General features: G+C 59.1%; 54 protein-coding genes and 3 tRNA genes (1 of these 57 only partly in view). 23 read left to right on the top strand and 34 right to left on the bottom strand.

Annotated features, from left to right (window positions below; all coding sequences use genetic code 11):
• Positions 1–199 precede the first annotated feature (199 nt).
• The 4 genes from Q1A89_RS17340 to Q1A89_RS17325 all read right to left on the bottom strand — a co-directional run bounded on the left by Q1A89_RS17340 (position 200) and on the right by Q1A89_RS17325 (position 6954).
• Positions 200–1099 carry a haloalkane dehalogenase gene (locus Q1A89_RS17340; protein ID WP_299731221.1) on the bottom strand — a complete coding sequence of 300 codons (900 nt, stop codon included), beginning with the start codon at positions 1097–1099 and terminating at the stop codon, positions 200–202.
• Between the two features lie 1284 nt (positions 1100–2383).
• Positions 2384–4738 (bottom strand): TRAP transporter large permease subunit, encoded by a 2355-nt coding sequence (locus Q1A89_RS17335; RefSeq protein ID WP_299731219.1) that lies wholly within the window; start codon positions 4736–4738, stop codon positions 2384–2386.
• Positions 4739–4802: 64 nt separating this feature from the next.
• Positions 4803–5759, bottom strand: coding sequence for a TRAP transporter small permease subunit (locus tag Q1A89_RS17330; RefSeq protein ID WP_299731216.1), 957 nt, complete (start codon positions 5757–5759; stop codon positions 4803–4805).
• A gap of 112 nt (positions 5760–5871) precedes the next feature.
• Complete coding sequence (locus tag Q1A89_RS17325; protein ID WP_299731213.1) at positions 5872–6954, bottom strand: TRAP transporter substrate-binding protein; 1083 nt, start codon at positions 6952–6954, stop codon at positions 5872–5874.
• Positions 6955–7205: 251 nt separating this feature from the next.
• On the opposite strand from Q1A89_RS17325, the gene Q1A89_RS17320 reads away from it, so the two are divergent.
• From Q1A89_RS17320 to ilvN, 6 genes are all read left to right on the top strand, one after another.
• A complete protein-coding gene (locus tag Q1A89_RS17320; RefSeq protein ID WP_299731210.1) occupies positions 7206–8669 on the top strand; it encodes a cache domain-containing protein in 1464 nt (487 codons plus the stop codon).
• Entirely contained in the window at positions 8666–9325 is a 660-nt protein-coding gene (locus tag Q1A89_RS17315) for a response regulator transcription factor (RefSeq protein WP_299731207.1), read from the top strand. The genes Q1A89_RS17320 and Q1A89_RS17315 overlap by 4 nt, the downstream gene beginning before the upstream one ends.
• Positions 9326–9374: 49 nt before the next feature.
• Positions 9375–10133, top strand: coding sequence for a methyl-accepting chemotaxis protein (locus Q1A89_RS17310; protein ID WP_299731204.1), 759 nt, complete (start codon positions 9375–9377; stop codon positions 10131–10133).
• A 500-nt stretch (positions 10134–10633) separates the two neighbouring features.
• The gene (locus Q1A89_RS17305) at positions 10634–12385 is read left to right on the top strand and encodes an acetolactate synthase 3 large subunit (protein WP_299731201.1); all 1752 of its coding nucleotides are present in this window, start codon (positions 10634–10636) and stop codon (positions 12383–12385) included.
• Positions 12386–12387: 2 nt separating this feature from the next.
• Positions 12388–12615: a hypothetical protein gene (locus tag Q1A89_RS17300; RefSeq protein ID WP_299731198.1), complete on the top strand. Its 228-nt coding sequence runs from the start codon at positions 12388–12390 to the stop codon at positions 12613–12615.
• Positions 12616–12624: 9 nt separating this feature from the next.
• Positions 12625–13185, top strand: coding sequence for an acetolactate synthase small subunit (gene ilvN / locus Q1A89_RS17295; RefSeq protein ID WP_299731195.1), 561 nt, complete (start codon positions 12625–12627; stop codon positions 13183–13185).
• On the opposite strand, the gene Q1A89_RS17290 is transcribed toward ilvN, so the two are convergent.
• Complete coding sequence (locus Q1A89_RS17290; RefSeq protein WP_299731192.1) at positions 13182–13979, bottom strand: helix-turn-helix transcriptional regulator; 798 nt, start codon at positions 13977–13979, stop codon at positions 13182–13184. The genes ilvN and Q1A89_RS17290 overlap by 4 nt on opposite strands.
• Positions 13980–14067: 88 nt before the next feature.
• On the opposite strand from Q1A89_RS17290, the gene Q1A89_RS17285 reads away from it, so the two are divergent.
• The 3 genes from Q1A89_RS17285 to Q1A89_RS17275 all read left to right on the top strand — a co-directional run bounded on the left by Q1A89_RS17285 (position 14068) and on the right by Q1A89_RS17275 (position 16045).
• Positions 14068–14565 (top strand): hypothetical protein, encoded by a 498-nt coding sequence (locus tag Q1A89_RS17285; protein WP_299731188.1) that lies wholly within the window; start codon positions 14068–14070, stop codon positions 14563–14565.
• 110 nt (positions 14566–14675) lie between these two features.
• Entirely contained in the window at positions 14676–15830 is a 1155-nt protein-coding gene (locus tag Q1A89_RS17280) for an SRPBCC family protein (protein WP_299731185.1), read from the top strand.
• Positions 15827–16045: a hypothetical protein gene (locus Q1A89_RS17275; RefSeq protein ID WP_299731182.1), complete on the top strand. Its 219-nt coding sequence runs from the start codon at positions 15827–15829 to the stop codon at positions 16043–16045. The genes Q1A89_RS17280 and Q1A89_RS17275 overlap by 4 nt, the downstream gene beginning before the upstream one ends.
• Here Q1A89_RS17275 and Q1A89_RS17270 read toward each other — a convergent pair.
• The 6 genes from Q1A89_RS17270 to Q1A89_RS17245 all read right to left on the bottom strand — a co-directional run bounded on the left by Q1A89_RS17270 (position 16042) and on the right by Q1A89_RS17245 (position 24798).
• Positions 16042–16833, bottom strand: a complete 792-nt coding sequence (locus tag Q1A89_RS17270; protein WP_299731180.1) for a DUF2189 domain-containing protein — start codon at positions 16831–16833, stop codon at positions 16042–16044. The two genes, Q1A89_RS17275 and Q1A89_RS17270, sit on opposite strands and share 4 nt — an antisense overlap.
• Entirely contained in the window at positions 16830–18368 is a 1539-nt protein-coding gene (locus Q1A89_RS17265) for an amidase (RefSeq protein WP_299731177.1), read from the bottom strand. Before Q1A89_RS17265 ends, Q1A89_RS17270 begins: the two co-directional genes overlap by 4 nt.
• Before the next feature lie 99 nt (positions 18369–18467).
• Entirely contained in the window at positions 18468–19592 is a 1125-nt protein-coding gene (gene prfB / locus Q1A89_RS17260) for a peptide chain release factor 2 (protein WP_299731957.1), read from the bottom strand.
• Positions 19593–19732: 140 nt separating this feature from the next.
• Positions 19733–22243 (bottom strand): PBP1A family penicillin-binding protein, encoded by a 2511-nt coding sequence (locus Q1A89_RS17255; RefSeq protein ID WP_299731174.1) that lies wholly within the window; start codon positions 22241–22243, stop codon positions 19733–19735.
• A 142-nt stretch (positions 22244–22385) separates the two neighbouring features.
• Positions 22386–23570, bottom strand: a complete 1185-nt coding sequence (locus Q1A89_RS17250) for an N-acetylmuramoyl-L-alanine amidase (protein ID WP_299731171.1) — start codon at positions 23568–23570, stop codon at positions 22386–22388.
• Positions 23571–23652: 82 nt separating this feature from the next.
• Positions 23653–24798 carry an aminotransferase class I/II-fold pyridoxal phosphate-dependent enzyme gene (locus Q1A89_RS17245; protein ID WP_299731168.1) on the bottom strand — a complete coding sequence of 382 codons (1146 nt, stop codon included), beginning with the start codon at positions 24796–24798 and terminating at the stop codon, positions 23653–23655.
• Positions 24799–24819: 21 nt separating this feature from the next.
• Between Q1A89_RS17245 and Q1A89_RS17240 the strand changes: the two genes are divergently transcribed.
• Both Q1A89_RS17240 and Q1A89_RS17235 read left to right on the top strand, forming a co-directional pair.
• Positions 24820–26154: a M48 family metalloprotease gene (locus Q1A89_RS17240; protein WP_299731165.1), complete on the top strand. Its 1335-nt coding sequence runs from the start codon at positions 24820–24822 to the stop codon at positions 26152–26154.
• A gap of 3 nt (positions 26155–26157) precedes the next feature.
• The gene (locus Q1A89_RS17235; protein WP_299731162.1) at positions 26158–26904 is read left to right on the top strand and encodes a DsbA family protein; all 747 of its coding nucleotides are present in this window, start codon (positions 26158–26160) and stop codon (positions 26902–26904) included.
• 53 nt (positions 26905–26957) lie between these two features.
• On the opposite strand, the gene Q1A89_RS17230 is transcribed toward Q1A89_RS17235, so the two are convergent.
• The 4 genes from Q1A89_RS17230 to hemA all read right to left on the bottom strand — a co-directional run bounded on the left by Q1A89_RS17230 (position 26958) and on the right by hemA (position 31423).
• Positions 26958–27605, bottom strand: coding sequence for a hypothetical protein (locus Q1A89_RS17230; RefSeq protein WP_299731159.1), 648 nt, complete (start codon positions 27603–27605; stop codon positions 26958–26960).
• Positions 27606–27652: 47 nt separating this feature from the next.
• Entirely contained in the window at positions 27653–28789 is a 1137-nt protein-coding gene (gene ispG, locus Q1A89_RS17225; protein WP_299731156.1) for a flavodoxin-dependent (E)-4-hydroxy-3-methylbut-2-enyl-diphosphate synthase, read from the bottom strand.
• Positions 28790–28879: 90 nt separating this feature from the next.
• Positions 28880–30088: a helix-turn-helix domain-containing protein gene (locus tag Q1A89_RS17220; RefSeq protein WP_299731153.1), complete on the bottom strand. Its 1209-nt coding sequence runs from the start codon at positions 30086–30088 to the stop codon at positions 28880–28882.
• A 111-nt stretch (positions 30089–30199) separates the two neighbouring features.
• Positions 30200–31423 (bottom strand): 5-aminolevulinate synthase, encoded by a 1224-nt coding sequence (gene hemA, locus Q1A89_RS17215; protein ID WP_299731149.1) that lies wholly within the window; start codon positions 31421–31423, stop codon positions 30200–30202.
• Positions 31424–31665: 242 nt separating this feature from the next.
• On the opposite strand from hemA, the gene Q1A89_RS17210 reads away from it, so the two are divergent.
• The gene (locus Q1A89_RS17210) at positions 31666–33036 is read left to right on the top strand and encodes a M20/M25/M40 family metallo-hydrolase (RefSeq protein WP_299731146.1); all 1371 of its coding nucleotides are present in this window, start codon (positions 31666–31668) and stop codon (positions 33034–33036) included.
• A gap of 282 nt (positions 33037–33318) precedes the next feature.
• Positions 33319–34176: an alpha/beta hydrolase gene (locus Q1A89_RS17205; protein WP_299731143.1), complete on the top strand. Its 858-nt coding sequence runs from the start codon at positions 33319–33321 to the stop codon at positions 34174–34176.
• A gap of 130 nt (positions 34177–34306) precedes the next feature.
• Here Q1A89_RS17205 and Q1A89_RS17200 read toward each other — a convergent pair.
• The 7 genes from Q1A89_RS17200 to Q1A89_RS17170 form a co-directional block, all read right to left on the bottom strand.
• Positions 34307–34383 (bottom strand) — tRNA-Asp (locus tag Q1A89_RS17200).
• A gap of 129 nt (positions 34384–34512) precedes the next feature.
• Positions 34513–35451: a pirin family protein gene (locus tag Q1A89_RS17195; protein WP_299731141.1), complete on the bottom strand. Its 939-nt coding sequence runs from the start codon at positions 35449–35451 to the stop codon at positions 34513–34515.
• 77 nt (positions 35452–35528) lie between these two features.
• Positions 35529–35789 carry a hypothetical protein gene (locus Q1A89_RS17190; protein ID WP_299731139.1) on the bottom strand — a complete coding sequence of 87 codons (261 nt, stop codon included), beginning with the start codon at positions 35787–35789 and terminating at the stop codon, positions 35529–35531.
• Between the two features lie 93 nt (positions 35790–35882).
• Complete coding sequence (locus Q1A89_RS17185) at positions 35883–36590, bottom strand: LuxR family transcriptional regulator (protein WP_299731136.1); 708 nt, start codon at positions 36588–36590, stop codon at positions 35883–35885.
• Between the two features lie 325 nt (positions 36591–36915).
• Positions 36916–36991, bottom strand: a tRNA-Val gene (locus Q1A89_RS17180).
• A gap of 36 nt (positions 36992–37027) precedes the next feature.
• On the bottom strand, positions 37028–37609 hold the full coding sequence (locus Q1A89_RS17175; RefSeq protein WP_299731133.1) for a histidine phosphatase family protein: 582 nt from the start codon (positions 37607–37609) through the stop codon (positions 37028–37030).
• A gap of 9 nt (positions 37610–37618) precedes the next feature.
• Positions 37619–38419: a LysR family transcriptional regulator gene (locus Q1A89_RS17170; RefSeq protein WP_299731130.1), complete on the bottom strand. Its 801-nt coding sequence runs from the start codon at positions 38417–38419 to the stop codon at positions 37619–37621.
• Positions 38420–38508: 89 nt separating this feature from the next.
• Here Q1A89_RS17170 and Q1A89_RS17165 point away from each other — a divergent pair, with 89 nt between their 5' ends.
• Positions 38509–38796, top strand: coding sequence for a YciI family protein (locus tag Q1A89_RS17165; protein WP_299731127.1), 288 nt, complete (start codon positions 38509–38511; stop codon positions 38794–38796).
• A gap of 174 nt (positions 38797–38970) precedes the next feature.
• On the opposite strand, the gene Q1A89_RS17160 is transcribed toward Q1A89_RS17165, so the two are convergent.
• The 8 genes from Q1A89_RS17160 to Q1A89_RS17125 all read right to left on the bottom strand — a co-directional run bounded on the left by Q1A89_RS17160 (position 38971) and on the right by Q1A89_RS17125 (position 47192).
• Positions 38971–39045, bottom strand: a tRNA-Val gene (locus tag Q1A89_RS17160).
• Positions 39046–39106: 61 nt separating this feature from the next.
• Positions 39107–39562: an HU family DNA-binding protein gene (locus Q1A89_RS17155; protein ID WP_299731124.1), complete on the bottom strand. Its 456-nt coding sequence runs from the start codon at positions 39560–39562 to the stop codon at positions 39107–39109.
• A gap of 225 nt (positions 39563–39787) precedes the next feature.
• Positions 39788–42199 (bottom strand): endopeptidase La, encoded by a 2412-nt coding sequence (gene lon / locus Q1A89_RS17150; RefSeq protein ID WP_299731121.1) that lies wholly within the window; start codon positions 42197–42199, stop codon positions 39788–39790.
• A 499-nt stretch (positions 42200–42698) separates the two neighbouring features.
• Positions 42699–43388 carry a hypothetical protein gene (locus tag Q1A89_RS17145; protein ID WP_299731118.1) on the bottom strand — a complete coding sequence of 230 codons (690 nt, stop codon included), beginning with the start codon at positions 43386–43388 and terminating at the stop codon, positions 42699–42701.
• Between the two features lie 129 nt (positions 43389–43517).
• A complete protein-coding gene (tgt, locus tag Q1A89_RS17140) occupies positions 43518–44645 on the bottom strand; it encodes a tRNA guanosine(34) transglycosylase Tgt (protein WP_299731115.1) in 1128 nt (375 codons plus the stop codon).
• 705 nt (positions 44646–45350) lie between these two features.
• On the bottom strand, positions 45351–45971 hold the full coding sequence (locus tag Q1A89_RS17135) for an SRPBCC family protein (RefSeq protein ID WP_299731112.1): 621 nt from the start codon (positions 45969–45971) through the stop codon (positions 45351–45353).
• A gap of 11 nt (positions 45972–45982) precedes the next feature.
• Positions 45983–46384: a hypothetical protein gene (locus Q1A89_RS17130; protein WP_299731110.1), complete on the bottom strand. Its 402-nt coding sequence runs from the start codon at positions 46382–46384 to the stop codon at positions 45983–45985.
• A 10-nt stretch (positions 46385–46394) separates the two neighbouring features.
• Entirely contained in the window at positions 46395–47192 is a 798-nt protein-coding gene (locus tag Q1A89_RS17125) for an SDR family NAD(P)-dependent oxidoreductase (RefSeq protein ID WP_299731107.1), read from the bottom strand.
• Positions 47193–47289: 97 nt separating this feature from the next.
• Between Q1A89_RS17125 and Q1A89_RS17120 the strand changes: the two genes are divergently transcribed.
• A complete protein-coding gene (locus tag Q1A89_RS17120) occupies positions 47290–48174 on the top strand; it encodes a LysR family transcriptional regulator (RefSeq protein ID WP_299731104.1) in 885 nt (294 codons plus the stop codon).
• A gap of 4 nt (positions 48175–48178) precedes the next feature.
• Here the strand turns inward: Q1A89_RS17120 and Q1A89_RS17115 are convergent, their stop codons facing one another.
• Together Q1A89_RS17115 and Q1A89_RS17110 are read right to left on the bottom strand one after the other, a co-directional pair.
• Positions 48179–48595, bottom strand: a complete 417-nt coding sequence (locus Q1A89_RS17115; RefSeq protein ID WP_299731101.1) for a hypothetical protein — start codon at positions 48593–48595, stop codon at positions 48179–48181.
• Positions 48596–48613: 18 nt separating this feature from the next.
• Positions 48614–49588, bottom strand: a complete 975-nt coding sequence (locus Q1A89_RS17110) for an MBL fold metallo-hydrolase (protein ID WP_299731098.1) — start codon at positions 49586–49588, stop codon at positions 48614–48616.
• Between the two features lie 176 nt (positions 49589–49764).
• Here Q1A89_RS17110 and Q1A89_RS17105 point away from each other — a divergent pair, with 176 nt between their 5' ends.
• Complete coding sequence (locus tag Q1A89_RS17105) at positions 49765–50679, top strand: AraC family transcriptional regulator (RefSeq protein WP_299731095.1); 915 nt, start codon at positions 49765–49767, stop codon at positions 50677–50679.
• 853 nt (positions 50680–51532) lie between these two features.
• On the opposite strand, the gene Q1A89_RS17100 is transcribed toward Q1A89_RS17105, so the two are convergent.
• Together Q1A89_RS17100 and Q1A89_RS17095 are read right to left on the bottom strand one after the other, a co-directional pair.
• Positions 51533–52063: a hypothetical protein gene (locus tag Q1A89_RS17100; protein WP_299731092.1), complete on the bottom strand. Its 531-nt coding sequence runs from the start codon at positions 52061–52063 to the stop codon at positions 51533–51535.
• Positions 52064–52391: 328 nt separating this feature from the next.
• The gene (locus Q1A89_RS17095; RefSeq protein ID WP_299731089.1) at positions 52392–53066 is read right to left on the bottom strand and encodes a glutathione S-transferase family protein; all 675 of its coding nucleotides are present in this window, start codon (positions 53064–53066) and stop codon (positions 52392–52394) included.
• A gap of 77 nt (positions 53067–53143) precedes the next feature.
• Between Q1A89_RS17095 and Q1A89_RS17090 the strand changes: the two genes are divergently transcribed.
• From Q1A89_RS17090 to rimK, 7 genes are all read left to right on the top strand, one after another.
• Positions 53144–53749: a TetR/AcrR family transcriptional regulator gene (locus tag Q1A89_RS17090; RefSeq protein WP_299731086.1), complete on the top strand. Its 606-nt coding sequence runs from the start codon at positions 53144–53146 to the stop codon at positions 53747–53749.
• A gap of 131 nt (positions 53750–53880) precedes the next feature.
• Positions 53881–54189 carry a hypothetical protein gene (locus tag Q1A89_RS17085; protein WP_366524505.1) on the top strand — a complete coding sequence of 103 codons (309 nt, stop codon included), beginning with the start codon at positions 53881–53883 and terminating at the stop codon, positions 54187–54189.
• A gap of 44 nt (positions 54190–54233) precedes the next feature.
• Positions 54234–54890, top strand: coding sequence for a hypothetical protein (locus Q1A89_RS17080; RefSeq protein ID WP_299731083.1), 657 nt, complete (start codon positions 54234–54236; stop codon positions 54888–54890).
• Positions 54887–55237: a Rid family hydrolase gene (locus Q1A89_RS17075; RefSeq protein WP_299731080.1), complete on the top strand. Its 351-nt coding sequence runs from the start codon at positions 54887–54889 to the stop codon at positions 55235–55237. Before Q1A89_RS17080 ends, Q1A89_RS17075 begins: the two co-directional genes overlap by 4 nt.
• 530 nt (positions 55238–55767) lie before the next feature.
• On the top strand, positions 55768–56256 hold the full coding sequence (locus Q1A89_RS17070; RefSeq protein WP_299731077.1) for a methyltransferase domain-containing protein: 489 nt from the start codon (positions 55768–55770) through the stop codon (positions 56254–56256).
• 102 nt (positions 56257–56358) lie between these two features.
• Complete coding sequence (locus Q1A89_RS17065; protein ID WP_299731074.1) at positions 56359–56544, top strand: hypothetical protein; 186 nt, start codon at positions 56359–56361, stop codon at positions 56542–56544.
• Positions 56545–56735: 191 nt separating this feature from the next.
• Positions 56736–56878, top strand: partial view of a 30S ribosomal protein S6--L-glutamate ligase gene (gene rimK / locus Q1A89_RS17060; protein WP_299731071.1) — the 5' portion only. The gene runs 1234 nt beyond the window's last position; only the first 143 of its 1377 coding nucleotides appear in the window; its start codon is at positions 56736–56738; its stop codon lies off the right edge, out of view.

The following is a 56878-nucleotide window of genomic DNA, read 5'->3' as shown; positions in this document are numbered from 1 at the left end:
GCGCACCTTTGGCGCGGCGGTGCGGACTGGCCCCTCTCGGCAGATTTGGCTGGGCCAAATCGCCTGCCGGGCATTGGATGGATCGGCGCTTCGCTTGAGTCCGATCCGGGTGCTTAGATTTGGTGGTGTAGCGAAAGGCGGCTTTCGTGCACTAAGCAGACCAACAATCCAACTCGTTAGGCACTGTTGGTTGGATTGTTCAGTTAAGGTCACCTAACTGCTTCAATGCCGCATGTGCGATCGGCTCTCCCCACTCCTGCACAAAATGTCCTGCTTCATCCATGACCATCGGCTCCGGGCAATGTCTTATGGTGTTTCGGAGTTGGCCCATGACAGGCAGACCAAGCACCGGATCTTTCGCGCCGATGGCCATGAAGCTTTCGCCGTCCCACTCTGATGCCCAAAATTTGCGCGCCCGCCTGGCTATGTCGATACCTTCCATCCCCGGTTCAACCATCACCAGTTGCGGAAACCTGCGAACCCCCGCCTTGTGACGCTGATCCGGGAACGGCGCTTCATAGGCTTGCGCTTCTGGCTCGGTTAAATGCGGGCAGGCCCGCTTCATCAAGGCGCCGCAATCCATGTCCGGACGGCGCGCTACATAGTCTTTCCAACCTTGAAAACCTTCGCCAAGGCTCTCGCCGGTCGGGAGTGCCGTGTTCATAACGATCAATCGGGAAAACCGTTCCCTGACATCCATGGGCAGGGTCAGTCCCAGAATGCCGCCCCAATCTTGCACCACCAAAGTGATGTTACGAAGATCCAGCTTCGCGATGAAGGCAAGCATCATGTTGCGATGAAAATCAAAGGTATAGACTGCGTCATCGACAGGCTTGTCGGACCTTCCAAAGCCCAGCCAATCCGGCACGACGACCCGAGCACCAGAATTCGAGAAAATCGGTATCATGTGACGGTAAAGGTATGCCCAAGTTGGCTCTCCTGGCAGGCAAAGAAATGTTCGGTCTGTGTCAAGGGCGCCTTGGTCCACATAGTGCACCCTAAGACCGTCGTAGCCTTCCAGATCATCAACATAGTTTGCGGGAAAATCGTAACCGGGCAGGCCCACAAATCGCTCATCCGGTGTCCTCAATACATCCATAACTAGCTCCTTTCACGGCCTGACATTGAGGTATCATGTCCAGTCACACCCGCTCTGGCAATCTGCCTTTCGTCACGGTCCGGTTTGTCCCGCACAGAATAAGTTCACCTTTTGCCAAGATTTGCATGTGCAGCGAACGGCAAGAAAGCAGGTTGCGACTGCAGCATCAGAAGGACGGGTTCAAGGTCGGCTCTGGGCCGTCATAGGAGGTCCGGTTGAGTTGCGGCAGGGGGCAATGCTGCATTGACTCTTATGGCAGCTTTGAGCCCCAAAGCAGACAGTCACCGATGATGCAGAACTAGCTTTTTGCACTTTCTTTGACTGCACTTGTTTAGATAGACGAGTCTTCCAGCTAAATTTTCCAGCTTGCAAGCAAACAGGTGCAACAGCATGAGTAATCGCCCATTAGAAAGCGAAAATCCGTTTGAGTATGCCGCCCGGATGGCTGCTATAGAAGATAACTTGTTTTTGCTAAAATCGTTAGAAACCCACTTTGCGTTGAGCGCATTGGAAGCAAAGTCCATTTGGTTAAGTTGTCCCCAATATCAAGAAAAATTCTGTAGACGCCGAATCAAGGCGAGCAAAAAAAAGGGGAGGTAGTGAATACGGCAACAAGGTATTTCTCCAAAGACGTTTCAAGCTTGAAGGCCAGGAGTTAGACGAAATTTTTGAAGAATTTTGGCTAGCTGGCGAAAACGCTGTGTCACAGAAGTTTCTCAACAGTATGTCGCCTCATCGGATCGCCAAAGTACAACTGACGGGTAAAGCACAGAAAGCGATTGAAATACTCGCGACTAACTACGGCTTACGTTAGCAATCCTGATCGCCAACCAATGTCGGCTTTGTCCCGCAAAGCCGACTGTCATTCGATCCCGCGCCGATCCATCGCCAGTCCGCGGGATGGCGAGGCCACGCACCTTCCCGGGCGCTTTATCGATCAAGGATATCGCGCCGCTGAACTGTCGCACCAAGACCAGCCAAATCGCCAGCCCGGTCGGGCGGACTGGCCCCTCTCGGCAGATTTGGCTTTGCCAAATCGCCTGCGGGGCAGTGGATGGATCGGCGCCTTCGGCTTGATTCCGATCCGGGTGCTGAGTGGGTGCGATGCAGCAAAAGTCGGCTTCGTCCCGCAAAGCGGTCTTTTTCATGGGTTATGAACACCCTTCTCATCGGCCGCTGCATCTTTCGCCCTGCGGTCTCTGACCGCCCGCTGCCGCTGTGCCAATCAATAGAAAGAACAAGGGCGGCCCATCGGGCCGCCCTTTCCTTTGGGTCACACCGGATCTAGTTCGGGATCAGGTCCGGGATCAGGGTCACGATGCCCGGGAAGGTCCACAAGAGCGCAAGCCCCGCCACCTGGATCAGCACGAAGGGGATGATCCCGCGATAGATGTGCCCTGTGGTCACCTCTTTGGGTGCGACCCCGCGCAGATAGAACAGCGCAAAGCCGAAGGGCGGTGTCAGGAACGACGTCTGCAGGTTCACCGCGATCATGATTGTCACCCATTTGGGATCAAACGTGCCGCCATAGATCACCGGCCCCACAATCGGGATCACGATGTAGATGATCTCGAGGAAGTCCAGAACGAAGCCGAGGATGAACAACACCAGCATCACGATCAGGAAAACGGTGAACTCGTTGTCGAAGGATTTCAGGAACTGCTGGATATAGTGCTCGCCCCCGAAAGAGATCACCACGAGGTTCAGCAGTTGCGAGCCGATCAGGATGGTGAAGACCATCGAGGTGACCTTGGCCGTCTCGCGCACCACCGGCGACAGGATGCCGTTGGTCCAGAGCACGTAGCAGCTGAACAGCAGTCCAAACAGCGCGTAGAGGTAGGCGGCATAGGCCACGAAGAAGGCGATCCAGCTTTGTGCTGTCACGTTGTCCTGATTGATGCGCAGATCGAAGTTCACGCCCACCAGGATGCAGATGATGATCGCCAGCGTGGACCAGATGATCACCTTGGGGCTGCGGTCCAGATCCTTGAGCTTGCGATAGGCCGCCAGCATGATCGCCCCGCCCGCCCCGAGGGCCGCAGCCGGTGTCGGGTTGGTGATCCCGCCAAGGATCGAGCCCAGCACCGCCACGATCAGGATCAGCGGTGGGAAGACCACGCGGATCAGCTCGTTGCTGGCGCAGCGTTTGGTCGCCTCGACCACGCCATACATGATCAGTGCGAACGGGATTGCCATCACCACGATGTAATAGCCAGCGCTGTTCAGTGGCCCGACAAGGGCGATGTCCACCAGCAGGGCCAGCACAACGCCGATGCCACCAATGATCAGAGGCCGCGGGTCGGCGCTGGGCGAGATGCCGCGCGCGGTGGTCAGGATCAGGCCCAGAATGATCAGCAGGATCGCGGTGCCTGTGCCGATGGGCGCCGCTGCGTCGACCAGATCATCCAGCGCGGTGGCCAGTTCCTCTTCGCTCAGGCGTTCGGATTGTTGCACGCCGCCTGCGGCCGCGATGGCCTCCTGTTCGGCGATGGCCTCGTCCCAGGCCGCTTGCCCGTGCAGTTCGATCATGGCCGCCTGACAGTCTTCGCCCACATTGGTGCGCAGCGAGGCCGCCTGACCGATATCCGAGAAGGAGGAGATGGTGGTTGATTGGCTGCCCACGACATTCAGGCTGCCCAGCAGGATGGTGCCCACGATGATCAGGACCGGCGCGCCAAGGAACCATGTGAAGGCTTCGGACCGAGTGACCGGTTCGGCGTTGGTGGCCCCCATCTCGACCGCGGGGGCCTTTTCCGGGTTCAGCAGCGCGTAACCAAAGGCATAAAGCGCATAGAGCAGTGCGAGCAGGATGCCCGGCAGCAGGGCCGCCTGAAACAGTGTGCCCACAGAGACAACCGCTGGCTCGCCCAGATAGGTCAGCGCATCGGTACAGCCCACGGATTGCGCCCGCGCCTCTTGGGCGGCGGAGTAGAGATCTCCGGCGAGTGTGCCCAGCAGGACGATCACGATGGAGGGCGGGATGATCTGCCCCAACGTGCCGGAGGCCGCGATGACCCCGGTGGAGAGCTCGGGCGAATAGTTGTTGCGCAACATGGTTGGCAGGGCCAGCAGGCCCATGGTGACCACGGTGGCCCCCACGATGCCGGTCGAGGCCGCAAGGAAGGCGCCCACAACGACGATGGACACGGCAAGGCCGCCCGGCAGCGGTCCAAAGACACGCGCCATGGTGGTCAGAAGGTCATTGGCGATCTTGGAACGTTCCAGCGTGATCCCCATCAGAACGAACATCAAAACGGCCAGCAGAGTCTCGATCGACTGGCCCGCCAGCACCCGCTCGTTCATCCGGTTCACAACGAAAGAGACGTTGCGATCCAGCGCCACTTCCCAGCCCGAAGGGAAAACGGGTTCTGCGATGCGGGCAAGGTCCGGGTAGCTGAACACCGAGATGGCGTCCGGTTTGACCCCGCTGTTCACAAGGTCGCGGTAGGCCTGACTGCCCTGGTCAATCGCCTGGTGGATCAGCAGCCCCGCACTGTCGAGGGCTGCGATAATGCCAAAGGAAATCACCCCTGCCCCGCCAATGGCGAAGGCCACAGGAAAGCCCGAAAGAATGCCGCCAAACAGGCAGACAAAGACGATGATCAGGCCGATCTCTACGCCATCAAGTCCAAACAACATTGCTTACTGTCCCCGTCTTACTTTCATCACGCGGCCCGGGCGGCGCCCGGTCCGTCACGCAAAATCAGTGTGTGCCCTCATAGGCTTCTTCGCCGTCGCCCAGCGTGTCGCGATCCATGTACTTGCCTTCGCTCTCTTCACCCTCTTTCCACTCGAGATATGAGCGCATGAAGAAGGCGACGCCGTGCAGGAAGACAAGACCGGCAAAGGACACCAGCAGGATCTTGAACAGGAAATACCCGTTGAACCCGTTGGGGCTGAAGCCGATGGTCTCGACGCTCCAGCGCACGGCGCGCGAAGTGCGCAACAGCCGCTCAAGGTCGTAGCTGGCCGCCGGGTTGGGTGTGATCAGGTGGCGCCACAGGAAATACCAGCCATAAAGCCAGATCAGAACGGCCGTGGGCACCATGAAGATGATCGACCCAATCATGTCGATCATCCGTTTGGCGCGGTGGCTGACGGCCGCATAGATCAGGTCGACCCGCACATGGCCGCCCTGCACAAAGGTGTAGGTGACGCACAGGCACACGACCATCGCGTTATAGAGCTTCAGTTCCTCGGCAAACCACGAGATGTCGAATTGCAGCGGAATGCCGAACCCGAACGAGATGTCTGGCCGGGTAAAAATCCGCTGCATGAAGACGATGACGATCTGTTGCAGCACCATGAGCAGCCCGGCCCATGCAAAGAGACGCCCGGTGCCGTTGGCAAAGCCTTCGAGCACGCGCACGCAGCCCCACATGAACGCGTTGCGCCACATGCCGACCCCGATCACGGTCACCAGCACCGCCAGCACCACAAAGAAGAATTCCGTTGATCCACCGTAATAGACAAATCGCATCAGCGATTCCTTGTCTTCGGTGGTGTTGGCCCAGGTCAGCCAGTCCAGCCACGAGGCCGGATGGGTGATCGCATAGGCCAGATTGTAAAAGCCAAGCGCAAGGCTTTGAAAAAACCAGATCAGGCCATCAAAAAATGTCGCAAAGAAGCCGACCGCCTCGGCGCCGTTTTCGTTTTCCATGTGATTGCCCCTCCACGGTTCGCTCAACTATGGCGCGCAAACCGATCCCCGTCATCTTTTATGTGCCGGGAGCCCCGTGCTGGGGCTCCCCGCGGTCTTGGTTGGTCGGGCCTTAGCCGCCCAGCACGCGCACGCGCTGTTCGACATAGTAGCCGTCGGATTTGTTGATCCAGCTTGCCGATGTCGCAAGGCTTTCCTCGAAGGACGCACGGGTGCGTGCAAACAGCTCGTCGCCCATGTTCTCGTCCATGACGGTTTTCGAGGCCGCGCCGAACGCATCCCACACATCGTCGCTGAACTGCAGGGTCTTGACGCCTTGCTGTTGCAGACGCGCCAGTGCGGCACCGTTGTTGGCCAGTGTCTCGGACAGCTGGTAGTAGGTGGTTGCACGGCTTGCGTTCTGCAGGATGGCCTGATGCTGAGGCGTCAGGTCATTCCAGACGTCGAGGTTGACGTTGGCCGCCAGCGCCGAACCCGGCTCGTGGAAACCAGCGGTGTAGTAGACTTTCGCCACTTCCTGGAAGCCGGCGCGTTCGTCGGCCATCGGGCCAACCCACTCAAGACCGTCCAGAGCACCGGAGGACAGCGCTTGGTACAGTTCACCACCGGGGATGTTCTGCACGGACGCACCCAGCACACCCAGCACTTTACCGCCCAGACCGGGCATACGGAATTTCAGGCCGTTGAAGTCGTCAGCCGAGTTGATCTCGTTGCGGAACCAGCCACCGGACTGCGAACCGGAGTTACCCGCCAGCAGGCCTTTGAGGTTGAAGATCGAGCCCAGTTCATCGTGCAGTTCCTGACCGCCACCATGCTCGTACCAGTTGGTCACCTCTTGCGCGGTGCCGCCAAATGGAACGGCTGTGTAATAGGCATAGGCCGGGTGCTGACCGATGAAGTAGTAGTCAGCCGAGTGATACATGTCCGCCTGCCCCGAGGACACGGCGTCGAACACTTCGAACGCACCGACGAGTTCGCCGGGTGCTTTTTTGTCGATGGTCAGCTGACCGTCGGACATGGCGCCAACGAATTGCTCAAGGTAGCTGGCGGCATCGTCCAGAACGGCAAAGCCGCGTGGCCAGGATGTGACCATGGTCAATGTGCGCTTGCCCTGGGCATAGGCCGGTGCAGCGAGTGTGGTGGCGGCAGCGGTGCCACCCAGTGCAGACGTCTTCAGAAAAGAACGACGATCCATAGAGATACTCCTCCCAAATATGATGAACGCATCCCGCGCACGGCACGGCGAGCGTTTCGAGTGTGGCCACACTAGCGAGGGCGGCCAGATTGGGAATACCTAGTACTGCGTAGAAAACCCGCAAAAGCCCCGTTCTGGTCAGTTTTTTGCACCAATTTCGGGCGTTTTGATGCGTGCCGAAACTCTGTTAGCGCGACCAATTGGGGTGCTACCTCTTTGATTCGCGCCCCTTTCGTCGTATCGCAAAGGATATGCGAGACCTGTTTCCCAACCTGCGCCTGACCTATGCCCAAAAGCTGGCGCTTGTGGCCGCCATACCGCTGGTTCTGGCGGTGGCGGCCATTGCCGCCCTTGTCGCGGTGCAGGCCCGCGCGCTGGCCGAACGCGAGATCCTCGCCCTTGAGACCCAGCTGATCGAGGCCAAGAAGCGGGAATTGCGCAATTACGTAACGCAAGCCCGCAACGGGTTCTACTTTATCTATGGCTCTGCCGCTCCGGATGACCAGGCCGCCAAGGATCAGGTGGCCCAGATCCTGTCGGCGATGATCTACGGCGATGAGGGGTTCTTTTTCGTCTATGACTATGACGGCACCAATCTGGTCAGTCCCCGCCAGACCGAAATGATCAACCTGAACCACCTTGATCTGACCGACAGTCAGGGCACGCCGGTTGTGGCCAACCTGATCGACATTGCCCGGCAGGGCGATGGATACCTGACCCACCTCTGGCCCAAGCCGACCACCGGGCAAGAGGCCGAGATGATCACCTATGTCACCTCGTTCCCCTCGTGGCGCTGGGCGGTGGGCACCGGCGTGTTCATCGATGACGTGCTGGCCACGGTTGCGGCGGCCCGCGCCGAGGTCGAGGCCCGGGTGGAGCGCACGTTTTACTATATCTCCGGCATCACGCTGGCCGCATTGTTGCTGGTTTTCGCCTCCGGCATGGCCCTCAATTTCCGCGAACGCCGTCTGGCCGATGCCAAGCTGAAAAAGCTGACCCAGCGGGTGCTCGACGCGCAGGAAGAAGAGCGCGGGCGCGTGGCGCGCGAGTTGCATGACGGGATCAGCCAGATCCTCGTGGGCGTGCGCTATGCGCTCGACAGCGCGCGGCGGCGGCTGGAAAAGGGCAATGGCGACGTGGAATCCCCGCTCAAGCAAGGCATCGACAACCTCGGCACCGCTATTTCCGAGGTCCGCCGAATCAGCCGCGATCTGCGCCCCGGTGTGCTTGACGATCTGGGCCTTGGGCCTGCCCTCAAGGCGCTGGTCGAGGATTTCGGCCAACGCACGGGGATTGCAGTGGAATTCGACACCGTTGTGTTCCGCAACCGGCTGGACCCGGATTCCAAGATCGCCCTTTACCGCATCGCCCAGGAGGCCCTGACCAATATCGAGCGCCATGCCGATGCCAGCAAGGTCTCGGTCGACCTGCGCGGACACAAGCGCGGGGCGACATTGCGGATTTCGGACAATGGTGTGGGGCTGGACCGCACCCGCCGCCAGCGCGCCAATGGCATCGGATTGCGCAATATGGCCGAGCGGGTCGAACAGCTTGACGGGCAGTTCCGCATTCTGTCGAGCGCCACGGGCACGGGCGGCGGCACGGTGATCGAAGTGACAGTGCCCCTGTCCCATTTGCTGCCCCCTGACCCGGCCAAGCCCGACACCTCTCACCCCGACCCCGTCCTGACAGACAAGGAGCGCGCCCGCGCATGACGACCCCCGACCCTGCCCCCCTGACCCGCGTTGTGATCGTCGATGACCACCCGATGGTCGCGCAAGGCGTGCAATCCGTTCTCGAAGATCACGAGGGCCTTGAAGTGGTCGGCACCCTTGGCACGGGCCGGGCGGTGATCGAACAGCTGGAAGAGCTGAACCCGGACGTGATCCTGATGGATCTGAACATGCCCGGCATGGGTGGGCTGACGGCCACCGAACTGGTGCTGGAAAAACGCCCCGGCACGCGGGTCTTGATCCTGTCGATGCATGACAGTCCGGAATATATCTCCTCCGCCCTCAGCCACGGCGCGATGGGCTATATCCTCAAGGACGTGCCCACAGACGAGATCGCACGGGCGATTGAGACGGTGATGCGCGGCGAGCGCTATCTGTGTACCGGGGCCAAGGGCGCGATTTCCCCGCGCAGTGCAGATGTTCCGGGGGCACTGACCGGGCGCGAACAGACCATTCTGCTGAAATTGGCCCAAGGCCTGTCCAACAAGGACGTGGCCACCAGCCTCGATATTTCGGTGCGCACGGTCGAAACCCACCGCAAGAATATCAAACGCAAACTCGGCATTTCCTCGACCGCCGGGCTGACCCGCTATGCCCTTGAACACGGGGTGTTGCAGGGCACCGGAAATGCGCTTTGATGGGGCGCGGATAACGGTTTGTTTACAGCACTGACGGTAGTGTCCGCCCATGACACAGATGCCCCGCTTTGACACAGCCCCGCCTGATGATCCCGCTGCCCTGTTTGCGCAGCGGCGGACCGCGATTGATCTGATCGCGACGTCGCGGGCCAAGACCATTCGCGTGGCATTGTTTGCAACCTATCTCTACCGCCCCCACCCGACGCATCCCGAGGATGACAAGACGCGGGCCGGTTGGCGTGGGGTGGTGCGGGAACAATTTGACGAAATGGACCGGCTCTGCACCATCCTGACCGGGCGCGACCCGCTTGACGAGGTGCCGTCGGAAATCTGCACATGGATTGCAGAGCATGGCGCTGCAAACCCGGACGCGGTTGCCGCCTTCCGGCGCACGCGCGATCTGACAGGTGACATCCTGCGCGCGGCAGAGACGGACAATCAGACCGACCTTGGCGTCGCACTTGAGGCGCACAAGGCCTATGGCCGCAGTGGTTTTTTTGAGAAGGTGACCGGGTTTTGCGACGGCCTTTGGGCCCATCTCGACGAGAACCGGCATCAAGAGGTCATGGCCGCCAAGTCCGCCGCAGCCGCCATTTCCAGAACCCTCACGCGGCTCGAACATATCGGCAAGCATGTACGGCTTGTGTCGCTGAACGCCTCGGTCGAGGCGGCGCGGGTTGGCGATGCCGGGCGCGGCCTTGGCGTGATCGCGGTCGAGTTCAAGTCGCTGGCCGAGGAAATCCAGCATCTGGCGGTGACCGCAGGGGCTGACATCCGGAAAATGGCAGGCGGAACGGACAGCCGCTAGGGTCACGACCCGCTCATCCTGCACCAGTGGCTTGACAGGCAACCTGTCAATTCGACAAGACACCAAATCCGCTTCATCTTGGCAGTGCCGGAAACTTGTAATGTGAACCCCACTTCGGTGCATGGCCCAAACCCCTGAAATTTACCGGATTTGGCGCCTGTGACGCGGGGTGAATGGCTCCTGACCGTGGGCAAGTCGGGCACATCACCGCCTGAATTTACGGTTCTTGCGACAAAAGCGTATCTTGCGCAACATAATGTCAAAATATTCTGCCCTCGAGACACTTTTTTCGGGCGTTTGCCTGTTGACGCCCATTTTCCCCCCGCATAATGTCCGCTCACGCAACGAAAGGGCCGATGGGTCAATGACACTACTTGTCGTCATCAACAGGTACACGCGCATGGGCCGGTAACGGAACTCCAGAACGATCCCCATGCGCCTCCGAAACCCGGGGGCTTTTTTTTGCTTGAACGAAACCGAAAAACGCGGAGCGCGCGGATATGACACGTCAAATGACCGGAGCGAAAATGGTGGTTCAGGCCCTGATTGATCAGGGTGTGGACACGGTATTCGGATACCCCGGAGGGGCCGTGCTACCCATTTACGACGAGGTCTTTCAGCAGAACTCTATCCGCCACATCCTTGTGCGCCATGAACAGGGCGCAGTGCACGCCGCCGAAGGCTATGCACGTGCCACCGGCAAGCCGGGCGTGTGTCTGGTGACCTCAGGTCCCGGTGCCACCAATGCGGTGACGGGTCTGACGGACGCGCTGATGGACAGTATCCCGATCATCGTTCTGACGGGCCAAGTGCCCACCTTCATGATCGGCTCGGACGCCTTTCAGGAGGCCGACACCGTGGGCATCACCCGCCCCTGCACGAAACACAACTGGCTGGTGAAAGAGACCGACAAGCTGTCGGGCGTACTGCACGAGGCCTTTCACGTGGCGACTGCGGGGCGCCCCGGCCCGGTTCTGGTCGACATCCCCAAGGACGTGCAATTCGCCACCGGCACCTATCAGCCCAAGAAACCTTCGACCTCGCACTACAAACCGCAGGTCAAGGGCGATATGGAAGCGATCACCGAACTGGTGGCCGCCCTTGAGACCGCCAAGCGTCCGATCTTTTATACCGGCGGCGGCGTGATCAATTCCGGCCCTGCCGCCAGTCAGCTCTTGCGCGAGCTGGTGGAGGCAACCGGCTTTCCCATCACATCGACCCTGATGGGGCTCGGCTGTTATCCTGCTTCGGGCGAGAAATGGATCGGCATGCTGGGTATGCATGGTCTTTACGAAGCCAATATGGCGATGCACGACTGCGATCTGATGATTAATATCGGCGCCCGTTTTGACGACCGGATCACGGGGCGCATCGATGCGTTTTCACCCAAGTCCAAAAAGGCGCATATCGACATCGATCCGTCCTCGATCAACAAGGTGATCAAGGCGGACATCCCGATTGTCGGCGACGTGGCCCACGTGCTTGAGGACGTTTTGAAGGTGTGGAAATCGCGCGGGCGCAAGACCAACGCGGAGGCCCTGGACAAGTGGTGGGCGCGGATTGATGAGTGGAAAAAGATCAACTGCCTCAAGTTCGAACAGAAGGGCAAGGTGATCAAGCCGCAATACGCCCTGTCCCGCCTTGAGGCGCTGACGAAGGATCACGACCGTTACATCTGCACCGAGGTCGGTCAGCACCAGATGTGGGCTGCGCAATACCTGAACTTTGAAGACCCAAACCGCTGGATGACCTCCGGGGGGCTTGGCACGATGGGCTATGGATTCCCCGCCTCCATCGGGGTGCAGATGGGCCATCCGGATGCGCTGGTGATCAACGTGGCGGGTGAGGCCTCGTGGCTGATGAACATGCAGGAACTGGGCACGGCGATGCAGTTCAACCTGCCCGTCAAACAGTTCATCCTGAACAACGAACGCCTTGGTATGGTGCGCCAGTGGCAGGAATTGCTGCATGGCGAGCGCTACTCGCATTCGTGGTCCGAGAGCCTGCCCGATTTCGTGAAGCTGGCCGACGCCTTTGGGGCCAAGGGAATCCTGTGTTCCGACCCGGATGATCTGGACGACGCAATCATGGAGATGATCAACCACGACGGCCCGGTGTTGTTCGACTGTCTGGTGGAAAAGCACGAGAACTGCTTCCCCATGATCCCATCGGGCAAGGCGCATAACGAGATGCTGCTGGGCGAGGCGGAAACGCAGGGCGTGATCGACGCCAAGGGGAGTGTGTTGGTTTAACAATGAAAAAAGCTGACGCGCTCAAAATGATACGTTCGCTTGCCCTTGATTGGGCACGCGAGACAGGTGTGGAACATGGGCAGAATGCAATTCCCGATTTCTATGATTTTGTCTCTTGGTGTCAAAGCAACGGTCACAGAAACTTGTTCGAATTCCGCTCAACTGAAGGCTCAATGGAAGCTGCCGAAAATGTGTTTGACGAAGCCCTCGGGCAAAGTTGGAGAAACTAGGAAAAGCAAATGTCAGCCCTAAAACTCAAAAAAGGCTCCACGAGCCATTCCGCCTACAACCTGCGCCCCACCTTTTCGGACGTTGAGGAAAAGCACACGCTTGCGGTGCTGGTTGAAAACGAGCCCGGCGTTCTGGCCCGTGTGATCGGACTGTTCTCGGGGCGTGGCTACAACATCGAAAGCCTGACCGTGGCCGAGGTCGACCATCAGGGTCACCTGAGCCGCATCACCATCGTCACCACCGGCACGCCGCAGGTGATCGAACAGATCAAGGCGCAGCTAGGTCGCATCGTATCCGTCCACAAGGTCAATGACCTCACCGTCGAAGGGCCTTCGGTCGAGCGGGAACTGGCGATGTTCAAGGTCTCCGGCAAGGGTGATCAACGGGTCGAGGCCTTGCGCCTGGCGGACATCTTTCGCGCCAATGTGGTGGACAGCACGCTGGAAAGTTTTGTCTTTGAAATCACCGGCGCGCCGGAAAAGATCGACGCCTTTGCCGATCTGATGCGTCCGCTTGGATTGATCGAAGTGGCGCGCACCGGTGTCGCCGCCCTGCCCCGCGGCGATTAACTGAACTGCACGTCAGGCTGCAACAGGCGCTGGTGAAACGGCAGGAGGTCGTTCAGATCGCAATAGCCTGACGTCTTGCCGGCGGCCTTGGCCTTGCCGATCCCGGTGCCGAGATGCTCATAGACCATCCGCACGACCCGGTCTGACTCAGCACTTTCGCGCACGGTGCGGGCGACATAGCCGACCCAATAGTTGTTTTCAAAGGACGTGACCCGGCTCAGGAAATTGAACGAAGCGGTCATTGCGTCCTTGCGCGAAATCAGTGCGGCAATGCCGTCTTCCTGGCGCAAGACCAACCCGCGAAATTCGCGGGCTGTTCTGTCAGTGCCGAGCCCTTGCGCGGCCATTGCGGCGCGCGCCTCGTAACCGCGGATGAAGGTGCAATTCCCTTCGCGAAAAACCCGCACCAGCCCGCTGACAAACTGATCGCGTGCCATGAAGCTGCGGCGGGAAAAGCGGTAAAAGCCCGACGGAAATACAGTTTCATCGATATTGGACACACCGCCCCCGACGAAATCGCGCAGGAACGCCCCCGACAGCGGGTCATTGCCCCGCCCGATCGTGTCCACGGGTTCCAGCAAGACGCGCGCGTCCACTTTGAAAAAGGCACAGATACGGGCAAGGACGTCCGGGCGCGGAAAACTCTCGCCGGACAGATAGCGATTGAATTGCGTGCGGTTGATGCCAAGCTGACGCGCCAGTTCGGAAATCGAAGGGTAAGGTTCCGCCAGAAGCCGCAGATTGGCACCAAACATACTGCGCAACTCCGCCGGTGATCTGCGCGTATCTGCCATTCTAGTCCCTTTTCGCGATTTTCAGCATATTTCAGAACAGTCTGTGTATGACGCTCGTTAAACACTGGCTTTCGCGAAATGACGCCACATGGCGTCAGAGCTGACGCGAAACGCAATCAAACGATACTCCTGTGGACACAAAATGCAAGCGTGCGTTGCGGACTTAACCGTATCTCAAACGGGTCAAATTGGGTTTTATGGTAAAAGTCCAACTTTGGGTAGAAATATGATTGGTATAATACTGTGGTGCGATCCTTCTGACCAGAAGGCAGTCATCTGGTGCGAGGATCAAGGTGATCTGGCCTATTTGTCGGGACGCGAAAAGGTCGATGTGCCGGAGCCGTTCTTCGAGGTCGGTGATGTCGTTGAATTCGATGTTCAAACATTGCGCAACATGCGCCTTGCCCTAAACCCCACTCGCGTTGAGCATAGAAATTCGGGAACATCCCTGTCCGAAGGTTTGCGGTCTGTGCCCGTGATGGAAAACCACGTTGTCAGCAATACGGCCAAGGTCATTCCCTTCCGTGTTGATCATGGACCACGTGTTGCGGCATCTCCGGCGGATCGCCAAAAACTGCACGGCTAACCCCTTTGACCACCATGTCCGTGTCGGGGATGGGAAGTTTTGGTCGAAATTGCACAAATGACGGCGCACGCATCCGGTATGCTGATTGAAACAGCATCCGGAGGCCTGCCATGTCCCACACCGACCTCGACGCCGTGCGTCAGCCGATCCATGTGGCCCGTGGATTGCCCAATGCCCACTACATTGACCCGGTTGTCTTTGAGGAAGAGCGCAGCGCGCTGTTGATGGCGGGCTGGTCCGGTCTGGCCGCAGCCGCCGATGTGCCCGAACCGGGCGATGCCAAACCCCTGACTTTTCTCGGCATGCCGCTGTTGCTGATCCGCGACCGTGCGGGACAGGTGCGCGTCTTTCACAACACCTGCCGTCACCGCGGCATGATCCTTGTCGATGCCCCGCGCAAGATCGAAGGGGCGATCCGCTGCCCCTATCACAGCTGGTGCTATTCGACCGAAGGCCGCCTTGTCTCGACTCCCCATGTGGGCGGCCCCGGCCAGAACACCGTAGAGGGAATCGACCGCGACCTGCTGGGGCTGATCGAAGTGCGCAGCCATATCTGGCTGGGCGTAGTGTGGATCAACCTGTCCGGCGCGGCCCTGCCGTTTGAAGAGGCCAATGCAGATCTGCTGGCCCGCTGGTCCGAGTTCGACAAACCACTGTTTCATGGGGGGCCGGACAGTGCCTTCCAGCTTGAGGTCAAATGCAACTGGAAACTGGCGGCCGAAAACTACTGCGAAAGCTATCACCTGCCTTGGATTCATCCGGGCCTGAACAGCTATTCCCGGCTTGAGGATCACTATCACATCGAACAACCCGGCCAATTCTCCGGTCAGGGCACCCGCGTCTATCGCCAGTTAACGGGCGAGGATGGACAGACGTTTCCCGATTTCGAAGGGCTGAGCGCCAAGTGGGACACGGCGGCAGAATACATAACCGCCTTTCCCAACGTGCTGTTGGGTGTGCATCGCGATCATGCCTTTGCGATCATTCTGGTTCCTCATGGGCCCGGTGAAACTGTAGAGAATGTGCATCTGTTCTATGCCGTGCCTGACACTGATCCGGCCTTGCGAGTCAAAAACACCGCCCTGTGGAAAGAGGTGTTCGAAGAGGACATCTTTGTCGTTGAAGGCATGCAGCGTGGTCGTCATGCGCCCGGTTTTGACGGGGGACGCTTTTCCCCGGCGATGGACGGGCCGACCCATTTGTTCCACGATTGGGTGGCCGAGCACATGGCCCTGCACCGCGCAATCGATCACGCGGCGGAATGAGCGATCTGGACACGCGGCTGCTGGCCGCGCATGCCTCGGGTGATCTGCACGCGTTGGTGACCCTGTACCAGACGGCAGCGGATGGCGCCGAGACCGAGGATGCGCGCGGTTTTTACCTCACCCATGCACATGTTTTTGCGCTGGAAATAGGGCATCCTGACACGGCTTGCTTGCGTGCGGCCTTGATCGCAATGGGTCGCGAGACCCCGCTTTAACGCGCACCGGCCGCCATCTGGGCATAGACATGCCAGGAGGCGTGGCCCAGCCAGGGCAGGATGATCAACAGCCCCAGCAGGCCCGGCAGCATCGCCAGACCCAGCAGCACCACGATCACCACAGCCCAGAGCAGCATCGCTTTTGGATGATTGCGCACATGGCCCATGCTAGTCAGGATTGCCGTCATGTAATCCACTTCGCGCGCCAGCAAGAGCGGCAGGCCGAGCACGCACATCGCATAAAACAGATAGGCGAACAGCCCGCCCACCACCGTGCCAAGCGCCATCATCATCAGCCCGTCGGCGCTGAGAAAGACATCGAGCGAGGTCGTGACATTCACCATCGGCTTCAGCCCCAGAAACAGGGCAAAGATCATGTGCCCAAGGAAGAACCAGAACAGCAGCCCCACCACCATCAGCATCGACAGCCACGGGATCTGCCGCCCCCGCTCGATCCGCAGACGGTGCAGTACGGCGCCAAGGCTCACCGGCTCACCCGCCCCCAGACGGCGCGACACTTCGTAAGTGCCAAGCGCACAGAGCGGGGCGACCAGAGGAAAGCCAAAGACCGCCAGGATCAGCCAGAACGTGTGCCCGGCCCAGAGCGTCAGCCCCAGCAGGAGCCACCCGGCCAGCACTGCCGCCGCACCAGCCAGCAGACCAAAGCCCGGTCGCGCCCGGAAATCGGCCCAGCCCAGACGCAAGGCCCGCGCCACGAACCCTTCGGGAGGCGCGTGAAACGGCGGCACGCCTGCGGGCAGGTCAGGATAGGGATTGCTCTGTGTCATCCGTTGGCCCCTTCTTGCAGTTTTGGTGGTCTGCGGTCCGGCCAGTCCGTGGCGCCATGCCAGGCCTCAGCCAGCCGCAGCAGCTTTGCGTCACTGCCGCGCCGCCCGATCAGTTGCAGACCCATGGGCAGATCGTGCGGCCCGCCAAACCCTGCCGGCACACAGACCGCAGGCAGGCCAATCAGGCTGGCGGCAATCACCACCTCCATCCATCTATGATAGGTGTCCATCGTCGTTCCCGCAATCTCGCGGGGCCAGTCGATGTCGACGTCAAAGGGCCACATTTGCGCTGATGGCAGCGCCAGCACGTCATAATGGTCAAACAGGTCAGCGGCCGCCTTGAACCAGTCCGAGCGGATCACGCTGGCGCGGTGCACCTCCATCGCCGACAGCGCAAGGCCCCGCTCGATCTCCCAAATGGCAGTGTCCTTGAGGTGATCACGCCGCGCGGGATCGGCATGGATATCGGCCAGCCCGCCGCACACGGACCAGCTGCGCAGGGTGATCCACGCCTCCCACAACGCATCGCGGTCAAAGGGGGCAGCCAGCGGCTCAACCGTCACACATAGATCGCCCATGCTGTTGAGCGCGCTCTCGCACAGCGCGAGCACCCCGGGCTCCATCGGCAATGCGCCGCCCCAATCCCCCAGCCAGCCGATGCGCATGCCAGTAGCACCGCCGGTTATCTGTGGCAGACTCGGGGGCTGTGCGACACCGTGCGGCTGGCGCGGATCGGGGCCCGCCATAGTATCCAGCAGTGCCGCCAGATCACGCGGGTTGCGCGCCATCGGCCCGTTGGTGGCGAGTTGATGCAGGAAATTGTCGCCCACCGGTTCGGACGGCACCACCCCCCAACTGGGCCGCATCCCATAGACGTTGTTCCACCCCGCCGGATTGCGCAAGGACCCCATCATGTCCGACCCATCCGCAAGGCTGAGCATGCCGCAGGCCAACGCCACCCCTGCCCCGCCCGACGACCCACCGGCACTGCGCGTTCGATCATAGGGATTGCGCGTGGCGCCAAAAACCGGGTTGATGCTGTGCGAGCCAAGCCCGAATTCCGGTGTGTTTGTCTTGCCAATGAAAATCGCACCCGCCGCGCGCAACCGGGCGATTGACACATCGTCCTGCGGTGCAACCGTGCCTGCAAACAGCGGCGACCCCATCGAGGTGGGCAAGCCTTTGGCATTGGCGAGATCCTTGATGGCCATGGGAATGCCATGCAACCAGCCCCGGTTCGGGCTGGCATCCGCCGTCGCAGCCTCTGCCATCAGCGCATCGGCGTCCCGCAGGGACACAATCGCATTCACAGTGCCATTGGCCGCCTCGATCCGCGCCAGGGTCAAGGCCATCACATCGCTTGCCGTGATGTCGCCCGCATCCATATGCGCGCGCAGCGCGAGGGCTCCTGCTTCGATCATCACATCCTCCCCGGTCCGGTTTTGCCGTTGCCACCGCCTGCACCGCGCACGGTCAAGAGGAGCGCATGGCGTACGGGAAAAGGCCGACAGCCCTGCCTGAGTGGATGTGGCCATGTCCCGTGCCGCAGGGTTGACGTTTTGTCTGGCAATATCAAGGGAGAGCGGATGCGAAGCCGAGCCCTCGGCGTGACTGGCCCGCGCAGGGCTGCGCAATCAGTCGCCTTGCGCTTCGGCCCGGCTTTTGCCCGACACGTCCAGCGCCAAAGTCGCGGCCATGAACCCGTCCAGATCACCGTCCAACACACCCTTGGTGTCGGAGGTCTCAAAGTTCGTGCGCAGGTCCTTCACCATCTGGTAGGGCTGCAGCACGTAAGACCGGATCTGGTTGCCCCAACCCGCATCCCCCTTGTTCTCGTGCATCTCGTTCACGGCCGCATTGCGGCGGTCGAGTTCGAGCTGATAGAGCCGCGATTTCAGCGCCTTCATCGCGATATCGCGGTTCTGGTGCTGGGATTTTTCCGAACTGGTGACCACGATTCCGGTGGGCGCGTGGGTGATGCGCACCGCCGAGTCGGTGGTGTTCACGTGCTGACCACCCGCCCCGGAGGATCGGTAGGTGTCGATACGGATGTCGGCCGGGTTCACCTCGATCTCGATATTGTCGTCGACCACCGGATAGACCCCAACCGAGGTAAAGGACGTGTGGCGCTTGGCGGCGGAATCAAACGGGCTGATGCGCACAAGGCGGTGCACGCCGGATTCCGATTTCAGCCAGCCATAGGCGTTCTGGCCACTGATCTTGTAAGTTGCGGATTTGATCCCCGCCTCTTCACCGGCCGACTCAGACTGCAATTCAACCTTGTAGCCCTTCTTTTCCGCCCAGCGGACATACATGCGCGCCAGCATCGAGGCCCAGTCGCAGGATTCAGTGCCTCCCGCGCCCGAGTTGATCTCGAGGAAGGTGTCATTGCCGTCGGCCTCGCCATCCAGAAGCGCCTCAAGCTCTTTTTGGGCGGCGAGCTTCGCCAGCGACTTCAGCGCGCCTTCGGCATCGGCCACCACTTCGGCGTCTTCTTCCATCTCGCCAAGTTCGATCAGTTCGATATTATCGGCCAGATCCTGGGAAATGCGGCGATGCACGTCCAGCGCATCCACCAGCATCTGGCGATCCCGCATCAGCTTTTGCGCGGCCTCGGGATTGTCCCAAAGGTTCGGGTCCTCAACACGGGCGTTGAATTCTTCTAGGCGATGCTGCGCGGTTTCCATATCGAGACGCTGCGCCAGCAACTCCACCGACTTTTCGATCTCGGCCACGATGTTCTGAATTTCGGCGCGCATCTCGTATTCCTCATCTCGCAGAGCCTCGAGATAGCCCAAGCCCAAGCGCGCCACAAGCATCCTTCACTTGGCGAGATAAACTCCGGGGGACGCGCGCCAGCGGGGGGGGCTGGCCCCCTCGCCGGCTGAGCCAGTGCGCCTCAGTAAAGCCCGCCGGAGCTCAGTGATCCGAAACTGGCCTTGGGCCCCACAACAGCCTTGCGGCCCGTGGATGTCGTGACCTGTCGCCCGCCTGCGGCGGCCTCTTCAAACAGCGGCAGGTCGGCCCCCATGGCAAAACCGCCGTCAAAGGCGATGCCAAAGATCGGGTCTTCCCCCTCGCGGAAATACTCGGCCACAACGTTGGGACCCGAGGCGCTGTCGCTCAGACGTGCGCCGGTAAAGCGGTCGATCTTGATGAAATACCCACCCGGAGGCACTTCGAATGCGCCGCCGCCATATTTCTGGATAGCCTCGGACATGAAGGCCTGGAACACCGGCCCGCACATACCACCCCCCGACGCACCGCGCCCAAGGCTGCGGGGCTGGTCGTAGCCGATGTAGCACCCGGCCGCGATGTTGCTGGAAAAGCCGATGAACCACACGTCCTTGGCGTCGTTGGTCGTGCCCGTCTTGCCCGCAATCGGCACCGGCAGCTTGACCGAGCCCGAGGCCGTGCCACGCTGTACCACGCCCTGCATCATCGAGGTCAACTGATAGGCGGTGATCGGATCCATGATCTGCGCCCGGTTCGAGGCGATGCGCGGCCCGACGCCGGGATCAAGGCTGGCCAGACGCGTACAGTCATTGCAGGTCCGCTCGTCATGGCGATAGACCGTGCGCCCATAGCGGTCCTGCACCCGGTCCACGAGGGTCGGCTGCACCCGCTCGCCGCCATTGGCAAACATCGCGTAGGCCGACACCATCTGATACAGCGTCGTCTCTTCGGACCCCAGCGAGTTGGCCAGAAACGGCGCCATATTGTCATAGACCCCGAACCGTTCAGCGTAGGATGCGACGGTTTCCATACCGATCTCTTCGGCCAGACGGATTGTCATCAGGTTGCGCGAGCGTTCAATGCCTGTGCGCAATGGTGTGGGACCGTAAAACTTGTTGGACGAATTGCGCGGACGCCACAGGCCTTGCGGCGTGTTGATCTCGATCGGGGCATCGACCACGATTGTTGCGGGCGTATAGCCACTGTCGAGGGCCGCGGCATAGACAAAGGGTTTGAAGCTGGAACCCGGTTGCCGCTTGGCTTGTGTGGCGCGGTTGAACACCGAATGCTGATAACTGAACCCGCCCTGCATCGCGATCACGCGACCCGTATCCACGTCCATGGCGACAAAACCACCCTGTGCCTCAGGCACCTGACGCAAGGACCAGCGCAGGAACGTGCCGCCATTGTCCGCCGTCATCGCGCGCACATGCACCACGTCGCCAATTTCGAAATTGTCGAAAAAGTTGCCCTTGAGCCATTTGATATCTTCGCGGGGCACGACAGGTGCGGGCTCGCTGTCGCTCCAGCCTTCGATGCCCAGACGCAGTTCCTGATCCGCGACCTCCAACACCACGGCGGGCCGCCAGACGCCGTCCAGATCAATGTCGCGTGCGACCTTCATGTCGGGCAGCAACTCAGCCCAGTTGTCGATCTGCTCGGCCTCGATCTTTTTGCCGGTGCCGCGCCATGTGCCGCGCCCGCGGTCATAGGCCTCAAGCTGCTTGCGCAGCGCACGCGCCGCGATGGGCTGCATTTCGGAATCGATGGTGGCGCGCACGGTATAGCCGCCGGTAAAGAACTCGCCCTCGCCGAAATCCTGGCTCAGCTGGCGGCGGATTTCATCCGTGAAATAATCGCGTGGCGGCAAGTCGCCCTTAAAGCTGGAAAAGTCCCCGTTCTGGACCGAGCGCAGCGGCATGTTGCGCTCTTCCTCGTACGTGACCTCGTCGAGATAGCCGTTTTCCATCATCTCCTTGAGCACGAAGTTGCGGCGCGACAGCAGCCGGTCCTTGCGGCGAACCGGGTGATAATCAGACGGCGCCTTGGGCAGCGAGGCAAGGAACGCCGCCTCGTGCGGAGCAAGTTCATCAAGGTTCTTGTTGAAATAGGTCTGGCTGGCGGCGGCCACCCCATAGGAGTTCTGGCCGAGGAAAATCTCGTTCAGGTACAGCTCGAGAATTTTTTCCTTGCTCAGCGCCCCTTCGACCCGCGCGGCCAGGATGATTTCCTTGATCTTGCGTTCGGCCTGACGGTCACCCGAGAGCAAAAAGTTCTTCATCACCTGTTGCGTGATGGTCGACGCGCCACGCACATCCGCACCGCGCGTACGCACCGCGTCATAGGCCGCAGCCCCGATGCCGCGCAGATCGTAACCTTCGTGGGTGTAGAAGTTCTTGTCCTCGGCGCTGATGAACGCCTGCTTGATCATTGGCGGGATCGTCTCGGCCGGGGTGAACAGGCGACGTTCCTGCGCGAATTCGTCGATGATCCGCCCCTCGCCCGAATAGATGCGGCTGATCGTCGGCGGCTGGTATTGCGACAGGGATTCGTGGCTGGGCAGATCGCGCCCGTACATCCAGAACACCGCCCCCACGGACAGCGCAATCATCGCAATGCCCATGGTGAGTGTCGTGAAAATCCCGCCGAAGAAGGACAAAATGAACCGAAGCATGACCGCTCGCACCTGTTTTTGATAAGGTTGCTTTATGTGCCCATCATAGGGGACGCGCGCAAGGGCGTCAAAAGCCAACTGGGGCACGATCCCGCCGATGTGAACGCCCTAATGACGCAAGTGTTTTGCCTGCAATATCTGCCTATTGGCGCACAAGGGGCGCGCGCGCCAGATCGCTATCCCGCCATGCGAGAATTCCAGTGGCCAGTGCCTCGACCATCACCGCCCGCCAAACGGGGTCGCGCAGGTTGGCAAGGTCGCGCTTGTCCGACAGGAACCCGACCTCGACCAGCACTGACGGGATGTCGGCACTTTTCAGCACCGAAAACGACGCCTCGCGCCGGGGGCGCTTGTTCATCGGGCCGCCCGCCTCGCCCATGCTGTCAATCAGGGCTATGGCCAGATCATGGGTGCGCGGCATCGTCTCGACCCGCGCCAGATCCATGAGGACGGAGGCGACCTGATCGTCCGTTCCGCTCAGATCGACCCCGGCAATGATGTCGGACCGGTCATGCTGCGCGGCCAGTTGGGCTGAGGCCGCATCAGAGGCCTCATCCGACAACGTATAGACCGTTGCGCCCCGCGCCTGCCCCTCGCTCAGGGAATCCGCGTGCAGAGACACAAATGCATCCGCGCCCACCTGATGGGCCAGCGCCACACGACCGGTGAGCGAGACAAATTCGTCGCGTTCGCGCGTCAGCACCACCTCGACCCCGCCTGCCCGGCGCAGCGCGTCGCGCAAGGCCAGTGCAATACCCAGCATCAGTTCCTTTTCCGTGGTGGTGTCGCGCACCGCACCCGGGTCCACCCCGCCATGACCCGGATCAATCACAAGGACAAAGCTGTCATCATCTACCACAACCGGGGGTGCGGCCGCCTGCACCGCCCAGTCGGGGTTCACGGGCGCGCCTGCGCGGGCGGCAAAGGCGTCGGCCTCGACTGATTCCAGCAGTATGGACAAGGCCGCGCGCCCCGAACTGGTGTCCACCGGCATCGCGATCTCGACCGGCAGCATCGGCTCGGTCAGGTCCGCAACCAGTCGCGACCAGCCCGGTTTGAACGTGCCAAAGCGCAAGGAAGAGATGCGCGTCGTCTCGCCCAGCAGCGCCTCGGCGGTGACGCCTGCAAAGTCGACCTCGCGGAAATCGGCGACAAGGCGGGCGGGATCGTCGAGCACAAAGACCCGGAACGGCACGCCCTGGCTGAGGCCAAGGGACAGCGTGGTGCTGCCAAACCAACTGTCCTCGACCCCGCTGGCGCCCATGTCCACGCGGGCAAGGCCCGACAGGTCCTGCGCGCTGGCCGTGATCGCCCAGAGCCAGATCATGAGTGCTGATAAAACTGCCCGCATTGCTTATTGCCCGCTTTTTTCGGGCACGTTAGTGCATCCCTGCCCGAACGGGAATCCCCTATGCGCGCACGGCCATGAATTCCGTCAATCGCCGAAGCCCTTCGGCGATGTCCTCGGTCTTGCGGGCATAGGAAAAGCGCAAAGTGGTATGCCCGCGCACCGGGTCGAAATCGAGCCCCGGCGTGACGGCAACCCCGGCCTGTTCTAGGATTTCAGCAGCAAAGGCGCGCGAATCCTGCGTGATCTCGGACACATCCGCGTAGACGTAAAACGCCCCGTCAGGCGGTGCGATGCGACTGAACCCCGCCTTGGGCAAGCCATCGAGGATCAGCGCGCGGTTGGTGCGGTAGACATCCATGTTGACCTGCAACTCTTCGTGCGCATCCATGGCCGCGAGGGCTGCGACCTGACTGGCGTGGGGTGCGCAGATGAACATGTTCTGGGCGATACGCTCGACCACGCGCACGTGGGCCTCGGGCACCACCATCCAGCCAACCCGCCATCCGGTCATGGAAAAATACTTGGAAAAGGAGTTGATCACATAGACGTCGTCGCTGAGTTCCAGCGCGCTGACGGCCTTGGCCTCGTATTCGATGCCGTGATAAATCTCGTCACTGATGAAGCTGGTGTTTGTCGCCGCGCAGGCCTCGATCAGGGCCGACATCGCGGGCCGGTTCAGCATGGTGCCGGTGGGATTGGCCGGCGAGGCAACCAGCAGACCGGCAAGGTCGAGCCCCGCGAAATCATCCGGCACTGGCTGCAAGCGGCTGGAATCGGACGTGGGCAGATCGACCGCCTCAAAGCCAAGCCCGCGCAGGATCTGGCGATAGCTGGGATAGCCCGGCGCGCCGATCCCCACCCGGTCGCCGCTGTCAAAGAGCGCGTTGAAGGCCAGGATGAATCCCCCCGACGCGCCCGAGGTCACGATCACCCGCTCGGGGTTCAGATCGACCCCGTACCACTCGCCATAAAGGCGCGCGATGCGGGAGCGCAGTTCGGGCAGACCCAAGGCCACCGTATAACCCAAGGGCCCCGCCGCCATCGCGTCACTCAATGCGCGGATCGCCGCCTGCGGCGCGCCCGTGCCGGGCTGACCGACTTCCATGTGGATAATATGGCGGCCCGCAGCTTCGGCGGCGCGCGCGGCCTCCATCACATCCATCACGATAAAGGGATCGACGTCACTGCGTCTTGAGGTTCGCATGGGCTCTCCTATGATCGGTACATGGTCATTCATCCTGTCACGCGGCTCGCGTCAATCCTGATCCTGACTTTCGCGCTGGCGATGCCTGCGCGCGCGGTGTCGCTGCTGCGCGATGCGGACATGGAATATGCGCTGTCCCAAGTGGCCGCGCCCGTGCTGCGGGCGGCAGGGCTGAGTGCGGCGCGCACCAAGATTCTGGTGGTCAATGACGGCACGCTCAACGCGTTTGTGGTCAGCAATGACGCGATCTATATCCATTCCGGCCTGATCGGGCGGATGGAGAATGCCGCGATGCTGCAGGCGGTAATCGCCCATGAGGCCGCCCATATCGCCAATGGCCATATTACGCGGCGCATGACCAATCTGGGCAACGCGCGCACTGCCGCTGGGCTGGGTATGGCGCTCGCAGTGATTGCAGCGGCGGCAGGCGGCGGCGAGGCGGCAGGGGCCATCGCGATTGGGTCGCAAAGTGCCGCGATGCGCGCCTTTCTGACCCACACCCGCGCCGAAGAAAGCTCGGCCGACCAGTCTGGCGCCCGGTATCTGCGCAGCGCCGGCATTCCGCTGTCGGGCATGCTGGATGTGTTTCGCCTGTTTCGTGGCCAAGAGGTGCTGTCCGCCGCACGTCAGGACCCTTACGTGCGCTCGCACCCGCTCAGCCGGGACCGGCTGCGCGCAATCGAAGGGTACGCGGCGGCTTATGGCAACCAGACTTCGGCGGATTCGGCCAAGTGGGATTACTGGTTTGCCCGCGCCAAGGGCAAGCTAACCGCCTATCAGCGCCGCCCCAACTGGACGCTGAACCGGCTGGGCGACACGGGATACCGGGACGTGGCCCTGATGCGCGAGGCGATGGCGCGGCACCGCAATTCGCAAACCCGCAAGGCGTTGACGGCCATCGACAAGGCCATCGCGCTGCAGCCCAGTGATCCGTTCTACTACGACCTCAAGGGTCAGATCCTGATGGAGACCCGGCAATTCGCGGCCGCCGCAAACGCGCATGGACGTGCGGTTCAACTGCGCCCGCGTGACGGGTTGCTGCAGGCCAGTTATGGGCGGGCGCTGCTGGCCACCGGCAATGCACGCGCCGCCCTGCCCGCGCTGGAACGCGCGCGCCAGATCGACTTTCGCGACGGCTCGATGTTGCGCGATCTGTCGGTGGCTTATGCGCGCACCGGAAACAACGGCATGGCCTCGCTGGTGACGGCCGAACGCTATGCCCTGCGCGGTAGCCTTGAGGATGCCGGAATCCACGCCAAACGCGCGACGGGCCTGCTGCCCGAAGGCTCCGGGCCTTGGCAACGGGCGCATGATGTGCTCCTTGCATCCGAACGCGCCGCAAAGAGAAAGAGATAACCCATGTTTCGCAAACTTGCCCTTCCCAGTCTGCTGGCCCTGAGCCTCTCCCTGCCCGCGCAGGCGCTTGATCTGACCCAGATGTCTGATGAGGAACGCGCGATCTTTCGCGAAGAGGTCCGCGCCTATCTGATGGACAACCCGCAGGTGATCATGGACGCGGTCGCGGTTCTGGAAGAGCGCCAACAGGCCGCACAGGCGCAGGCGGACCTGACCCTTGTGAGCGACAATGCCGATGAGATTTTCAACGACGGCTACAGCTTTGTCGGGGGCAATCCGGACGGGGACATCACGCTGGTCGAGTTCCTCGATTACCGCTGCGGCTTTTGCAAGCGGGCCCATGGTGAAGTGGCCAAGCTGCTGGAAACAGACGGCAATATCCGCCTCGTGGTCAAGGAGTTCCCGATCCTGGGCGAACAGTCCTTGCTGGCCTCACGCTTTGCCGTGGCGACCAAGCAGATCGCGGGAGATGCCGCCTACAGAGGCCTGCATGACGCGCTGATGGAGATGAACAGTGACGTGACCCTGCGTACGCTCAAACGTATGGCATCGACCTTTGGCCTGGATGCAGACGCGATCGAGGCGCGCATGGACGATGAGGCGGTGACGGATGAAATCCGCCGCACGCGCGCGCTGGCAACACGGCTGCAGATCTCGGGCACACCGACCTTTGTGCTGCAGGACGAATTGCTGCGCGGCTACCTGCCCTATGACCAGATGCAGGCGTTGGTCGACGAAAAACGCGGCTGACCGGCAGCCGCGTTTTCAAACTTTTCAATGGTGCCGCGAGGCGCCGTGTCGGATCAGGTCCGCTTGGTCCGACGACGGCGCGCGGCAAACGCACCCGCCCCCAGAACGAACGGCGCATAGAGCGCCACGCCAGCAGGCAATGGCACGGCGGACACATCCCCGAACTGGACGGTGTAGTCAAACGATCCTTCGTTGCCTCTTGGCGCCAGTTGGAATGCATAAAAACCAGCATCCAAGGACGCAGGAACCGAAGATTCGGTGAATGTTCCAATCGACGATCCAGCCCGGGCAAACATCACGAAACCAGAGCTCGCAGCCACTTCATTCTGAATCATGATCGAGAAGTTCAGCGTCTCGGTCAATGTGAACGAAAATGTATCGAACTCGTCCGTTCCAGAAACAACGCTGGACCCGCCGTCGATCGAGCCAAGGATCACCCCCTGGCCGATTGTGCCCAAGTCGGTTCCCGGGTTTGTGCCAAAATCACCAGACGCGCTTTCATCGTAGATCACGCTTGCCGCGGACGCAGACCCTGCCGTCAAAATGACAGCCAATGTGGTCAAGATCTTCTTCATAGTATTTCCCTTCACTTGCCCGGGAACAACGGGCGAACCAATTCCAAATGCATTCCTCGCGCATCGGTACGGGAGTGCGTACCAAGCACGCAAGCGGATAATTGCCGATTGTCGCAGCAAACCCATCTGCGCCATATCCGCGATAAGTCTAAGTGTCTGAAAAATTTATGGTTTTACTCTGCGGCTTGTGACCCGGCGGCCACAGCTTCTGCATCCAGTTCCGCCGCCTTCTTCTCGACCTGCTCAACAATGTGCTCCACCATCTCGTCATTGTTCAGCTTGTGGCTTTGTTTGCCCGCGAGATACACCATCCCGTGGCCCGCACCCCCGCCGGTAAAGCCCACATCCGTCATCAGCGCCTCGCCTGGGCCATTGACCACACAGCCGATGATCGACAGCGACATCGGCGTCTTGATATGGGCCAACCGCTCTTCGAGCACCTCGACCGTCTTGATGACGTTGAAGCCCTGACGCGCGCAGGACGGGCAGGATATGATGTTCACGCCGCGATGGCGCAGGCCGAGGGATTTGAGGATTTCATAGCCCACTTTCACCTCTTCGACCGGGTCGGCAGAGAGGGACACGCGGATCGTGTCGCCAATCCCCATCCACAGGAGTTGCCCGAGGCCGATGGCCGTTTTTATGGTGCCCGTGGTCAGCCCGCCCGCTTCGGTGATGCCAAGGTGAATGGGCGCGTCCGTGGCCTCGGCAAGCTGTTGATAGGCCGCGGCGGCCATGAAGACATCCGAGGCCTTGCAGCTGATCTTGAACTCGTGAAAATCGTTGTCCTGCAGGATCTTGATGTGATCAAGGCCACTTTCGACCATCGCATCCGGGGTCGGTTCACCGTATTTGTCCAGCAGGTGTTTTTCGAGCGACCCGGCATTCACCCCGATGCGGATCGAACAGTTGTGATCGCGCGCGGCCTTGATGACCTCGCGCACCCGCTTTTCGTCACCGATATTGCCCGGATTGATGCGCAGACAGGCCGCACCCGCCTCTGCCGCCTCGATCCCGCGTTTGTAGTGGAAATGGATGTCGGCCACCAAGGGCACCGGGCTTTCGCGCACGATTTCCTTCATAGATTTTGCGCTGGCCTCGTCCGGGACGGAGACACGCACGATATCCGCGCCCGCGTCGGCGGCGGCCTGCACCTGCGCGATGGTCGCCTTGGCATCCGTGGTCAGCGTGTTGGTCATCGTCTGCACGGTGATCGGTGCATCGCCCCCCACGGGCACAGTGCCCACCATGATCTGACGGCTTTTGCGCCGATAAATGTTGCGCCACGGACGGATGTGATTAAGCGACATGAAAAGCGGCCTTTGACACGGGGATCAGTTGTCAATCAAGATAGACAGTCGCGCCGCGTCCGGCAATGGGCGCAGACCCGGTCGGGCGGCTTATTCGGTGGGTTGAGAGACCGCGGCGGCCTGCGCCTCGGCATAGCGCACGAGGCCCTCGTCGGTCGAGACTTCGACCGGCAGGTAGGTTTCCTGCAGGCCTGCGATTTCAAGCGGCAGGTTGGATGTGACCGAGCCTGTGGCGCCAACGGGGCCATAGAACTTGTCGTTCATCGCGAAATAGATCGCCCCGCTTTCGCCGGTGCGCAAGGTGGGCGGTTCTTCTGTCAGGGGCGCTTCCCACGTGTCGCCTGCCTGCATGGTCGCTTCGTAGATCACAGTGCCATCGGCGGCGCGCACGCGCACCCAGGACGGGCGCACGGCAACCATGGTCAGCGCAGGCGCGGCTGCCTCGACCACTTGTGGCACGGATGGGCCGGACGGGCCGCCAAACGGGCTGGTATCGACAGCACCGGCAATTTGCGGGCGCTGGGGTTGTGGATCGGCAAAAGTACCAAGGTCGCGGGTGTCCAGTGTTGCGATGGGCGCATCACGCGCCACCAGAACCGGCACATCCAGCGCTTGCGGGCGATAAAGACGGTCCAGCACATCGGCGCGCGGTGTTTCAATATCCGGGCCCAATACGCTTTCGACCGGTGCTGCGCCATTCAATGGGTCAAGGTCAGACAGAACCACGGGCGTCTGATCCACCGGAGCCACCTGCACGCGCTGCACTTCCTGCAGGATCGCGTAGCCACCAAAGCCCAGACCGCCGATGAGGGCGAGCAGGACAAAGGTCGACCCGATGGCGCGCGGTTCAATACGCGACCACATGGCCTCGCCTGCGGGCACGAAAGGTGTCGCGGGTGCGGAGAATATGTCGCCTGCGGGGCGGCGGCTCATGCGCTCTTCGCGGCCGGATTTCTTGACGACAGAGGCCTCTTTGGACATGCCGTGCGCGACGGAAAACCCGCTTTCCTCGCAGAAACCTGCAAAGGCGCGGTCCGGATCCATGTTCAAGTAGCGCGCATAGGACCGCACGTAACCGGCAATAAAGCCGGGCGTGTCAAAGGCGTCGGGGTCACAGGATTCGATGGCGGCAATATAGCTCGCCTTGATGCGCAGCTCGCGTTGCACATCCAGCAAGGACTTGCCCATGGTGGCGCGTTCGCCGCGCATGATATCGCCGAGGCGCAGCTCGAAGTCGTCAAAGCCCTTTGGCTTTGCCTCTTCTGTGTTCTCAGTAATGACGGATTTCCGCCCGATCATGCCGCTGCCCCATGGTGTCGTGTTTAACGAATCTGTCCCACTCGATTCGTCTCACGGCTGTTGTTTAACAGAGTGTATCACAAGGCAACGGTAATTGCGAATATAGTTAAACTATCCGGCACTCTCGGCGCGATTCAGCGCACAATGCGACCAGAGTTTATCCATCGCCTGTACGAGGGCGTCCATCTCTTCGGGTCCATGCACCGGTGAGGGGGTGAATCGCAGCCGTTCGGTGCCGCGTGGTACGGTCGGATAGTTGATCGGCTGAACGTAAATTCCGTGTTCGTCCAACAACATATCACTCAACAGCTTGGTATGGACCGGATTGCCGACCATCACCGGAACAATATGGCTGCCATGATCGATAATTGGCAAGCCCAATCCCTTGAGACGCAGTTTCAGCGCCTTGGCCTGCGCCTGTTGATCCGCGCGCAGATTTTCTGCGGTCTTCAAAAATCTGACCGAGGCCGCAGCCCCTGCCGCAACGGCCGGTGGCAGCGACGTGGTAAAGATGAAGCCCGGTGCGTAAGACCTTATCGCATCACACATTTTTGCAGATGCCGCGATGTAGCCGCCCATTACGCCATAGGCCTTGGCCAGCGTGCCATTGATGATGTCGATGCGGTCCATCAGGCCGTCGCGTTCAGCAACACCCGCCCCACGAGGCCCGTACATACCCACCGCGTGGACCTCGTCGATATACGTCAGCGCACCGAATTCATCGGCAAGATCGCAAATCTCGGCAATGGGGCCAAAATCTCCGTCCATCGAATAAATCGACTCAAAGGCGATCAATTTTGGCGCGTTTGGATCATCCGCCTCCAGCAATGCGCGCAGGTGTTCGACGTCATTGTGACGGAACACACGCTTGGCACCACCATTGCGGCGCACCCCTTCGATCATCGAGGCGTGGTTGAGCGCATCGGAGTAAATAATGAGGCCGGGAAAGAGCTTGGGCAGCGTACTTAATGTCGCATCATTGGCGATATAGGCGCTGGTGAACAGCAGGGCCGCCTCTTTGGCATGCAGATCGGCCAGTTCGGCCTCAAGGCGCTTGTGATAGACGGTGGTGCCGGAAATGTTGCGTGTGCCGCCAGATCCGGCGCCTGTGGCATCAATCGCCTCGTGCATCGCTTTCAGCACAATCGGGTTCTGCCCCATACCAAGATAGTCATTTCCGCACCACACGGTGATCGGCGCGCGGCTGCCATCCGGGCGCGTCCACACAGCATGGGGAAACTGACCCTTTTGGCGTTCGATATCGATGAACGTGCGGTAGCGCCCTTCGTCATGCAGGCGTTGCAGGGAGTCGTCCAATTTGGCTGCGTAATCCACACGTGGCTCCATCTTGGTCTTTGTCAGATCGAAACGCGCAATGCGCGCTGGTTTTAGAACGAATATAGACTGCGAAATGCACCTTCAATGCTAATCAAAAGGGCGTCATGTCGCAGGTCGGCAAATCCTGACCCTTCTGACATGGCGTGAAGTGACCGGGCATTGACCCAAATCAAATCGGCCCTCTGGACACTGCGGCCCGCCCGGCTACTCTCGGGCCGACCCATCCAACAGGAGCCGCCATGACCCTCGACGCCGTCCTCGCCCGCATCGATGCCGACCTGCCCCAGGCCACCGAGCGTCTGCTCGATCTGCTGCGCATCCCCTCCATCTCGACCGATCCGGCGTTCAAGGCGGACTGCGACAGCGCCGCCGACTGGCTGGTCGCTGACCTGCAAAGCCTTGGGGTCGCTGCGGAAAAGCGCCCCACCCCCGGCCATCCGATGGTGGTCGGCCATGTGGAGGGCGACGGCCCCCACCTGCTGTTTTATGGCCACTACGATGTGCAACCCGTCGATCCGCTGGACTTGTGGGACCGCGACCCGTTCGATCCCGAAGTGCAGGACACCGATGCAGGCCAGGTCATCCGCGGGCGGGGCAGTTCGGATGACAAGGGGCAGCTCATGACCTTTGTCGAGGCCTGTCGCGCCTGGAAGGCCGAGCATGGTACTCTGCCCTGCCGCATCACCTTCTTCTTCGAGGGAGAAGAGGAATCCGGCTCGCCCTCGCTGGTGCCCTTCATGGAGCAAAATGCAGCGGAGCTGAAATCCGACCTCGCCCTGATCTGCGACACCGGCCTGTTCGAATCCCGTGTGCCCGCCATCGTCACCATGCTGCGCGGGCTGCTGGGTGAGGAAATCACCATCACCGCCCCCGACAAGGACCTGCATTCCGGCATGTATGGCGGCATCGCGATGAACCCGATCCGGGTGCTGACGCGAATTCTCTCCAGTCTGCACGACGATTCCGGGCGCATCACCGTGCCCGGGTTCTATGACGGCGTGCCTGAGCTACCGGACGCAATCCGCCAGCAATGGCAGGGTCTGGCCTTTGATCATGGCACATTCCTGGGCGATGTGGACCTGTCGGTGCCCGCGGGCGAAGTGGACCGCACCCCGATCGAGATGATCTGGTCGCGCCCAACTTGCGAGATCAACGGCATCTGGGGCGGCTATACCGGCGCTGGGTTCAAAACCGTGCTGCCAAGCAAGGCACAGGCCAAGGTCAGCTTTCGCCTCGTCGGCGAGCAGGACCCGCTGGCGATCCGAGCCAGCTTTCGCAAGATGATCGAGGACGCCCTGCCCGCCGATTGCAAAGTCGAATTTCACGGCCACGGTGCGGGCCATGCATCGATCACCGAAACCACCGATCCGGCCTTTGAAAAGGCACGGCACGCGCTCAGCGATGAATGGAACATCCCGGCGGCCTATGTGGGCTGCGGCGGCTCGATCCCGATTGCGGGGCACTTCCAGAACATCCTTGGCACGACGCCCATGCTGGTCGGCTTTGGCAAGGACGACGACCAGATACACTCACCGAACGAGAAATACGATCTGGAGAGTTTTCACAAAGGCATCCGCAGTTGGGCCCGCATTCTTGCGGCGCTGACATGAGTAAACACATGCCTTGCACCGCGAAAACTCTACGAGGGCTGCGCCCGTGCGTGCCTGAAACACTCCCCCGGAGTGTTTCCAGGACGGCGCGCACTCACAAAGGCATCCGCAGTTGGGCCCGGTTTCTGGCAGCACTCACGTAAGAACTCATGCGCGCGCGCCGGTCTCACGTCAAATACCCAAGGACACCCGACCCAAGCCAACCGTCCCCCTTCTCTGATTCAAAAAAATCCCGGGGGTCTGGGGGCTGGCCCCCAGCCTGCCTCAACCACAAGGCGCTTCATGACCCAGTTCACCACACCCGACGGCATCACCATCGCCTATGAGAAATCCGGTACCGGCCCACCGGTCCTGTTGCTGCATGGCTTTCCCCAAACCCGCGCCATGTGGCACGCCATTGCCCCGGTCCTCGCGCGCGACTTTACCGTGATCACAGCCGACCTGCGCGGCTATGGCGACAGCACCAAACCGGCCCGCATGGAAGATATGAGCTTTCGTGCCATGGCCGCCGATCAGGTGGCGCTGATGCAAGCCCTTGGGTTTGAGCAGTTCCATCTGGTCGGCCACGATCGCGGAGGACGGACCGCGCACCGGCTGGCGCTGGATCATGCAGATTCAGTGCTGTCGCTCACCCTTATGGACATCGTGCCCACGCATCTCTTGCTTGACGATCTGAGCCAACAGGTCGCACGCGCCTATTATCACTGGTTCTTTCTGGCCCAACCTGAACCGATTCCCGAAACCCTCATCGGCTATGACCCTGACACCTATTTCGAAACCTGTCTGGCCGGTTGGGGCGGCCGTATGGATGGATTCGCAGAACCCGCACTGAATGCCTATCGAAAGGCCTGGCGTGAGCCGGATTGCATCCGGTCCATGTGCAACGATTACCGCGCGGCCATTGATGTGGATTTCGCACTCGACGCGCAGGATCTGGAGCGGCAGGTGGATGTGCCGACCCTTGTTCTTTATGGCGCGGATGGGGTTATGGGACAGGCCTATGATGTGCCAGACACCTGGGCCAATCGGCTCTCGAATATGCAAAGCGTGGCACTTCCCGGCGGTCACTTCTTTCCCGACACACATCCGCAGGAAACCAGCGCGGCCTTGCTCAGCTTTTTGACCGAACTGACCGCCTGATCCGATGGAGGCGGTTTCCGAAATCGGAAACCGGCACGGAAAACGCCTCGTTTTTTACGCCTGCCCAACCCGACGCGCCACAAAAGAAAAAGCCGCCCCCGAAAATCGGGAGCGGCTTTTGTCGCAGCAGTGGCGCGGTTGACGGGGCTCGAACCCGCGACCCCCGGCGTGACAGGCCGGTACTCTAACCAACTGAGCTACAACCGCCCGCTGCGTTCTGGCGTATTATGGCCCCGGCCCGCCCTCGTCAAGCGGGGTTTTTCGCCAAATGTGCAAATTCACAACTTTGCTTTGCTCACGCCCCTGCAACCGGGCATGAACGGTGCAGGCTCGGGCCTAGTGATCCGGCAGTGGAATGAATTCATCCTCATCCCCCGGGGGCAATTTGAACCGCCCATGCGCCCAGTCCCCGGCGCGCCAGGCCTCTTTGGCAGCATCAATGCGCTCGCGCGATGAGGCGACGAAATTCCACCAGATATGGCGCGAGCCTTCCAGCGTGGCCCCACCCAGCATCATCAGGCGCGCACCGCCCTCTCCGGCAGTGACCGACATCGCGTCTCCGGGACGAAAGACCATCATCTGACCCGCGGTGTAGGGTTCACCGGCGACAGTGATCGACCCGTCCACCACGTAGATGCCGCGATCTTCGTGATTGTCCGGCAACGGGATCGCGGCCCCCGCCTCCAGTACCGCATCCGCATAGAACATCTCGGAAAAGGTCTGCACCGGCGCACGTTCGCCCCAGGCATCACCCAGAATCAGGCGCACCTCTTTGCCCTCGCCTTCGAGAAAGGGCAGATCAGCGCGGGCCGCGTGCTGAAAATCCGCCGGATCGTCCTCGGCATCCTTGGGCAAGGCGACCCAGGTCTGGATGCCAAACAGATCATGGGGGCGGTCGCGAATCTCACCATCCGTGCGCTCGGAATGGGTGATGCCGTGGCCTGCCACCATCCAGTTCACCGCCCCCGGTTCAATCCACTGATCCGTGCCCAGACTGTCCCGGTGATGGATCTTGCCCTTGTAAAGATAGGTTACCGTAGCAAGCCCGATATGGGGATGGGGTCGGACATCAATGCCGGTGCCGGTCACAAATTCCGCAGGGCCCATCTGGTCGAAAAAGATGAACGGACCAACCATCTGCCGCTTGGGTGCGGGCAAGGCACGGCGCACCTCGAACCCTCCCAGATCGCGGGCACGGGGCACGATGACGGTGTCTATGGCGTCGACCGCGTCGCCCTTGGGGCAATCGGGATCAAGGGCAGGGTTCCAGCTCATCTCGGGCCTCCGGGTTTGGTTCCATCTGGTTCAACCTAACCGGGACCAGCCTCAAATCAAGCGCGCCACGCGGTCTTTTAGGCGTCCTCATCCCCACGCACGCGGCGGCGCAATTCGGCCGCCGTGCGTTCCAGATCAGCCGCCAGCAGGATCAACCGAGCGACATGGCGGGGACGATCGGTTTGGGCCAGCTCATAGGCCGCATATTCCAGAACCTCCGCCGCCGTGGCGAGCGCCGCCGGGGTCCGCACATCGAGCGGCATATCGTTCAGGTGATCGATGACGGATTGGATGCGCCCCTCGAGAAAGGCGTCTCGGGCCGGAGAATTCGGTGACATGGAAAATCGTCTCTCAATGGTTAACAACCCGGCCGACCTAGCGCGCGCCCAGCACCACTGTCATGTCACGTGCATACGCCACATAGGCCCCGCCTAGGGCACGATCAACCCGGCCCCCATGCCCCTTATGGCGGCAGTGGTTCGATCCGCCACGCCCAGCTTGTCAAATATCCGGCGCACCAGTGTGTCGACAGTGTGCGGAGACAATTCGAGCCGATTGGCAATACCCTTGTTGGATTCGCCGCGGGCCATCCAGCGCAGGATCTCGCGTTCACGTGGCGACAGGCGCGCTGCCGGAACGCCATGCGGGTTCAACTCGCAATAGCGCAGATGCCCGGCCTGAGCGACCAGCTGAAAGTCGAGCACGAGGGGCAAGGGCAGTTCGTGGCTCTTGCCGGTTCCGAGGCCGACATATCCGTTGCGCAGACCCGGCCCAAAGACCTGATAGGCCAGCCCGTCGCCAACACCGGCATCATGCATCTGGCACAGGTATTCCTTTTGCTCGGGCGTCAGACGCATCAGGTTTTCGATGTCGGACCAGCGGAACGGACGCGTGGCGCTTTGGGCCAATTCGGTAATGGGATCAACCAGATACAGCTTGCGTTCGATGTACTGACACACCCATTCCCTTGAAAACCCGTCGGTGTTGATCGTCACCGATTGGTCTGTGCGCAGATCGGTGGAAAAGTGGTGATAGCTGATCTTTTCGACGCCGTGATCGTGGAAATAGTCCAAAACCAGCCGCCAGAGGGCGGCGCTGTCGGTCTGATCCTGAATGTCGCCCAGCATGGAAAAGGTCATATGGTCCCCCAACCCGTCGCCTCAACTAGCACGGGAGTGCCGTGGCGTTCAAAGAAATAGGCGGGCGTTTCCGCGCTGCGGACAACTGACTGTGGACGAAAAGGATCGTGAGAGGCTCGAACTCCCCGCCCAGAGTGACGCCGCAGGCGGCGCGCGTCGGTCGGGCCAACCGCTGCGCGCGACATCAAGGGAGGGTACAACGGTCAGGCTATGGTGGGTTGTGAGAGGCTCGAACTCCAGACCCAGCGTAGCGCCGCAGGCGATGCGCGTCGGTCGGGGCCATCCGCTGCGCGCGACATCAAGGGAGGGTACAACGGTCAGGCTATGGTGGGTCGTGAGAGGCTCGAACTCCCGACATCTTCGGTGTAAACGAAGCGCTCTACCAACTGAGCTAACGACCCGCCTGCGCGTCTCTTAGCCCAAGGCGACATCCGGCTTCAAGCCCCTTCGGACAGGCAGGTCTGCACGCCTTGCGAAAGGTGGTACACGACGCCCTGCCCGCCTGGCAAAGTATCAAAGGCCCCGGGCTCCAGCCCCAGCGCATGACAGCGCAACATGCGCGACGTGATGCCGTGGGTGACGATCACGGCAGGGCCCGTCAGATCCGCCAGAAACGCACCGGTCCGGGTGTAAAGTGACATGATCCCCTCGCCCCCCGGCGCATGATCGTACCAGGACATATCCGCTTCGGTTTCAAACATATGCGGGACGGTGGCGGCGATCTCGCGGCGTTCTTTTCCGGTCCAAGCACCCATTGTGATCTCTGTCAGGCGCGCATCGTGCCGGGCCTCGTCCGCGCGCGCGCCCAAGGCGATCTGAGCGGTTGCACGTGCACGGCCCTGCGGGCTGGACCACAGCGCCCAATCGTCCACGCCGAATTCGGTCAACAGGCGCCCCTGGGCATCTGCCTGCGCGCGACCCTTGGCGGTCAGGGGGCTGTCCATCTCGCCTTGCATCCGTCCGGCCAGATTCCATTCGGTTTCGCCGTGGCGCAGGATCAAAAGGTCAGGATATCTCATGGCCCCGGCTTACGAGCACAGGTGGCGCACCACAAGCGGCAAAAGGCCCGATACGATGGCCACAACGCTTGCATTCTTGCGGGTGCGTGGATGGGTCAGCACCCACAGAGGGCGCGATCTGGGGGCACAGCCCGGTTGCGCAAGATCTCCGGCAACACAGCGCGGCAGCCAGGCCTGCCCGAGACCCGCATGCACCGCCGCGGTGACCCCCGACTGATCCGAGAGGCGCAGGTTTGGTGAGTCCGGCCCCCACCCGGCCTGAGGCAGATGGGCCATTTCGGGCACGTAACCCACCCAGTCCGGCCCATGCCCGGCCAGCACGAAGGGCACATCGCACAGTTTGCGGATCACCACATCCCCATGTGCCTCGGGCCGGGCAAAGCGCAGCGCGATGTCGGCCTGACCGTGCATCAGGCTGAGGCTGTCATGGCGCCCCAGAACGGAGAGTGACAGGTCCGGCGCCTCGCCGCGCCACTGCGCCCAAAGCGGCAGGATTGCCGCCTCGACCAGCCAGGGCACAACCGTCAGCCGCACATGTCCGCGCGGGCCTTGCGACGGGCTCAGCGCTGCGTCCGCCTGCTGTGCTGCATCTGTCATCGTCCTGACATGGTTTAATAAAACGGCCCCCTCATCGGTCACGCCGCCGTTTTGTCCGCGCCACAGCACATGACTCACCTGCCGCTCCAACCGCCGTATCCGGCGCGCGACTGTGGTCTCGTGCTGGCCCAAGGCCTTGGCCGCCCCGGCAAAGCTGCCCGTGTCGGCGACCACCTGAAACACCCGCAGATCATCCCAATGTGCGTCCCGCATTTTTGCAACCTATCCCGGCAATCATGTCCATTCTTCCTGCAGTGTTGCACAGGTAGTCATGGGGCACATATGAAAATCAGGAGGCCGCGATGCCCTACCTTATTCTGTTTCAGGATGCCCCCGGACATGATCACATCCGAGGCGAAAAGATGCCCGACCACCTTGCCTTTCTGACCCGCAATGCCGCAGCCATCCGCGCGGCGGGTCCGCTTTTTGACAGAGACGCCGGCGCGGGTGGCGCGTGGATTGTGGATGTCGAAGACGCGGACGCCGCCTGGCACCTTGTGCATGCCGACCCGTTTTGGCCAACGGGTTTGCGCGCCTCGGTGCAGGTTTTGCGCTGGCATCACGTTTTTGCGGATGGGCAGATCTCGTAGATGGGTACGGTTGCGCCCGATGCACAACGCATAGTTTCACAGTATCGATTCCGGAGCGCTTTGGTGGGTGATAAGAGAATTGAACTCCTGATCCAGACTGCCGCCAACGGCGGCGGGCGTCGGTCAGGCTATCCGCCGATCACAACATTTCACAGCAGTGGCACAGTAAGGCTTTGGTGGGTGATAAGAGATTTGAACTCCTGACATCTTCGATGTGAACGAAGCGCTCTACCACTGAGCTAATCACCCAAAGCCCGCGCGTCTTAGCCGGGTCCGCGGGCGCTGGCAAGAGGGACAGCGCCCGAAAACGTCATTCCGCAGCCGTCGGTGACGCTGCAGGGGCGCCCATGTCCTTGGGGTCGGGCTTGGCCTCTTCGCTGGGCAGATCCTGAGACTGGCGAATGCGCGCGATCATCACCTTGCCGCTGGGCTTTTTCTTTTCACGGTTCACTTTGACCTTGCCGAGCGGTTCGAGGTTTAGCTCGCGACTGTCCTGCAAGGCCGCGCCAAGCACAGCCAATGTCGCCTCGACAATCGGTTTGACGTCTTTTTTCTTCATCCCCGACTTGGCGACAACTGCGTTGATCAGCTCCGGCTTGCGCATCATCGGGCCCAGCACGACAGGCTTGGCCGATTCCACGACTGTGGCGGGGGCTGCCGGTTCGGGTTTCGGCGCGACCTTAGCCTTGACCTTGGGGGTTGTGGATTTGCGGCCAGTGGCCGGTGTCTTGGTTTTGCGCGTCTTGCCGGGATCAGTTGCCATCATGTGCCTCTTTATTTTTCTATGGCCCCCACTTACCGAATTTTCGGTTAAAAATCCACGGCTTTGCCGGGCTCGGACAGAGAATGCGCGGCCAAAAGCCGTCATACGTGCTGAAATGCGACAGTCCCGATGGTGTGAGGCTCGGAAACCGCCGACCGGGGCCAAAGGCGCAGAAACGCAAAGCGCCCCGGAGAACACTCCGGGGCGCTTGCTGTTCAGGTCTACAAACTAGTGGGCTGTTGCGCCTGCCCCACTGCCAGTTGCGGCGGCGGCGGCCGCGGCGGCTGCAGCCTCTTCGGCGGCTTCATCCCATTCGATGGATTCAGGCACCGACACAAGCGCACGGCTCAGCACATCGCGCACGTGCGTGACAGGGATGATATCCAACCCTTCTTTGACATTGTCCGGGATCTCGGCAAGGTCCTTTTCGTTTTCCTGCGGGATCAGCACTGTCTTGATGCCGCCGCGCAAGGCCGCAAGCAGCTTTTCCTTCAGGCCGCCGATGGGCATCGCGTTGCCGCGCAGGCTGACCTCGCCGGTCATGGCGATGTCGCGCCGTACGGGAATGCCGGTCAGCACAGACACGATCGAGGTCACCATGGCCAGACCGGCACTTGGGCCGTCCTTGGGCGTGGCGCCGTCGGGGACGTGCACGTGGATATCGATCTTGTCGAACTGCGTGGGTTTCACACCGATTTCAGGGCTGATCGAGCGGACAAAGCTGGCTGCGGCGTCGATGGATTCCTTCATCACGTCGCCCAGCTTGCCCGTGGTCTTCATCCGCCCTTTTCCGGGCAGTTTCAGCGCCTCGATATGCAGCAGGTCGCCGCCCACGGAGGTCCAGGCAAGGCCCGTCACAACACCGATCTGATCATCCTGTTCGGCCAAACCATAGCGATGCTTGCGTACCCCAAGGAAATCCGAGAGGTTCTCGGAAGTTACAACAACTTCTTCAACCTCTTTCTTGATGATCTTGGTCAGCGATTTACGCGCCACCTTGGCGATCTCACGCTCAAGATTTCGCACCCCCGCCTCGCGGGTGTAATAGCGGATGATGTCGCTCAACGCCGCGTCGGTCAATTGAAATTCCTTGGACTTCAGCCCGTGGTTTTTCACCTGCTTGGCGATGAGGTGTTGTTTCGCGATCTCGCTTTTTTCGTCCTCGGTATAGCCCGCCAGCGGAATGATCTCCATCCGGTCGAGCAAGGGTCCGGGCATGTTGTAGCTGTTGGACGTGGTCAGGAACATCACGTTGGAGAGGTCATATTCCACCTCAAGATAGTGATCGACAAAGGTCGAATTCTGTTCCGGATCAAGCACTTCCAGCATGGCGCTGGCCGGGTCACCACGGAAATCCTGCCCCATCTTGTCGATCTCATCGAGCAGGATCAGCGGGTTTGTCGTCTTGGCCTTTTTCAGCGCCTGGATGATCTTGCCGGGCATCGAGCCGATATAGGTGCGGCGGTGACCGCGAATTTCGCTCTCGTCACGCACACCACCAAGCGAGATGCGAATGAACTCGCGCCCCGTTGCCTTGGCCACGGATTTGCCAAGCGAGGTTTTGCCCACGCCGGGAGGGCCGACCAGACACATGATCGGGCCCTTCATCTTTTTCGAACGCTGTTGCACCGCGAGGTATTCGACGATGCGTTCCTTCACCTTTTCAAGACCATAGTGGTCGTCGTCGAGGATCTTCTCGGCACGATCGAGGTCCTTTTTCACGCGGGATTTCACGCCCCACGGGATCGACAGCATCCAGTCGAGATAGTTGCGCACAACGGTCGCCTCAGCGCTCATCGGCGACATGTTCTTGAGCTTTTTCAGCTCCGCATCAGCCTTTTCACGGGCTTCCTTGCTCAGCTTGGTTTCCGCGATTTTTTCCTCAAGTTCAGCAACTTCGTTCTTGCCGTCCTCGCCATCGCCCAGCTCGTTCTGGATCGCCTTCATCTGTTCGTTCAGATAATATTCGCGCTGCGTCCGCTCCATCTGGCTTTTGACGCGCGTCTTGATCTTTTTCTCGACCTGCAGAACGGACAATTCGCCCTGCATCAGGCCATAAACCTTTTCCAGCCGTTCGCTGATCGACAGCGTTTCAAGCAGGTCCTGTTTCTGGTCGACCTCGATGCCCAGATGACCCGCCACCAGATCGGCCAATTTGGCCGGTTCGGTGGTCTCACCGACCGCAGACAACGCCTCTTCGGGGATGTTCTTTTTAACCTTGGAATAACGCTCGAATTCCTCGGCAACCGAGCGCAACAGCGCCTCGGTTGTGGCCATGTCGCCCGGCATTTCGGTCAGGTATTCGGCACGGGCCTCGAAAAAGCTGTCGTTTTCAAGGTATTCGGTGATGCGCACGCGCGCCTGCCCTTCGACCAGCACCTTGACGGTGCCGTCGGGCAGTTTCAGCAGTTGCAGCACGTTGGCCAGCACGCCCGCCTTGTAGATGCCATCAGATTCGGGATCGTCGATGGAGGGGTCGATCTGGCTGGACAGCAGGATCTGCTTGTCATCGGCCATCACCTCTTCGAGCGCGCGCACCGATTTGTCGCGGCCCACAAAGAGGGGCACAATCATGTGCGGGAAGACCACGATATCGCGCAGCGGCAGCACAGGGTAAGAGGCGTTGAGTGGCTCTTGCATGCGTTTCATTCCTTTTGAGTGGCAAGACGGCGGGGCCCCGCAAGGCGGCAACCTCAATGCGTCTCCTATTTCGTGTCAGGACTGCTTGATCTGTGGCTTCAAGTGCCCGGTTTCAAGGGCCAGTGTGACCTGACAGAACCTCGGGCGCAATGGGATGCGGGGCATTGTGCACATAAAAACACCACTCTCTATAGGGTGTCAGGCCTGCGATTACGCCAAATGTGGGTCAAAATACTTAAAAAGCGGTTAACGCGCCCATAACGACAGGTGCGTTCACAACGCAGCGAGGCATATCGGGTGACATGCCGGCGACTCAAGTCAGGGCCGCGGGGGACGACGGCCCTGTCCTTAAGCCGGTCACACCAGGGTTAGGACCGCCAGCAACGATGCGAAAAACCAGATCGCAGAAAACAGAACCAATGGCATGGCGGGCCCTCCCCAGTCAGGTGACTACACACAAGGTAGGGATGTGTGGATCAAACTGCGATGGGGGTATTCCTTACCTTCGCTGCCGTTTGGGCAATAAAAAGCGTGTATGCACAGTCGGACGCGGCCAAACACGGGCAAAAATGGCTCTTGGGCGGCTGAACGGGCCATGTCCGGCATGTGTCTGTCCACGTGACAAGAGTGCAAGCGCGCCCAGTCCCACAAGCAACATCGGCAGACTGGCAGGCAGTGGCACGCTGTAGGGCACCGGGGTCTGCCCACCACCGATGCCAGAAAAACCGCCAGCGGCGCGGACAATCTCATTTGCAAAGTCGATCCTGAAGGTGCCCTTGCCTTGCACAGTCAGGCGATACACCTGACCGCCGCCAAAGGGTGTGTCCACCACAAAGGTCAGATCGACCTCAGTGTCGCCCGAAACAGCCTCGAACGCCGTTTGGATGAAACCGCGACTGTCCAGAGTCCACCCCGCAGGGCGGATGCGCCCCACCACATTCGTGAATGCCGCAGGGCTCTGAGGCGCCTTGGCCCCATCTTCCCAAACAATTTGAGCAAGAAAAACGCCCCTGTCGCGCCCCATCCAATCATAATCGGCCGGCGTCATCGTGAAAGTGATCGGATTGGGGTCGCCCCCGGTGCCGCGCACGCTTTGGTCCTGACCATCAATGAAAGTGGTCGCGACCGCAGAGCCAGCCAGCCCGAGGGCGAAAGCGGCGCAAAGGACGAAATATTTAACAAGTGCCATGATGCGAAGGGTCCTTTGGGCCGCCAGATTGGCAGGGATGTGCGGCATGTGCCGCGCCTGCCTGTGCCAAGGACCATTCGCGATAATGGTAAATAAAGGGTTGAGGCCGGATCGACCACGCCGCGCGTCTCAGAGCGGGTCGATGTCGCCCATCTCGCGCCCCGTATGGAACGCGGTCTGCCAATCGACGAAGCTGCCCGCCGCAATTGCCGTCCGCATCCCGGCCATCAGATCCTGATAATAGTGCAGATTGTGCCAGGTCAGCAGCATCGACGAGATGATCTCCTGGCTGCGGAACACGTGATGCAGGTAGGCGCGGGAATAGCCGCGGCAGGCCGGACAGGTGCAGGCCTCGTCCAGCGGCCGCGGATCGTTCTGGTGGCGAGCGTTCTTGATGTTGAGCACGCCGTGACGGGTAAAGACCTGCCCGGTCCGCCCCGAACGCGAGGGCAGCACGCAATCCATCATGTCGATGCCGCGCGCAACGGCGCCGACGATGTCATCGGGCTTGCCCACGCCCATCAGGTAACGCGGCTTGTCAGTAGGCAGTTGTTCGGGCGCGTAGTCAAGGCAGCCAAACATCGCCTCCTGCCCCTCACCCACGGCGAGACCGCCCACAGCATATCCCTCGAACCCGATCTCGCACAGGGCCTCGGCGCTTTGGCCGCGCAGGTCTTCTTCGAGCCCACCCTGCTGGATGCCGAACAGCGCGTGGCCGGGCCGGTCGCCGAAAGCGACGCGGCTGCGGGCCGCCCACCGCATGGACAGTTCCATGCTTTGCGCGATCCGGGTCCGGTCGGCGGGCAGTGCGGGGCACTCGTCAAAACACATCACGATATCCGAGCCCAGCAGGCGCTGGATCTCCATCGAGCGTTCCGGGCTGAGCGTGTGTTTGGACCCGTCAATATGGGATTTGAAGGTCACGCCCTCTTCGGTGAGCTTGCGAAGATCGGATAGGCTCATCACCTGAAAGCCGCCTGAATCCGTCAGGATCGGACGGTCCCAGTTCATGAATGTGTGGAGCCCGCCGAGGGCCGCGATCCGCTCGGCGGTGGGGCGCAGCATGAGGTGGTAGGTGTTGCCGAGCAGAATGTCGGCGCCGGTCTCGCGGACCGATCCGGGCAGCATGGCCTTGACCGTGGCGGCGGTGCCGACGGGCATGAAAGCAGGCGTGCGGATGTCGCCGCGCGGGGTCGAGATCACACCGGTCCGCGCGCGCCCGTCGGTGCCCTGCAGATCAAAGGAAAAGCCAGCCATATCGCCCCACCGCCTTGAAAGAAGGCCCTCTTAGCGTCCCGCCCGCCCCGTGCCAAGCGGTTCGGGCTGTCCCACGCTGGGACGGGCTTGCGGCGACGTAAAATCAATGGGTTACAGAGGCGGATTTACCGTTTCTTAGGAAAGTGTGGATGCCAAACTCCGCCAACTTCCATGAAGTGGGCGGTATCGGGTCGCGATAATATGCGAGGCGAGAAGACCTCAAGAGCCGCGCGATCGCGGCTAAGGGCAGCTTTGAGCCCAAACTGTAAATTCAATTTCTTCGCTGCGCGCGCACGCGGCATGAAAATCGCTGCAAGTACTCGGTTACGGACGCTGCCGTGCGGCGGCGAAACAGGACATTCATTCCTGCCGCAGCACAAATCAGGCGAGCAAGGATCAAGTCGCGGACAAATTGTGAATTCGCCCTCCGACTGATTTTGCGGAACTGATGAATACAGCAAGCTTGGGCGCGGAAGCCGGCACATGCCTCCCTTGGCACAAACGGTCCCCGTAAGTCACCGGCATGGGGCCGGACCCGCAGCGCAACGCGGACTTTGTCAAGCACACCAGTCGGCCGCCCATCGACCCGATCCCTAGAGGTGCCAATGCCGCTTTTCTAGAGTTCGCGATTGCGCAGTATTGGCATCCGAAACTGTCTTTATTTGTACTGGTGTTGGCCAGATGGCGTTCATTCAGAAAACGCCGCTACCAGTTTTTTGAAACTGCAATTCTCCTTTTGTGCGCATTACGTACCTTGCGAGCTGTTGACGCAGTGATTTGACGCCCAGTTTCTAGGAACTCTTTTATTCCCACCAGCTCGGTCTTCAGGATGGTAGGGAACCGAAGACGCATTCCGGCATTCATCAAGCCATTTTCCATCTGGAAGCCTGATACTTGGGTCAAACGCGTTTTTTCAGGTCCTAGGCTCTTCAACCTATATTCACTAAATCCGAAAGAAATCGGTGCCAAATCGGTGTCTATGATTTCCCATGATACTGTATGGTTTTGCCGCGAGAACTGGAAGATTTGCACATCAATGAACGTGCCGTCTGTTCCAACAGTCCTTCGGCGACTTCCAACCCGAGGACCGCCGTCTTCAAAAAAGTAGGTTGATGCAGCTTCTACATTAAAGACTTTTGAGTTTTCGAATTCTTCCCCAACGAGCTTCCAAACGTCTGATATTGAGGCATCAATTTCAATCGACATTTGAATCAGATTGCCTTGTTCCTGCAACGACGGATTCTGCGAGAACCGTTGAATGTCAGCAAATGTTGGGTTCGAAAACACGAGCGTAACGGCTACTGAAATTGCTATGATCTGTTTCATTGCAAATACTCCTAGGATTGGTTTTGAGAGCGGGCGGAAATGCGCAGTTCATTCAAGATGATGCGGTAGTCGAGGACCAACGAGATGAAAAACACCGCATAGCCAGCAAAGAGAACAAGGTCTGCGCTGGTCACCGACTCTGGCATGCCTTGAGCATAGAGTTGCACGATCCCGCTTGCCAAAACGATTGGCCAAGCGACGAAATGAGAGGCAGCGATTGAGCTGACATTCTTTGTCATGGAAAATGAAATCGGAGCAAATATCGCCAGTGTAACAAAGAACGTGGCAAAACTGACGAGATGTATTTGGCTGTCCAAAAAGAAGGCATGAACACCAAAAGTTATGACCATTACGCCCATCCATGCTTTAACATGTATCGGCAACTTGCTGGTCTCTTTCATCATTCCTAGCATGTGTGCATCCTTATTCGGGTTGAATTATGAGTGCGGATTTTAAGAGCTTGCCGAACTGCCCCTTAGCCATTCGACGCGACATCAATCCCATCATGAGGGCCATGACCTTGTTCATGGCCCCCGGAACGACGCTGTCCTTATGGCCCAAAGCTGCCAAACCAGCGCGTGCGACCGCCCGCGGATCGCCATGCGGCATGGGGACTTTGGACATGTCGATCTGCTCTGCAAGCTTCTCGGCCATGTTTGTTTTGGTGGCCCCTGGAATGACGGTTAGGACGTCTACGTTTTTCGAACGTAATTCGACAGCCAACGCTTCGCCGAAACTGATGACAAAGGCTTTGGATGCGCCATAGACGGCGGCGTAGGGAATGGGTGCAAAGCCAAACCCTGATGAAACGAAGATCAACCCGCCACTTCCGCGATTGACAAAACGCCTGCCAAAAACGCGTGCGATTTCGACCGAGGCGCTCATATGTATGGCTTGAAGGTTAGTGTCGGTCTTGGACGTGCCGTTCAGAAAGGCTCCTGCGTGTGCAAGACCTGCGGAATGGACGACAAGACCGACATCCAACTCTTTCGTGGCCTGTGTCAGAGCCTTCAATCCCGTTGCCGTACACAAATCTGCAACCACGATCCTATGCGATGCGTCCAGATCTTGTTCGAGCATTTGCTGTAAATTTGCTTCCGTTCGAGCAACCAGCACAATCTTTTTGCCCTTTGCAGCAAGCTCCTTTGCGAACTCTCGCCCGATGCCCGACGAAGCACCTGTTACGACAACCCACTCGCCATATTTTTCGATGTCTTTCATCATAGCTCCCTTCGCTTAGAATCAAATATTGGGGCTGATCTTCCGTACGAAAACAGACATTATTTGACCGCCGTTGTACGAAATTGTACAAGCATGAATGACTTGGGATGATTTGAAATTCGTTTTGGCTGTTTACCGCAGCGGGAACGCGACGGCAGCAGCAGCAACCCTGAATGTTAGCCACGCAACAGTCTCTCGACGAATATCTGAGATCGAGACTACGCTTGATATCGTGTTGGTTGATAGATCTGGCGTAACCTGGAGACCCACGCCCATTTGTGCGCAGATTGCATCTGAGGCAGAAGAAATGGAATTAAAACACGCAGAGGCCCTGCGTTTGGCTGATGCCTATAGTTCTGGGTTGGGTGGATCTGTCAGAATTTCAGCGCCGACAGGAACAGTTGTTTCAATCTTGGCGCAGACTTTGACGTCCATTTCTGAAATTGTTCCAGAGACGAGTTTGATATTCCAAACAGAGGACAGTCTGACGGATGTCTCCGCCCGAAAAGCCGATATCGCGATCCGGTTCACCCAAGCTCCGGACCAGGACTTAATCGGCAAACAGGTAGGATTTAATAGGTGGGGATTTTACTGCGGGAAGCAGTTTCACCCAACGATTGAGACGGAGCTCGCAAGCAAGACCCAGCCGCGAGTTCCTCTTTTGACATCCGATCCATCTGGTGGATATCCCGACTGGGCCGTTGGAGTATTTCACTCAAAGTCCACGTGCCATTACGTCTACGGGTTCGCCGAAAAGGCGGCTTTGTCCGAGAACGGTCTGGGGGTCGCAATGATACCAAGGATCATTGGGGATATGTCCAACCAGCTGCGCTTGATTGGCGGCCTTCCATGCACTCTTAGAACGCCGCTTTGGGTTCTGGCAAATACGGACACCAGACATAGCAAGCGCATTGCCTTGGTAAAGCGTGTCTTGATCGATGGTTTGCAACAGATTTCAGATCGTCTTGACCCGCCGGACTAAGGCGTTACAGACCCGCATCTTCTGCGATAAACTCTGACCTAAACGGATCGCGTAAGACCAACGCCAGAATGATCAGATGCATCGCTGAGGCCATAAAGAACATCGAGGATCCAAATACTTGCACCATAAAAAACTCTGGCCATGGAACGGTCAGGTGGATGATATAGGCGGACATCGCATCCCAAATTGCAATGGCGTTCCACACGACAACTAGCGTCCAAACAGCCAATCCACTTCGGGTCCAGATCAGATATGCGACGATCAACCCAGAAAGACCAACGATGCTGTCTCCGATCAATGGCATTAGCCAAGCCAGAGGTGGGTCACCAAGTCCGCCATCGCCCGCGCGATGAATAAAGGCGAGGGTCATGGCCCTGCCTGTTAGCATTAGTGTAAGTACAAAAACTATTTTCTTTTGCATGGTCTGAGACCTTCCCTGTTATGACGTCTGCATGGGAACGAAGCGCCATGCGTGTTGTTGCGGGATGATCTTGCCGATACCGGGAAACGGGAAATGGTAACCCGCAACCATCAGGTTTTCTTCCGAGGCTTGCTTGAACAATTTCCGGCGCGTATCGGCTGCTGCCGTTTGGTCCATCTCAACCGCCAAGGCCCAGTCGGGCTCTTCTGGGCCAACAAGGTAATGCACGGCTGCGTCCATCAGATGCAAAAGCTTGTCATCCCCGTCATGTAGTAAAAACGCGTGATGCCCTAACGTATGTCCGGGAGCTGAAATTGCTGTGATCCCGGGCACGATCTCCTCGTCCGTGGCGTATGGTTGGATCAAAGATCGAATTGGTTCAAGTTGCGCCACCCCAACCGACAGCATCATGTTCATGAAGCTCTGTTCATCACCGGGCTTTTGCGTCCAAAACTCCAACTCGTTCGGCGGCAAATGATAGTGTGCGTTCTTAAACATCGGTTCGCCGTTCCTGCTGCAAGACCCAATATGATCAGGGTGGCCGTGGCTGAGGATTACATCCGTAATATCTTCAGGTGACACTGCGATTGCCTCTAGCCCTGACAGCAGGCGGCCGTTGTCCGGCTCGTTTCCTGGAAAAGTAATGTCCCCCATGCCAGTATCCAGCAAGACCTTATGCGACCCCGTTTCGATATAGGTGACTTGCATGTGCAAGCTGACAGTCTCAGCAGGCAGACCATATTTCTCAAAGAACGGCTCAACTGTGCCGTCGGGATGGTTCGCAGCGAACATTGGAGCCGGAAAGGTGAACCGCGCATCATCAATGATCGCCACCTTAATTGTGCCGATATTGAAGCGATGAATGGCGCGTAATGACGGTGACCGCATCGGATCCGCCTGCACTGAAGCTGCGCCGCTCAAATATGCTGTCGCTCCCAAAGCCGGGACAGCTCCGATTAGTCCGCGGCGCGATATCTTGGATAGAGTGGGCATCTAAATCTCCGAACAATGATGAAAATTTAGGTGAGAATGCGCCAATGATTTCGAACTTTGAATGACCATATATTCAGGAAATTTGTCTCTACGTTCAAACTGACTTGGTTTCCACTCGTCTTATCACTATGTTCGATGCGCGCATTGTAGACAGCTAGTGAGCGGGGAGCTGCGATTTGGCAAAGCCAGAAGACGCCTTGAGTGAAGTCTTAAGGCTGGTTCATCTAAGGGCCTGTATTTACTTTATTCGTGACATGGCAGCTCCCTGGGGCATGGACATTCCCGCCGTCGCGAACGGTCCTTTGCATATGGTTTTGGACGGATCTTGCGTGCTGAAAGTCGGTGATAGACAGATTTCACTACAAGCCGGTGATGCTGTTCTCTTGCCTAGCGGGGCACAGCACCAAATGTTGGACGCATTGGATACGCCTGCGGAACCCGGTCCTGAAGTTATGCAGCGACTGCTCGATGAGGATTATGGGCCGCAAGAAACCAGCGCAACGCGGATGATGTGCGGTCACTTCGAGTGGGACATCTCTTTTGAACACCCACTGTTCCAAGAGCTTCCAGAAGTTATGATTATCCGAGACGTGTTTTCGGGCAAAGATGCCTCCCGCATTAGAGCGATTGTTGATCTCATTGGTTCGGAGAGCAAGGATATGAGGCCTGGTAGTTCAGCGATTGCTGATCGCATGGGAGAAGTGCTCTTCGTTTCGTTCTTGCGCCATTGGCTTGTCGAGAATAATCCAAACGAAGGAGTTCTCGCAGTAATCGATGATGCCCGGCTGTCCAGAGCCCTACATCAAATTCACGATGCTCCCGAGGCCGATCTGACACTCAATGTCTTAGCTCGAACCGCTGGTATGTCCCGCACGTCGTTCGCCGTTCAGTTTCGCGCCGCGATGGGAATTCCACCAGCGGAATATCTAGCTGGCTGGAGGTTACTGAAAGCGCGAAATCTATTGCGAAGAACAGATTTGACGACATCAGAAATATGCAGCCGAGTTGGATACGGATCCGATGCCGCGTTTTCTCGCGCCTTCAAACGTCAATTCGGTGTGCCGCCTTCGAAAATACGAAACCAGGCCTAGAGCCGTTCGTCTTACATTGGTGCCGTTTTCTGTATGGATTGCTCTCTTCAGGACAACGCCAGATGGAAAGCTAAAGTCGCCAAATGTCGACTCGAGACCCGATGTTTAATGATATTTTTGGGCTCAACTCGAAAGCGGACTTCAGCTAGCACAAGTAAACGATGCTGTCGGAACTCCCCTTACTACGTCCACACCTGAAGACCGGTTGACGCTCTTTGAAGTGCTTATGACCGCAAGGATACTCACCCCGCGGCTGGCTATATAGGCAAAAGGAACGCGGAATATGTGATCGGGTAAATGAAGATATCTTGCGTGTCAGGGTCTTTTGCTAAGAATTCATTTGCTCACACAATGTTCAAAACTGGTGGGTATGGCAAATGAGGGCTTTCGCGATGCATTTGGTGTAGATTCCGGCTGGTGCCGGATAGTAAGTTAAGCCCCTTGCAAGAACGCCAAGATGTAGAAGCCTATTCCATTGCGCGTTGAAGATATGACCGTCTTTACGCGAGCTTTGATCCTACAACTGGGTGAGATCAGTCCGTCTCGTTTGGTCCTGATGAATATGATTGCGCGTGCAGCGGGTATTTAGAACGTTGAGCCTACTTTCTCATCCACCGCTTCAACAAGACGACTGGCCAAACAGGACATCCCCGTTTATGCGAATGCCCGTTCTATCGAAAAGACGCTCAAACAATTTGATAACATGGGACACCAAGCAATATTGACCCACCCGTCATTGATTCCTGACCAGACAGGACGTTCATCGAGCGATGCGTTTTGGCCGGTGCGCGGGACTTTGCGGTCTTTCGTTTGGATTCGGGCAATCATTGCTTTGTTTAAAAAGAAGCATGTCCTAAGTTCTAATCATAGAATTCGAACCGCGTCTTTCTGTACCGGAGACGTACTTTATACCCTTGCCCTCGAGAGCACTGAACACCTTGGCGGGATGGATTCCGCATAACTGAGGATTGATTTCCTGTATTCGCCCGTCGGTGAATTCTATGTGGAACGTAGTCTTGGGTGACCTTTTGGAGTTCTTGTATTGGATTATTTTCTTCTGAACTGACGCAATATCTCTCAGCTTTACCTCAAATGGTTCCATCTGATCTGGAAGAGGGGAAAACCATGATAGCTGATCATCTGTGATCTCAACTTGCCATTTGCGCCCATCCTTGAGGATGGCCAGCGCCTCTTTCAAGAGCTTGATGGAAATGAAGAGAGCAATCAACACCGCCATAGCTGAGGCAGCCTTGACGATCATGGGCGACAATTCCACGATCCAAAAGACTGATAAAAAGGCAATATCGACGACAATGGCTACGGCTAAGTAGGCGAATTTCTCAAGAGCTAAACTGGTTGCGGTTCTAGTAAAAACTATGGGCATCGGTGTGAGTGTCCTCGAAAGCGAAGTGCTCTGAATCAAAGGCAGAAGCGATAGTGACAATGAAAAACAAATCACAAAACTTCACCATTTCGAAAGTTGGGACAGCTGTCCTAGCGTCTCTCTGTTTAGGGCAGTTTCCCGATAGCGGCCATTAGCGCGACCTTGTGTCCTGAACCTCTAGCGCTATGTGTCCATACGCGTCGCAATGGGAATAGTTTTTGTCGCCAAGATCGAAAGCCAGCTCAATCAATACGCCGCGATTTGGCTAACCAGTTGCCCTATGCGTTTGCTAAATGCAAAACCCACCTCCCGTCTACCGGTCGGAGGGTCAGGCTGACGACCGTAAACTGGCACGCGCCTGTTTGAGATAGAGCAGCTCAGCCTCATACAGTTCGGTGGCGACAGGACGTGAGAACACCCGCTCAAAGTGCTTCATTAGATATGGAAAGCGGCTTTCGTCTGGCAGGCACTTGGAATGTTGTAAGTTCGCCAATTGAGAGTAAACTGATACATCTGCAATCGAAATTGCGTCCCCGCAAAACCAGTCTTTTCCTGAAATTTGTGTCTCCAGATAGGTCAACAAAGGGGGCAGATGTTCAGCAACCGACGCCTGCACAGTCTTTGCATCAATAGGCCGCCCTCGCATCTCGTTGATAAAAATGGGCCTGAACACTCCTTCACTAATCTCAGAAAATAGCGCGGTGTCCACATACTCTTCGATCCACAAAGCATGCCCTAGATGTTTGGGTTCTTTCGGAAAGAGCGTTGCATTAGCGGGGTGTACCGCATTGAGATACGCACAAATGGCTGAGCTGTCATTCAAGGTAAAATCATCTGTCTGGAGAACTGGCACACGTTTGAGTGGGCTGATTGCCTCAAAACCTTCCGGCGGAGCGTAAGGATTTACCAGCTTTAGATCGATGCTCAGGCCCATCTCAGACGCGAACAAAACCACCTTTCGGGTGAACGGTGACAGCGGGTTTCCAAGAACTTTATATGCCATAATGACGATCCATTCTATTAAGTTGACGCTGTCAATATTGACATAGTAATTGACGCTGTCAATATGATCAGATGAAAATGAAACAACCCTTCCATCACGGTAGCTTGAAGCAGGCATTGCTGGACGCATCAGGTATTCTTCTGGATCAACATGGGCCCGACGGGGTTACGATCAGAGCTATCGCGCGGCAAGTCGGGGTCTCTCATGCCGCTCCGGTCAATCACTACAAAGATAGAGAGACACTTCTCACTGCACTTGCGACAATTCTGTTCAAAGACCTCTTGGCTTCTGTCCAAGAGAAACTGAGCAACAAGAACCTACCCGCCAGCACGCGCGTCTCAGTCTTCGCAATTGTGCTTTTCGAGTACGCAATGGCGTATCCGAACCGCTATCGGTTGCTTTGGCACACTGGATTGGTCAACCATAACGACCCGCAACTGCTCGACGTCATGGATCAATTTTACGATGCATGTTGCGCCGAAATTGCAGGGGCGGGAATGTGCCCTGAACGCGACGTCGAAACCGTTGCAATTGCTTTGTGGTCCATGGTGCACGGCTACACCGACCTTAGGCTAACCGGAATGTTTGAGGAGAAAAACGATAACGTCAGCGGTTGCCCGAGGTTAGAGGCCATGCTGGATATGTTCCTGAATCAAAGCCATGCTAAGTCTCCACAAGAGTGACAGTTATCGGTGTTTAGTTCTGCTATAGAAGGACGCCGCACACCTACGATGTTGTTGCATCTATCCGTTCAAAGGGCCGCCACTGCCATGCTATCCCTACAATGGCAATTAGGGCGGTTAACTGAAAACTTATGAAAAAGACGTTGTCGAGGTCGGGTTGGAGGTTCATCGCCACGATCATGATCATCGTCAAAAGCCCCACGTCTGAGGCATGGACGCTGCGCATTGGCGGTCTTCGCTCCAATGCTTCGCGGATGAGCCATGCCGAGCTGGACGAGGCCGAGGTATTGGATGCCGGTGATCCGGTCGAGCTTGGTCAACTCAGCGCGGAGCTTCTTGCGCTCCTCCCGAACATCCGTGTGATTGGTGGCTGTTGCGGCACTGATCATCGGCATGTGGGCTGCATTGCCGGGCACGATCACGCCCGCTCGGCGGCTTAATTTCTAACCACTCCCAATAACTTCTCCCTGAAAGGACAGCTCCGATGCTGAAAACACTTATCTCTTCCTCTGCCCTGATCTTAACAATGACCAGCTTTGTACAAGCGGACGCCCCGACGGCATTTGACGTGGCCGAAGATCATACCCGTATCCATATGGCGGCAGCGCCCGTGCACGAAAACGGGATGCCCGCGCACGGCAACGCTTTCGTCAGCCAGGGTTACATATACCCCGAAGGCACACTTGCCGATGGAATTGTCGGCGTTCTCGAAGACGGCAGCCCCGCTTTCCCAGAGCTGGTTCTGGGCACTTGGACTTGCGATGGCTATTTTGTGGGCGAAGGCGGGAACGCCACGACAGGTGTGTGGGTCATCAGTCGGCAAGTCTTTGCCTTTGAAGACGGCGCAACAATCATTACGCAAGGCACTGAAATCGCAGATATCGGCAAGGCCAACCTGCGCCCCGTGACTGGCGCAACCGGCCCATACGCTGAATTTGATGGCGGTCTGATCCAGACCACGTTGGGCTTCAACGATTTCTGGGGTCTGAGCGCGACCTACACGTTTGAAGATCACCCGATGGACAAAGAAAAAGCCCAAGACGCTTCTTACTCTGGCCATAACCCCATTGATGCGGCATTGGTTCGCAACTGCTTACGGCGGCAGAAGAGTTGGCGTAGGCAAACGGCTTCCGGGAAATGAGCATTCAGGTCTACAGCCAGAACAAGCGAGCAGTTCGGCTCTATCAGAGGCTTGGGTATCAGCTTGTGGCACGTGAAAGGGCGGACGGAACCTGCCCCGAAAGCATCGGAGAACAGGCCCGGATCGCGTGGGCAAACGTGTTGGCCATTCTCGAACAGAAGGGCTTTGGCGTTGCGAATGTCGTCAAAGTCACAAGCTATATCGTCGGGGAAGAGAGTATTCCGGACTACGTTCAGGTGCATCGTGAGGGCGTTGGCGAATACCTTCCTCTCTGGACTTTGGTTGTCGTCGCGGCGCTAGGGCATCCGCACTACAAGATCGAGATTGACATTACCGCAGCCGGGTAGGCGAAAATCATCCGCTATTACTTTTACACAGCGCATCATCAATAAGTGCTTCTTGACAATGTGGATACAGACGGCCGTCGCAAAAGCGGCCTGCCAGCGAAGAAGCGGATTGAAATCGAGCTTCCAAAACCACTTTGAATGGCTGCTCTGGCGAAAGCCACTGCAGCGCAACATAAAATTTGCCGCGACTGCGAACATATGCTGCGTCAGCGAAGGCTAGAAAGCGTATGGCAGCTTTGTCCGCAAAGCCGACATTGTACGCGCATTAAAAAACCAATTTTGCCTTAACCCGCACACCACCACAAGCCGTGCCATCGACAACCCTTGGGGTGGCGATCCGGCCTAGGTGCCAATGCGCTTTACGGCAGCAAGGCTCATCTTCCCGACCCTCTGTTCGCCAAGAGCGCCATATCGCCAGTCCACCGTCCGGTCCGGCAACTGCGCGGCTCAGTGAATACACGCTATCCATGGGCCGGATTTTGATATTTGGTGGTCCCACGCATTTTTGAAAACCCAATAGACACCGACCCATGCTCCAATTTGATGAAGACACAACCAAGCTGCTCGAAACCGCATATCAAGGCAGTGACGTTACGCGGCGCAGGCGTAAGGCCTTTGATGCGCTGCATCTGGCCCAAGGCGATGGGGTCGTTGATATCGGGTGTGGCAATGGGCTGCTGAGCGAGGACATCGCGCGGGCCATTGGCCCGACAGGCAGGGTGATCGGTGTTGATCCGAGCACGGACATGCGCGCGGCCGCGAACACGCGCTGTGCCGCCTACCCGTCCGTTCACATTCAGGATGGGCTGGCCGATGCGCTGCCCTTGGCAGATGGAGAGGCCGACAAGGCCGTCGCCGTGCAAGTGCTGGAATATCTGCCCGACATCCCCGCGGCCATTCGCGAAGCGTATCGTGTGTTGCGCGTTGGGGGTCGTTTTGTGGCGGTGGACACGGGCTGCGGGACGCTGGATTGGTTCTCGGACCACCCCGAGCGCATGCAGCGCGTGCAGGCGGCCTAGGATCACCATTATACCGAGGCGCGGGTAGCTGCGCTTTGGTCGGGGCTGACCCGCGATGCTGGGTTCACCGCGATTGAGGTTGAACCGTTTACCTTTTGTGACGTGACACTGCGCCCCGACGGGATTGCGTTCATGTTGATGCATTTGATGTCGCGCTATGCGGCGGATAACGGCCATATGGACGCGGCGGAGACGCAGGCGTGGTTTGACGAACAAGTGGAGCTTGCGCGTGCGGGGCGGTTTTTCTTTTCCCTCACCTATTATCGCATGAGTGCCATCAAGGCCTAGGCTGCGGGTCGCCTTGAACTTGGCCCGAGCGCTGTCAGCGGGACGCCTGACACTGGTACATTCACCTGTGCTGGTCGGTTTGTTCCGCGCACATGGCCGGGGTCGTCGCCTGACGCTCTTGCCTTATCTCCAACTGGCCACACCTTGCGGGACGTGCTAGCCACGTGCGTTCAGCACCAAAGGACACCGACATGGACACACTCAATTTCGGCTGGGAAGAATGGGTTGCGTTGCCCGAACTGGGCTTGCCTGCGCTCAAGGCCAAGATCGACACCGGCGCGCGGACCTCGGCGCTGCATGCCCATGACATCGAAGTGTTCGGGCCGGCCAAGAC

It is taken from the genome of uncultured Tateyamaria sp. (assembly GCF_947503045.1).
Taxonomy (GTDB): Bacteria; Pseudomonadota; Alphaproteobacteria; order Rhodobacterales; family Rhodobacteraceae; genus Tateyamaria.
The sequence above is the reverse complement of the archived record's forward strand: the minus strand, read 5'-3'. Positions and strand labels throughout refer to the sequence as shown.

Coding starts and splice junctions, on each gene's coding strand:
- Q1A89_RS17340 (WP_299731221.1), bottom strand. CDS start 1,099: ATGGATGTATTGAGGACACCGGATGAGCGATTTGTGGGCCTGCCCGGT.
- Q1A89_RS17335 (WP_299731219.1), bottom strand. CDS start 4,738: ATGTTGTTTGGACTTGATGGCGTAGAGATCGGCCTGATCATCGTCTTT.
- Q1A89_RS17330 (WP_299731216.1), bottom strand. CDS start 5,759: ATGGAAAACGAAAACGGCGCCGAGGCGGTCGGCTTCTTTGCGACATTT.
- Q1A89_RS17325 (WP_299731213.1), bottom strand. CDS start 6,954: ATGGATCGTCGTTCTTTTCTGAAGACGTCTGCACTGGGTGGCACCGCT.
- Q1A89_RS17320 (WP_299731210.1), top strand. CDS start 7,206: ATGCGAGACCTGTTTCCCAACCTGCGCCTGACCTATGCCCAAAAGCTG.
- Q1A89_RS17315 (WP_299731207.1), top strand. CDS start 8,666: ATGACGACCCCCGACCCTGCCCCCCTGACCCGCGTTGTGATCGTCGAT.
- Q1A89_RS17310 (WP_299731204.1), top strand. CDS start 9,375: ATGACACAGATGCCCCGCTTTGACACAGCCCCGCCTGATGATCCCGCT.
- Q1A89_RS17305 (WP_299731201.1), top strand. CDS start 10,634: ATGACACGTCAAATGACCGGAGCGAAAATGGTGGTTCAGGCCCTGATT.
- Q1A89_RS17300 (WP_299731198.1), top strand. CDS start 12,388: ATGAAAAAAGCTGACGCGCTCAAAATGATACGTTCGCTTGCCCTTGAT.
- ilvN (WP_299731195.1), top strand. CDS start 12,625: ATGTCAGCCCTAAAACTCAAAAAAGGCTCCACGAGCCATTCCGCCTAC.
- Q1A89_RS17290 (WP_299731192.1), bottom strand. CDS start 13,979: ATGGCAGATACGCGCAGATCACCGGCGGAGTTGCGCAGTATGTTTGGT.
- Q1A89_RS17285 (WP_299731188.1), top strand. CDS start 14,068: ATGGCGTCAGAGCTGACGCGAAACGCAATCAAACGATACTCCTGTGGA.
- Q1A89_RS17280 (WP_299731185.1), top strand. CDS start 14,676: ATGTCCCACACCGACCTCGACGCCGTGCGTCAGCCGATCCATGTGGCC.
- Q1A89_RS17275 (WP_299731182.1), top strand. CDS start 15,827: ATGAGCGATCTGGACACGCGGCTGCTGGCCGCGCATGCCTCGGGTGAT.
- Q1A89_RS17270 (WP_299731180.1), bottom strand. CDS start 16,833: ATGACACAGAGCAATCCCTATCCTGACCTGCCCGCAGGCGTGCCGCCG.
- Q1A89_RS17265 (WP_299731177.1), bottom strand. CDS start 18,368: ATGGCCACATCCACTCAGGCAGGGCTGTCGGCCTTTTCCCGTACGCCA.
- prfB (WP_299731957.1), bottom strand. CDS start 19,592: ATGCGCGCCGAAATTCAGAACATCGTGGCCGAGATCGAAAAGTCGGTG.
- Q1A89_RS17255 (WP_299731174.1), bottom strand. CDS start 22,243: ATGCTTCGGTTCATTTTGTCCTTCTTCGGCGGGATTTTCACGACACTC.
- Q1A89_RS17250 (WP_299731171.1), bottom strand. CDS start 23,570: ATGATCTGGCTCTGGGCGATCACGGCCAGCGCGCAGGACCTGTCGGGC.
- Q1A89_RS17245 (WP_299731168.1), bottom strand. CDS start 24,798: ATGCGAACCTCAAGACGCAGTGACGTCGATCCCTTTATCGTGATGGAT.
- Q1A89_RS17240 (WP_299731165.1), top strand. CDS start 24,820: ATGGTCATTCATCCTGTCACGCGGCTCGCGTCAATCCTGATCCTGACT.
- Q1A89_RS17235 (WP_299731162.1), top strand. CDS start 26,158: ATGTTTCGCAAACTTGCCCTTCCCAGTCTGCTGGCCCTGAGCCTCTCC.
- Q1A89_RS17230 (WP_299731159.1), bottom strand. CDS start 27,605: ATGGGTTTGCTGCGACAATCGGCAATTATCCGCTTGCGTGCTTGGTAC.
- ispG (WP_299731156.1), bottom strand. CDS start 28,789: ATGTCGCTTAATCACATCCGTCCGTGGCGCAACATTTATCGGCGCAAA.
- Q1A89_RS17220 (WP_299731153.1), bottom strand. CDS start 30,088: ATGATCGGGCGGAAATCCGTCATTACTGAGAACACAGAAGAGGCAAAG.
- Q1A89_RS17210 (WP_299731146.1), top strand. CDS start 31,666: ATGACCCTCGACGCCGTCCTCGCCCGCATCGATGCCGACCTGCCCCAG.
- Q1A89_RS17205 (WP_299731143.1), top strand. CDS start 33,319: ATGACCCAGTTCACCACACCCGACGGCATCACCATCGCCTATGAGAAA.
- Q1A89_RS17195 (WP_299731141.1), bottom strand. CDS start 35,451: ATGAGCTGGAACCCTGCCCTTGATCCCGATTGCCCCAAGGGCGACGCG.
- Q1A89_RS17190 (WP_299731139.1), bottom strand. CDS start 35,789: ATGTCACCGAATTCTCCGGCCCGAGACGCCTTTCTCGAGGGGCGCATC.
- Q1A89_RS17185 (WP_299731136.1), bottom strand. CDS start 36,590: ATGACCTTTTCCATGCTGGGCGACATTCAGGATCAGACCGACAGCGCC.
- Q1A89_RS17175 (WP_299731133.1), bottom strand. CDS start 37,609: ATGAGATATCCTGACCTTTTGATCCTGCGCCACGGCGAAACCGAATGG.
- Q1A89_RS17170 (WP_299731130.1), bottom strand. CDS start 38,419: ATGCGGGACGCACATTGGGATGATCTGCGGGTGTTTCAGGTGGTCGCC.
- Q1A89_RS17165 (WP_299731127.1), top strand. CDS start 38,509: ATGCCCTACCTTATTCTGTTTCAGGATGCCCCCGGACATGATCACATC.
- Q1A89_RS17155 (WP_299731124.1), bottom strand. CDS start 39,562: ATGATGGCAACTGATCCCGGCAAGACGCGCAAAACCAAGACACCGGCC.
- lon (WP_299731121.1), bottom strand. CDS start 42,199: ATGCAAGAGCCACTCAACGCCTCTTACCCTGTGCTGCCGCTGCGCGAT.
- Q1A89_RS17145 (WP_299731118.1), bottom strand. CDS start 43,388: ATGGCACTTGTTAAATATTTCGTCCTTTGCGCCGCTTTCGCCCTCGGG.
- tgt (WP_299731115.1), bottom strand. CDS start 44,645: ATGGCTGGCTTTTCCTTTGATCTGCAGGGCACCGACGGGCGCGCGCGG.
- Q1A89_RS17135 (WP_299731112.1), bottom strand. CDS start 45,971: ATGAAACAGATCATAGCAATTTCAGTAGCCGTTACGCTCGTGTTTTCG.
- Q1A89_RS17130 (WP_299731110.1), bottom strand. CDS start 46,384: ATGCTAGGAATGATGAAAGAGACCAGCAAGTTGCCGATACATGTTAAA.
- Q1A89_RS17125 (WP_299731107.1), bottom strand. CDS start 47,192: ATGAAAGACATCGAAAAATATGGCGAGTGGGTTGTCGTAACAGGTGCT.
- Q1A89_RS17120 (WP_299731104.1), top strand. CDS start 47,290: ATGACTTGGGATGATTTGAAATTCGTTTTGGCTGTTTACCGCAGCGGG.
- Q1A89_RS17115 (WP_299731101.1), bottom strand. CDS start 48,595: ATGCAAAAGAAAATAGTTTTTGTACTTACACTAATGCTAACAGGCAGG.
- Q1A89_RS17110 (WP_299731098.1), bottom strand. CDS start 49,588: ATGCCCACTCTATCCAAGATATCGCGCCGCGGACTAATCGGAGCTGTC.
- Q1A89_RS17100 (WP_299731092.1), bottom strand. CDS start 52,063: ATGCCCATAGTTTTTACTAGAACCGCAACCAGTTTAGCTCTTGAGAAA.
- Q1A89_RS17095 (WP_299731089.1), bottom strand. CDS start 53,066: ATGGCATATAAAGTTCTTGGAAACCCGCTGTCACCGTTCACCCGAAAG.
- Q1A89_RS17090 (WP_299731086.1), top strand. CDS start 53,144: ATGAAACAACCCTTCCATCACGGTAGCTTGAAGCAGGCATTGCTGGAC.
- Q1A89_RS17085 (WP_366524505.1), top strand. CDS start 53,881: ATGAAAAAGACGTTGTCGAGGTCGGGTTGGAGGTTCATCGCCACGATC.
- Q1A89_RS17080 (WP_299731083.1), top strand. CDS start 54,234: ATGCTGAAAACACTTATCTCTTCCTCTGCCCTGATCTTAACAATGACC.
- Q1A89_RS17075 (WP_299731080.1), top strand. CDS start 54,887: ATGAGCATTCAGGTCTACAGCCAGAACAAGCGAGCAGTTCGGCTCTAT.
- Q1A89_RS17070 (WP_299731077.1), top strand. CDS start 55,768: ATGCTCCAATTTGATGAAGACACAACCAAGCTGCTCGAAACCGCATAT.